The organism is Anaerobacillus alkalidiazotrophicus (assembly GCF_001866055.1).
Window position 1 is genome coordinate 634,385 of record NZ_MLQS01000030.1, and the last position, 52,673, is coordinate 687,057.

At 35.6% G+C, this 52,673-nt stretch carries 47 protein-coding genes and 3 pseudogenes; 29 read left to right on the forward strand and 21 right to left on the reverse strand.

Annotated features, from left to right (window positions below):
- Positions 1–371: 371 nt before the first annotated feature.
- Positions 372–1,439 (forward strand): glycosyltransferase, encoded by a 1,068-nt coding sequence (locus tag BKP45_RS18920; protein WP_071390123.1) that lies wholly within the window; start codon positions 372–374, stop codon positions 1,437–1,439.
- Positions 1,440–1,758: 319 nt separating this feature from the next.
- On the opposite strand, the gene BKP45_RS23410 is transcribed toward BKP45_RS18920, so the two are convergent.
- Both BKP45_RS23410 and BKP45_RS18930 read right to left on the reverse strand, forming a co-directional pair.
- A complete protein-coding gene (locus tag BKP45_RS23410) occupies positions 1,759–1,884 on the reverse strand; it encodes a hypothetical protein (protein WP_281243167.1) in 126 nt (41 codons plus the stop codon).
- A 305-nt stretch (positions 1,885–2,189) separates the two neighbouring features.
- A complete protein-coding gene (locus tag BKP45_RS18930; RefSeq protein ID WP_071390125.1) occupies positions 2,190–3,719 on the reverse strand; it encodes a glycosyltransferase in 1,530 nt (509 codons plus the stop codon).
- 244 nt (positions 3,720–3,963) lie between these two features.
- Here BKP45_RS18930 and BKP45_RS18935 point away from each other — a divergent pair, with 244 nt between their 5' ends.
- The 4 genes from BKP45_RS18935 (at position 3,964) to BKP45_RS18945 (ending at position 7,379) form a co-directional block, all read left to right on the forward strand.
- Entirely contained in the window at positions 3,964–5,079 is a 1,116-nt protein-coding gene (locus tag BKP45_RS18935; protein ID WP_071390126.1) for a DegT/DnrJ/EryC1/StrS family aminotransferase, read from the forward strand.
- 35 nt (positions 5,080–5,114) lie between these two features.
- Positions 5,115–5,291 carry a nucleoside-diphosphate sugar epimerase/dehydratase gene (locus tag BKP45_RS22740; protein WP_169824110.1) on the forward strand — a complete coding sequence of 59 codons (177 nt, stop codon included), beginning with the start codon at positions 5,115–5,117 and terminating at the stop codon, positions 5,289–5,291.
- A gap of 56 nt (positions 5,292–5,347) precedes the next feature.
- Positions 5,348–6,211 carry a glycosyltransferase family 2 protein gene (locus BKP45_RS18940; protein ID WP_071390127.1) on the forward strand — a complete coding sequence of 288 codons (864 nt, stop codon included), beginning with the start codon at positions 5,348–5,350 and terminating at the stop codon, positions 6,209–6,211.
- A gap of 313 nt (positions 6,212–6,524) precedes the next feature.
- A complete protein-coding gene (locus BKP45_RS18945; RefSeq protein ID WP_071390128.1) occupies positions 6,525–7,379 on the forward strand; it encodes a sulfotransferase domain-containing protein in 855 nt (284 codons plus the stop codon).
- 68 nt (positions 7,380–7,447) lie between these two features.
- Here BKP45_RS18945 and BKP45_RS23415 read toward each other — a convergent pair whose 3' ends face one another.
- The 3 genes from BKP45_RS23415 to BKP45_RS18960 form a co-directional block, all read right to left on the reverse strand.
- A complete protein-coding gene (locus BKP45_RS23415; RefSeq protein ID WP_322788167.1) occupies positions 7,448–9,601 on the reverse strand; it encodes a translocation/assembly module TamB domain-containing protein in 2,154 nt (717 codons plus the stop codon).
- A 540-nt stretch (positions 9,602–10,141) separates the two neighbouring features.
- Positions 10,142–10,492 (reverse strand): hypothetical protein, encoded by a 351-nt coding sequence (locus BKP45_RS18955; protein ID WP_071390745.1) that lies wholly within the window; start codon positions 10,490–10,492, stop codon positions 10,142–10,144.
- A 290-nt stretch (positions 10,493–10,782) separates the two neighbouring features.
- Positions 10,783–11,016: a hypothetical protein gene (locus tag BKP45_RS18960; RefSeq protein WP_084788049.1), complete on the reverse strand. Its 234-nt coding sequence runs from the start codon at positions 11,014–11,016 to the stop codon at positions 10,783–10,785.
- A 742-nt stretch (positions 11,017–11,758) separates the two neighbouring features.
- Between BKP45_RS18960 and BKP45_RS18965 the strand changes: the two genes are divergently transcribed.
- The 10 genes and pseudogenes from BKP45_RS18965 (at position 11,759) to BKP45_RS19010 (ending at position 20,337) form a co-directional block, all read left to right on the forward strand.
- Positions 11,759–12,583 (forward strand): sulfotransferase domain-containing protein, encoded by an 825-nt coding sequence (locus BKP45_RS18965; RefSeq protein ID WP_071390747.1) that lies wholly within the window; start codon positions 11,759–11,761, stop codon positions 12,581–12,583.
- Between the two features lie 284 nt (positions 12,584–12,867).
- Positions 12,868–13,539 carry a class I SAM-dependent methyltransferase gene (locus BKP45_RS18970; RefSeq protein ID WP_071390748.1) on the forward strand — a complete coding sequence of 224 codons (672 nt, stop codon included), beginning with the start codon at positions 12,868–12,870 and terminating at the stop codon, positions 13,537–13,539.
- Between the two features lie 98 nt (positions 13,540–13,637).
- A pseudogene (locus tag BKP45_RS21845) lies at positions 13,638–14,300 on the forward strand (transposase); the annotation flags it as partial.
- A 59-nt stretch (positions 14,301–14,359) separates the two neighbouring features.
- Positions 14,360–15,046: a glycosyltransferase gene (locus BKP45_RS18980; protein ID WP_071390750.1), complete on the forward strand. Its 687-nt coding sequence runs from the start codon at positions 14,360–14,362 to the stop codon at positions 15,044–15,046.
- Positions 15,047–15,105: 59 nt separating this feature from the next.
- On the forward strand, positions 15,106–15,798 hold the full coding sequence (locus BKP45_RS18985; protein ID WP_071390751.1) for a galactosyltransferase-related protein: 693 nt from the start codon (positions 15,106–15,108) through the stop codon (positions 15,796–15,798).
- Positions 15,799–16,308: 510 nt separating this feature from the next.
- Entirely contained in the window at positions 16,309–17,064 is a 756-nt protein-coding gene (locus BKP45_RS18990) for a sugar phosphate nucleotidyltransferase (protein WP_071390752.1), read from the forward strand.
- Complete coding sequence (gene rfbB / locus BKP45_RS18995; protein ID WP_071390753.1) at positions 17,061–18,014, forward strand: dTDP-glucose 4,6-dehydratase; 954 nt, start codon at positions 17,061–17,063, stop codon at positions 18,012–18,014. Before BKP45_RS18990 ends, rfbB begins: the two co-directional genes overlap by 4 nt.
- A 16-nt stretch (positions 18,015–18,030) precedes the next feature.
- Positions 18,031–18,879 carry a dTDP-4-dehydrorhamnose reductase gene (gene rfbD / locus BKP45_RS19000; RefSeq protein WP_071390778.1) on the forward strand — a complete coding sequence of 283 codons (849 nt, stop codon included), beginning with the start codon at positions 18,031–18,033 and terminating at the stop codon, positions 18,877–18,879.
- The gene (locus BKP45_RS19005) at positions 18,872–19,327 is read left to right on the forward strand and encodes a dTDP-4-dehydrorhamnose 3,5-epimerase family protein (RefSeq protein ID WP_071390754.1); all 456 of its coding nucleotides are present in this window, start codon (positions 18,872–18,874) and stop codon (positions 19,325–19,327) included. Before rfbD ends, BKP45_RS19005 begins: the two co-directional genes overlap by 8 nt.
- 212 nt (positions 19,328–19,539) lie before the next feature.
- Complete coding sequence (locus BKP45_RS19010) at positions 19,540–20,337, forward strand: sulfotransferase domain-containing protein (protein WP_071390755.1); 798 nt, start codon at positions 19,540–19,542, stop codon at positions 20,335–20,337.
- A gap of 450 nt (positions 20,338–20,787) precedes the next feature.
- Here the strand turns inward: BKP45_RS19010 and BKP45_RS19015 are convergent, their stop codons facing one another.
- The 5 genes and pseudogenes from BKP45_RS19015 to BKP45_RS19030 form a co-directional block, all read right to left on the reverse strand.
- Positions 20,788–21,516 (reverse strand): sulfotransferase family 2 domain-containing protein, encoded by a 729-nt coding sequence (locus BKP45_RS19015; protein ID WP_071390756.1) that lies wholly within the window; start codon positions 21,514–21,516, stop codon positions 20,788–20,790.
- Positions 21,517–21,537: 21 nt separating this feature from the next.
- On the reverse strand, positions 21,538–22,599 hold the full coding sequence (locus BKP45_RS19020) for a glycosyltransferase WbsX family protein (protein ID WP_071390757.1): 1,062 nt from the start codon (positions 22,597–22,599) through the stop codon (positions 21,538–21,540).
- Between the two features lie 169 nt (positions 22,600–22,768).
- Positions 22,769–22,934, reverse strand: a pseudogene (locus BKP45_RS22255) (transposase); the annotation flags it as partial.
- 9 nt (positions 22,935–22,943) lie between these two features.
- Entirely contained in the window at positions 22,944–23,633 is a 690-nt protein-coding gene (locus tag BKP45_RS19025) for a sulfotransferase family 2 domain-containing protein (protein WP_071390758.1), read from the reverse strand.
- 50 nt (positions 23,634–23,683) lie between these two features.
- Positions 23,684–24,736 carry a glycosyltransferase family 4 protein gene (locus BKP45_RS19030; protein WP_071390779.1) on the reverse strand — a complete coding sequence of 351 codons (1,053 nt, stop codon included), beginning with the start codon at positions 24,734–24,736 and terminating at the stop codon, positions 23,684–23,686.
- Between the two features lie 161 nt (positions 24,737–24,897).
- Here BKP45_RS19030 and BKP45_RS19035 point away from each other — a divergent pair, with 161 nt between their 5' ends.
- Positions 24,898–26,094 (forward strand): glycosyltransferase family 4 protein, encoded by a 1,197-nt coding sequence (locus tag BKP45_RS19035; protein ID WP_071390759.1) that lies wholly within the window; start codon positions 24,898–24,900, stop codon positions 26,092–26,094.
- A 61-nt stretch (positions 26,095–26,155) separates the two neighbouring features.
- On the opposite strand, the gene BKP45_RS19040 is transcribed toward BKP45_RS19035, so the two are convergent.
- The gene (locus BKP45_RS19040) at positions 26,156–26,611 is read right to left on the reverse strand and encodes a hypothetical protein (protein ID WP_071390760.1); all 456 of its coding nucleotides are present in this window, start codon (positions 26,609–26,611) and stop codon (positions 26,156–26,158) included.
- A gap of 313 nt (positions 26,612–26,924) precedes the next feature.
- On the opposite strand from BKP45_RS19040, the gene wecB reads away from it, so the two are divergent.
- The 10 genes from wecB to BKP45_RS19090 all read left to right on the forward strand — a co-directional run bounded on the left by wecB (position 26,925) and on the right by BKP45_RS19090 (position 38,281).
- The gene (wecB, locus tag BKP45_RS19045; protein ID WP_071390761.1) at positions 26,925–28,019 is read left to right on the forward strand and encodes a non-hydrolyzing UDP-N-acetylglucosamine 2-epimerase; all 1,095 of its coding nucleotides are present in this window, start codon (positions 26,925–26,927) and stop codon (positions 28,017–28,019) included.
- Positions 28,009–28,995 carry a polysaccharide biosynthesis protein gene (locus BKP45_RS19050; RefSeq protein ID WP_071390762.1) on the forward strand — a complete coding sequence of 329 codons (987 nt, stop codon included), beginning with the start codon at positions 28,009–28,011 and terminating at the stop codon, positions 28,993–28,995. Before wecB ends, BKP45_RS19050 begins: the two co-directional genes overlap by 11 nt.
- Complete coding sequence (locus BKP45_RS19055) at positions 28,995–29,825, forward strand: dTDP-4-dehydrorhamnose reductase family protein (protein ID WP_071390763.1); 831 nt, start codon at positions 28,995–28,997, stop codon at positions 29,823–29,825. Before BKP45_RS19050 ends, BKP45_RS19055 begins: the two co-directional genes overlap by 1 nt.
- A complete protein-coding gene (locus BKP45_RS19060) occupies positions 29,822–30,727 on the forward strand; it encodes an NAD-dependent epimerase/dehydratase family protein (RefSeq protein WP_071390764.1) in 906 nt (301 codons plus the stop codon). Before BKP45_RS19055 ends, BKP45_RS19060 begins: the two co-directional genes overlap by 4 nt.
- 23 nt (positions 30,728–30,750) lie before the next feature.
- Positions 30,751–31,452 carry a glycosyltransferase gene (locus BKP45_RS19065; protein ID WP_245747553.1) on the forward strand — a complete coding sequence of 234 codons (702 nt, stop codon included), beginning with the start codon at positions 30,751–30,753 and terminating at the stop codon, positions 31,450–31,452.
- Positions 31,453–31,493: 41 nt separating this feature from the next.
- Positions 31,494–32,744 carry a hypothetical protein gene (locus BKP45_RS22810; RefSeq protein WP_071390766.1) on the forward strand — a complete coding sequence of 417 codons (1,251 nt, stop codon included), beginning with the start codon at positions 31,494–31,496 and terminating at the stop codon, positions 32,742–32,744.
- 232 nt (positions 32,745–32,976) lie between these two features.
- On the forward strand, positions 32,977–33,654 hold the full coding sequence (locus BKP45_RS19075; protein WP_084788053.1) for a collagen-like protein: 678 nt from the start codon (positions 32,977–32,979) through the stop codon (positions 33,652–33,654).
- A gap of 427 nt (positions 33,655–34,081) precedes the next feature.
- Complete coding sequence (locus BKP45_RS19080; protein ID WP_071390767.1) at positions 34,082–34,315, forward strand: hypothetical protein; 234 nt, start codon at positions 34,082–34,084, stop codon at positions 34,313–34,315.
- Positions 34,316–35,209: 894 nt separating this feature from the next.
- Positions 35,210–36,589, forward strand: coding sequence for a right-handed parallel beta-helix repeat-containing protein (locus BKP45_RS19085; protein WP_071390768.1), 1,380 nt, complete (start codon positions 35,210–35,212; stop codon positions 36,587–36,589).
- A gap of 306 nt (positions 36,590–36,895) precedes the next feature.
- Positions 36,896–38,281 carry a BMQ_0737 family morphogenetic spore coat protein gene (locus BKP45_RS19090; protein ID WP_071390769.1) on the forward strand — a complete coding sequence of 462 codons (1,386 nt, stop codon included), beginning with the start codon at positions 36,896–36,898 and terminating at the stop codon, positions 38,279–38,281.
- Between the two features lie 630 nt (positions 38,282–38,911).
- Here BKP45_RS19090 and sat read toward each other — a convergent pair.
- From sat to BKP45_RS19130, 8 genes are all read right to left on the reverse strand, one after another.
- Entirely contained in the window at positions 38,912–40,042 is a 1,131-nt protein-coding gene (gene sat / locus BKP45_RS19095; protein WP_071390770.1) for a sulfate adenylyltransferase, read from the reverse strand.
- 26 nt (positions 40,043–40,068) lie between these two features.
- Positions 40,069–40,671, reverse strand: a complete 603-nt coding sequence (cysC, locus tag BKP45_RS19100) for an adenylyl-sulfate kinase (protein ID WP_071390771.1) — start codon at positions 40,669–40,671, stop codon at positions 40,069–40,071.
- A gap of 27 nt (positions 40,672–40,698) precedes the next feature.
- Positions 40,699–42,471, reverse strand: a complete 1,773-nt coding sequence (locus tag BKP45_RS19105) for an SLC13 family permease (RefSeq protein WP_084788055.1) — start codon at positions 42,469–42,471, stop codon at positions 40,699–40,701.
- Between the two features lie 190 nt (positions 42,472–42,661).
- A complete protein-coding gene (locus tag BKP45_RS19110) occupies positions 42,662–43,633 on the reverse strand; it encodes a CgeB family protein (RefSeq protein ID WP_071390772.1) in 972 nt (323 codons plus the stop codon).
- Between the two features lie 82 nt (positions 43,634–43,715).
- Positions 43,716–44,429: a BMQ_0737 family morphogenetic spore coat protein gene (locus BKP45_RS19115; RefSeq protein WP_071390773.1), complete on the reverse strand. Its 714-nt coding sequence runs from the start codon at positions 44,427–44,429 to the stop codon at positions 43,716–43,718.
- Between the two features lie 135 nt (positions 44,430–44,564).
- On the reverse strand, positions 44,565–45,050 hold the full coding sequence (locus tag BKP45_RS19120; protein WP_071390774.1) for a hypothetical protein: 486 nt from the start codon (positions 45,048–45,050) through the stop codon (positions 44,565–44,567).
- A gap of 237 nt (positions 45,051–45,287) precedes the next feature.
- A complete protein-coding gene (locus tag BKP45_RS19125) occupies positions 45,288–46,007 on the reverse strand; it encodes a BMQ_0737 family morphogenetic spore coat protein (protein WP_084788057.1) in 720 nt (239 codons plus the stop codon).
- Positions 46,008–46,184: 177 nt separating this feature from the next.
- Positions 46,185–46,880, reverse strand: coding sequence for a BMQ_0737 family morphogenetic spore coat protein (locus BKP45_RS19130; protein ID WP_071390783.1), 696 nt, complete (start codon positions 46,878–46,880; stop codon positions 46,185–46,187).
- Positions 46,881–47,155: 275 nt separating this feature from the next.
- On the opposite strand from BKP45_RS19130, the gene BKP45_RS19135 reads away from it, so the two are divergent.
- The 3 genes from BKP45_RS19135 (at position 47,156) to BKP45_RS19145 (ending at position 51,119) form a co-directional block, all read left to right on the forward strand.
- Complete coding sequence (locus tag BKP45_RS19135; protein WP_071390775.1) at positions 47,156–49,486, forward strand: hypothetical protein; 2,331 nt, start codon at positions 47,156–47,158, stop codon at positions 49,484–49,486.
- 3 nt (positions 49,487–49,489) lie between these two features.
- Positions 49,490–49,903: a M67 family metallopeptidase gene (locus BKP45_RS19140; RefSeq protein WP_071390776.1), complete on the forward strand. Its 414-nt coding sequence runs from the start codon at positions 49,490–49,492 to the stop codon at positions 49,901–49,903.
- A gap of 487 nt (positions 49,904–50,390) precedes the next feature.
- Complete coding sequence (locus BKP45_RS19145) at positions 50,391–51,119, forward strand: CsxC family protein (RefSeq protein WP_084788059.1); 729 nt, start codon at positions 50,391–50,393, stop codon at positions 51,117–51,119.
- A gap of 74 nt (positions 51,120–51,193) precedes the next feature.
- On the opposite strand, the gene BKP45_RS19150 is transcribed toward BKP45_RS19145, so the two are convergent.
- The gene (locus tag BKP45_RS19150) at positions 51,194–52,303 is read right to left on the reverse strand and encodes a CsxC family protein (RefSeq protein ID WP_071390777.1); all 1,110 of its coding nucleotides are present in this window, start codon (positions 52,301–52,303) and stop codon (positions 51,194–51,196) included.
- Positions 52,227–52,673 (reverse strand): annotated as a pseudogene (locus BKP45_RS23610) (hypothetical protein); the annotation flags it as partial. The gene BKP45_RS19150 and the pseudogene BKP45_RS23610, both read right to left, overlap by 77 nt.

Genomic DNA, 52,673 nt, shown 5'->3' on the forward strand with positions numbered 1-52,673 from the left:
AGATAGAGTCTTGGCTCTGTATAAGGACAGCAGATTTTTAATGGTTGAAAGTAAATTTGCGAAATTTACTTTTTCTACTTCCTTGAACCACGCATTGGCATGGTGGCACATGCCGATGAAATACGATCGAATATTCCAATGTCTTGAACTACGTCCCCTTATCAATTTTTTTGTCGTTTGATACAACGCTCGACCTAAGTACGTAAAGCATGACATTTATACTATTCCTTACTATCACGTTTTACTCTAGGAAAGAGAGGAGAGTTATCCTTCGTCAATGTATAAAAGATCCGTCCATAGGCAAATTCAGAGCATGGTGTTGGACATTTTCAATTTCCAAAAATCTATGTTGATAAAAAAGAGGTGTTTTAATGATTACTATCAGTTTGTGTATGATCGTTAAAGATGAGGAAGCAACATTATGGAATTGTTTAAATTCAGCAAAAGACATAGCCGATGAAATGATAATTGTTGATACTGGGTCAACGGATCGTTCTAAAGAGATCGCAAAAGAATTTACGGATAAAATTTACGATTTTGAATGGGTTGGTGATTTTGCAGCTGCACGAAATTATTCATTCAGCCACGCAACAATGGAGTATATTTTATGGCTTGACGCAGATGATGTATTACTTCCAGAAGATCAACAAAAATTATTAGAATTAAAAAACACTCTAGATCCTTCGATTGACTCAGTATCCATGATTTATAATTATGGATTTGATAAATATGGAAATGTAACACTAAGTTTTCGGAGAAATAGATTGGTAAAAAGAAGCAAGAATTTCCAATGGTATGGTGATTGTCATGTTTATTTACAAGTGAACGGGGAAATTTTGGATACAGATATTTGTGTATCCCATAAACGAATTCATCATTCAAGTGGAAGAAATTTAGCAATCTATGAAAAAAGAATAGCAAAGGGAGATGTGTTTTCGCCTCGTGATTACTATTATTATGCTAAGGAGCTTATGGAAAATGGCTTCCATGAAAAAGCAATTGAAAACTTCAATATTTTTCTGAACATGAAAGGCGGGTGGAGAGAGGATAAAATTGCAGCTTGTGGGAAGCTGGGCGATTGTTATGGGAAAATTGGAGATGTGAAAAAACAAAAAGAAGCGATTTTTAAATCTTTTGAATATGACTCCCCTCGTCCTGAAATATGTTGCCGTTTAGGTAATTTACTTAAGAAAGATCGCAATTACAAGGCTGCAAAATTTTGGTATGAACTAGCAACTAAATATGAAAGACCTAAAGATAATTGGGGCTTTTTTAATGAAGCATATACCACTTGGATACCACATCTTAACCTATGTGTTTGTTATTACTATTTAGGAAACTATGAAAAAGCATATGAACACAATGAAATTGCAAGAGAGTATCGACCGCAGGATAAGAGTATATTATACAATAAACAGTTAATAGAAAATAAGTTTTAAATTAAACGTTCCATTATTCTTCCTATAATCAAAAGAAACGCTAAACTACGAATTCAGATGTGGCGGCTTATTCCCCGAATCGTTGCTGCATCAACATTAAACGGACCGACCTTTGGAGTCAGTCCGTTTTCCTTTTTTTGGGCAGATTACGTTTTTCGTTCAGTTGCTGGTTTTGAGCCAAATACGATCTGGCACGATTGATTAGGAATACTAAATTTTTGGTTCGTCTTCGCCATTCACAATGGCAAATTACGTCTAATTCCCTTCATATAATTAGGGGACGCACACAGTAAGTCGGTGGTTTATTTTATTTATGAGATTAGGCAAGCACCCATCCGGACATTGTCACGGGACCATCAACACCACTATCTGTGGTTGCTGAACCAAACAATTGGATAACGTGATGACCTACTGGAAGATTTTCAATAATTGAGTGGAATGTCACTTGCTGTGAATCCGGGGGCTCAATAAACACGTCAGTTAGTCCTTGTTCGACACCATCTATTTCGACAGTTAAATCTACCAGCGTACTTGCAGCGGGAGTTTCCAACCCAACCGAAGACATGATTTCAAGAAATGATACTGGAGCAGCGACATTTATAAAAGAGTCTGTTTGGATCGAAAACAGACTCTTTATTTACTACTCAATTTTCCTAACGCATTTTGCTATTTAGATGAAATAGTCATAGTTTAAGTAATTTTTGTTAGCCACATCCAATAGCAGCAAAACTCTTATATTCTTATAGAGTTTCACGGCAACACAACGACTTTTTCAGAACACGAAGCGCAAAATTTGGCATATTGGATACACGTTTCCATTGAGTCATTTGGCTCCATAGGCCACCATCGGATAGCTCCCATGGGTGCTATCGATGCATAGTTCTCGATTTCTGCAGGAATACGGCCTACAACTACTACTTCGATCTCCTTAAAGTTGGTTTCTATGCCCCTTTGAAGAGTCTTAAACAATTGGGCATGCTTTTTTGCAGGATCGGAGTGGGGAATAGGAAACAGGATCGATACTTTCGTAGAATCTTCATGAATAATATGAGCAGATTTCCGCGCAGGATGATCTGTGGTTGTCTCCCACACACGTCCATATGGGACTTGCTCAGGTAAACCCAGTTCTTTCACTCGCGTATAGATTCTCCTATGATAATAATTTTTTAGTTCTCTTACGAGGATTTGAATCTGTTTATTTCTATGAAAAGTGGAGTTATTTCCATTTTCATTCCGATATTGGATATAGAGCAAATCCGGAATCGCTACGTACTTAGTACAAAGAAACGTCCGAATTAGCATGTCGTAATCGTCTGCAACCAACAGTTCTTCGCGATGGCCTCCAATCAGATGGTAACAATCCCTCGTCCACGCACGAGGATGATTTGGTAAACCGACCAAATGACGGATGGTATTCCCGTTGATCGCCGTTTGTTTCAGCACATTTTGTCGCCGGTTCATTTGGTGGACCCAGACTCGATAATAAATACTGTATCCAAACCCGCAATCCCAGCCATACCAATGAGAATGATTGTTTCCTGCATAAACTTCAGCACAATCCCCATAAGCAAAGCCGCACTCAGGATGTTGTTGAAATGCATGGACGATTTTCTCCAGACAGTCAGGGGTTAGCTCGTCATCATGATCTACTTCAACTAAAATCTCTCCTGTACATAGACCTGCTGCATACCGTTTGATGGCACCTATGTAGCCATTGCCAAAATCTTGACGATACCTCCTTACACGGGAATCGTCTAGAGGCAGCAAAAATTGGTTGTAGGTTTCATCTTCATCACCGGAATCATCTACAATCACCCATTCCCAATTGGGGTAGGTCTGATTCAATAGGGAACGATAAGGTCGCTGAATTTTTTTTTGAGATTTGCAGCTAGCTGTGAAAACGGATACTAAGGGAGTATCTGAAGAAAATCGAGTAGAGAGAATGGTTTTGTTTTCAGGGAGAGGATCGGTACGTTTGAGCCAGCAGTAAAATAATTTCGAGGGTTGAATCTCTGCTGGAGAATTGTAATGCAACCAACGTTTTCTCTCGTGAAGTGGTAACGCATTTAGTGTTCGAAATTCTTCCCACTCCGTTCCCAATGAAAGGTAGATGTGAGGATTTTTGGGGTTTATACCCAATAATTCATCATCAGTTTCATATAACTTTACTGTTATTCCGCTTTCATCCAGTCTGCCGATCATATCTTTCAATCCATCCCATGATTTCTTCCTTGAAACAAATAGATGAGTTGTTAAAAGTGGAGTTTTATTCGGTGACATTTTCTTCCTCCTTTTTAATAAATGCGATCAATTATAAATTAGTGTTAATTTATAGTCTTCACGACTCTTATTCATTTTCTTTATCATCCTCACTCCTTTTTATAGATAAATATGAGAAAGAGTAGTTAAAGTATTCATCAAATTTTCAAGTAAGATCAATAGATATTTCATTGGTTGGGTTCTATTACCAGATCAATAGCCATATGTTTTAGGGTAAAGAAAGGAGTTGACAAATCGTTCAATCATGATGAAAATTCCATTTTTACGGCCTAATCTGGTAAAGCAAGAAGCGTTGACTCCATATATATCTGAGATAGAAGCATCACGAATATACAGTAATTTCGGCCCCCTTAATACACGCTTTGAACATCGAGTATTGGATGAATACTTTGATAACATAGGAGCTGTTACAACAGTCAACAATGCTACCATCGGCTTGATATTAGCTATTTCGCAATGTAAACGACCAAAGGGGAAATATGCCTTAATGCCAAGCTTTACGTTTGCAGCCACCCCCCTTGCGGCTTTATGGTGTGGCTTAGAACCTTTTTTCGTAGATATTCGTCCGGATGACTGGTGCATGGATGAGAAGCTCCTTTGTGAGTGGCTACAAATACTTGGGGATCAAGTAGCCACTGTCATTCCATATGCTGCGTTTGGTACAAATATGGACCTCGACTTCTATCGACAGGTTAACGAGTCTGGGGTACCAGTGGTTGTAGATGCTGCTGCCAGCTTTGGTGTGACGGGAAGTCAAAATCATTTTGGAAGGGGATTTCCAGGTTGTGTAGTGTTTAGCTTTCACGCTACCAAATCGTTTGGAGTTGGTGAAGGAGGGTTAGTTTACAGTGCAAACAAGGATTTAATATCCAAGATTCGTCAAGCTGAGAATTTTGGTTTTTCTGCGAGCAGAGAAACTACCTTGCCGGGTTTAAATGGGAAAATGTCCGAATACAATGCAGCAATCGCCTTATCTACTTTGGATGTTTTTGTGCAAAAAATAAAAGCAAGGCAGCAAGTTCATTCTTGGTACCTCGAACAACTTCATCAAAAAAATTTCTTTGGTAAGGGCTGGACAATTCAAAAATCTGAAGGGGAAATCCCTTATCAATTTATGCCTATTTGTTGCCCAGAAGGTCGACAAAATGTTGACGTCATTCATGCTCTTTCGAATCAAAACATCGAAGCCCGAACTTATTTTTCTCCACCTTGCCATCAGCAACCCCTTTTTATAAGGTATCCTAATACAGACTTAAAAGTTACGGAGAGGATATCCAGCCGAATTTTGAGTCTGCCTCTATGGGAAGAAATGACCAATCAAGATGTTTGTTTGATTGTAGAAGGGATGGTTTTATCATAAAGGAGCTAGGATTTGGGGATGTGGTGGTCACGGTCGTGAAGTCCTTCCTTTGTGATCAAATCGGAATTGAAGTAGTCGGATTTCTGAATGAACGACCTGATTTAAAAGGGCAGATAATAGATGATGTTCCAGTTTTAGGAGATCTGCCAGATATCATTTCGTTACAAAATCAAGTTAAGGTTGTATGTGCTGGAGTGGGGATCCATTTCTAAGGAAAATCATATATCCTTATATACAACTAAACATTTTTCGAGAAGGAGGGGAGCTAGTGGGACTTCCATTGGTTAGCATCGTCATACCTGCGTATAACCGACCGCATACTCTAAAAATAGCCATCGACAGTGTATTGGAACAAACCTACGAAAATATTGAAATCATCATCTGTGATGATAGTACAGATAATCGAGTACAAGAAATGCTTGATCCTTACTTACATTCATTTCCTCAAATCAAATATTATAAAAATGAACGGAATTTATTTCTTGAAAATTGGCACAAATGCTTTGATCTTGCATCAGGAGAATATATCAATTACTTGATGGATGATGACGTGTTTCAAAAAGAAAAAATCGCAAAAATGATCTATTTTTTTAATGAATTCGAAAATATTACACTTGTCACTTCTTATCGACAAACCATCGATGAATCAGGTCATTTTCTTTCTCCTATCCGTGCTACGGCTAGGCTATATGAAGAAACTAGGGTATTTGACGGAAAGGTGTTGGGGAATATTGCATTAACTCGTTGTCTTAATGTTATCGGTGAACCGACAACGGTGTTATTTAGAAAAAAAGACCTTACCGAACGATATGGAGTTTACAAAGGGAAACAGTATTCTCTGATCAATGATCTAGCTGCCTGGTTGTCATTGCTATCCAAGGGAAAAGCAGTCTATATTCCGGAAGCACTTAGTTATTTTCGATTACATCCCAATCAAAATAACAATACAATGGGACTACATGCTTTTAGTGAATGGTTGGATATTATAATTGCCTCGCGAAAAGAAGGTTTTCTTGAAACGAACGAGTTATTCAAAACTGCTCTTCACTCTTATCGTGAACGTGTGAAGGACTATCATCAATTTGTAGAAGATATCAAGCGAATTGAAATGATATTAAAAACGTTAGACTAAAAATCTAGCTTTGAGACCTGTGTTGCTTTAAAACAGGATAACCAAATCATTTAGAATATTTATACCATTTGATAAATATAAGCCCTTAACAGGACATGAAAATAAAAACCCCCTTATTTCTATGGAAACAAGGGTAGAGGGTAATATTAATTTTAAGTGAATTTTTGTAGCAATCAGGATATTAAATTGCTATTATACCTTTCTCGTAAAGCGGTATTTTTGATTCCGAGATTATTGTGAAATCGAAATTATCCCATATTTCCGAACCATCAATCAATAATTTAAAATATTTTAGGGGTTGGGGTGAAAAATAGTGGATTTAAAAGAAGGAATGAATATTCTAGTAGTTGGCAAACCGAAAACTGGTACTACAGTGATTTCAAAAAATATACAAAACTCTATACCTAATGCTTCTTATTATTTAGAGCCATCAAATGAAAGGTTTTTTTTATCATACCCTCCAGAAAATGGGAATAAATTAAACGTAGTAAAGGTCTTGTATGAACAGTACACTAAAGACATATTGCAGAAAGTGATAAATAATGATTATCCTTTTAAATTTGATAAAATTATTTTTATTATACGCGATCCTCGAGATGAGTTTATTTCTTCATTGATGTACTGGATCTTTAATTATATTAGAACAGTAAAAGAACCGAAGTTATCTCATATCAAAGAGTGGCAGGAGCTTGTCAAACAAAAAGAAATTAATCCTGGGTCCATTTCAGCTGTTCAATTGAATGAAAAGGTTGTAGAGATCAGCAACCGAAATTTTTTGCAATACCAGATTCTTTTTTTCAAAGATTATTATAATTTTTTACAAAAGCTATCAACAAATCATTATATTTTAAGATATGAGGATTTTATTCAATATAAAATCGGTAGTTTGGAAAAGTACTTAGGTTTTTCTTTATTAAGTTCAAGGGATGTAGGGCATCTCAAAAGAACCAACAGATCTGGCAACTATAACAATTGGAAAACCTTTTTTACCGATCAGGATATAAAATTTTTTCGGCACCATTTAGAAAAAGAAATGGCAAATGTAGGTTATACAGATTTCCAGCTTACTCCTGTAAATAAACTAAATGAACAGCATTTCTCAATATATCTGAATAATCTTATTCATGAAGCAACTCAGACTAGAATCGGAAATAAAAACAGTGAATAAGTTTTAATTTACAAGTGAACTGAAATTATAGTATGTGCATTACTAATAGTTTCCACCGTTAGTAAGCCTTAATCCATTTTAATTAAATAAAAGCAGGACTTTGCATTTTCGCAAAGTCCTGCTTTTTTATTTTGCAAGAAACAAGCAGTCATTGTTTTAGGACTATGAGTATCTAATTTTTTAGATATATTATTCTGGTTAACCAGTAGGTCCTTGAGGTCCAGTGTCACCCTGAGGTCCAGTGTCGCCCTGAGGTCCAGTGTCACCTTGAGGTCCAGTGTCGCCTTGAGGTCCAGTGTCACCCTGAGGTCCAGTGTCGCCTTGAGGTCCAGTGTCACCCTGAGGTCCTTGAGGTCCGGTATCGCCTTGAGGTCCAGTGTCACCCTGAGGTCCTTGAGGTCCGGTATCGCCTTGAGGTCCAGTGTCGCCCTGAGGTCCAGTGTCACCTTGAGGTCCAGTGTCGCCTTGAGGTCCAGTGTCACCCTGAGGTCCTTGAGGTCCGGTATCGCCTTGAGGTCCAGTGTCACCCTGAGGTCCTTGAGGTCCAGTGTCGCCTTGAGGTCCAGTGTCACCCTGAGGTCCTTGAGGTCCGGTATCGCCTTGAGGTCCAGTGTCACCCTGAGGTCCTTGAGGTCCGGTATCGCCTTGAGGTCCAGTGTCACCCTGAGGTCCAGTGTCACCTTGAGGTCCAGTGTCACCCTGAGGTCCAGTGTCGCCCTGAGGTCCAGTGTCGCCTTGAGGTCCAGTGTCACCCTGAGGTCCAGTGTCACCCTGAGGTCCAGTGTCACCTTGAGGTCCAGTGTCGCCTTGAGGTCCAGTGTCACCTTGAGGTCCAGTGTCACCTTGAGGTCCAGTGTCGCCTTGAGGTCCAGTGTCACCCTGAGGTCCAGTGTCGCCTTGAGGTCCAGTGTCACCCTGAGGTCCAGTGTCACCTTGAGGTCCAGTGTCGCCTTGAGGTCCAATGTCACCCTGAGGTCCAGTGTCGCCTTGAGGTCCAGTGTCACCTTGAGGTCCAGTGTCGCCTTGAGGTCCAGTGTCACCCTGAGGTCCAGTGTCACCTTGAGGTCCAGTGTCACCTTGAGGTCCAGTGTCACCCTGAGGTCCAGTGTCACCTTGAGGTCCAGTGTCACCTTGAGGTCCAGTGTCACCCTGAGGTCCAGTGTCACCTTGAGGTCCAGTGTCGCCCTGAGGTCCAGTGTCGCCTTGAGGTCCAGTGTTGCCTTGAGGTCCTTGATCGCCTTGAGGTCCAGTGTCGCCTTGAGGTCCAGTGTCACCTTGAGGTCCAGTGTCACCCTGAGGTCCAGTGTCGCCTTGAGGTCCAGTGTCGCCTTGAGGTCCAGTGTCGCCTTGAGGTCCAGTGTCGCCTTGAGGTCCAGTGTCACCCTGAGGTCCAGTGTCACCTTGAGGTCCAGTGTCGCCTTGAGGTCCAGTGTCACCCTGAGGTCCAGTGTCGCCCTGAGGTCCAGTGTCACCCTGAGGTCCAGTGTCGCCCTGAGGTCCAGTGTCACCTTGAGGTCCAGTGTCGCCTTGAGGTCCAGTGTCACCCTGAGGTCCTTGAGGTCCGGTATCGCCTTGAGGTCCAGTGTCACCCTGAGGTCCAGTGTCGCCCTGAGGTCCAGTGTCACCTTGAGGTCCAGTGTCGCCCTGAGGTCCAGTGTCGCCTTGAGGTCCAGTGTCGCCCTGAGGTCCAGTGTCGCCCTGAGGTCCAGTGTCGCCTTGAGGTCCAGTGTCACCCTGAGGTCCTTGAGGTCCGGTATCGCCTTGAGGTCCAGTGTCACCCTGAGGTCCAGTGTCACCTTGAGGTCCAGTGTCACCTTGAGGTCCAGTGTCGCCCTGAGGTCCAGTGTCACCTTGAGGTCCAGTGTCGCCTTGAGGTCCAGTGTCACCTTGAGGTCCAGTGTCACCCTGAGGTCCAGTGTCACCCTGAGGTCCAGTGTCGCCTTGAGGTCCAGTGTCGCCCTGAGGTCCAGTGTCGCCTTGAGGTCCAGTGTCACCTTGAGGTCCAGTGTCACCCTGAGGTCCAGTGTCGCCTTGAGGTCCAGTGTCGCCTTGAGGTCCAGTGTCACCCTGAGGTCCAGTGTCACCCTGAGGTCCAGTGTCACCTTGAGGTCCAGTGTCACCCTGAGGTCCAGTGTCGCCTTGAGGTCCAGTGTCACCTTGAGGTCCAGTGTCGCCTTGAGGTCCAGTGTCACCTTGAGGTCCTTGATCGCCCTGAGGTCCAATGTCTGTACCTAAGAGTTCATCCGATACAAGACGATGTGCCGTAACTAATTGACCTGCTGGATTTTTCCCCCAAACGGAAATTTCCGTTTCATCTTCAGCAGCTCCTGCAGTTGTAAAGATAAATTGATAAGCATTCACGTTAGCAAAAAAGGTTCTGGTAACTACTTGGTTAGGAGCTACTACAAACATCTCATTAACGTATAAAGTTCTTGAACCGTTTAATACAAAACCCTGAATGGACACGGTAGAAAAATCAACAGAATTATTATTAACAATTTTAATGGTCACTTGTGTGGTGGGCCTAACTCCGCCAACAGGATTATTTTCTATCGGACCTGTTGATAAAATTGCCATTCAGCAGTTCCCTCCTTTACAAAAAAATAATTTAGACTCTCTTTACTTTGATGAGGATACATTAAGGGATAGTTGATTAAAACATAGAATAATAAAATAAGTGTATTGTGGAAAATATTCCCTTTATTTTATTTTGATTCCTTTAAAATGATTGAGCAAATACCTAATTAAAGAGTTGAATTTTTTTACATGTCTAGTTCATCTGATACAATACGATGTCTTGCTACTAATTGACCTGATGGATTTTTCCCCCACATGGAAATTTCCGTTTGATCTTCGGCTGCTCCATCAGTTGTAAAAACAAATTCAAAGGCATTCACGTTAGCAAAAAAGGTTCTGGTAACTACTTGGTTAGGAGCTACTCCAAATAGCTCATTAACGTATAATGTTCTGGAACCGTCTAATGCAAACCCCTGAATGGATACAGTAGAAGAGTTAACAGAACTATTATTAACAATTTTGATGGTCACTTGTGTGGTAGGCCTAACCCCGTCAACAGGGTTGTTTTCAATTGGTCCAGATGAAAAAGTAGCCATTTATTTAATTCCCCCCTTATTTGAATATGATGTTATAAAATTCCATGCCCAAAGAATTCAACAATGCTGTAATAGGATCTGTTCAAAAAAAGTAAGAAAAGGGCAGTACACTTATATATGATCCTGTTATTATCGTCCTCTTAATATTTACTTTCCTAGATTGTAAAAAGAGAGTAAAGAAGCCAAGATATATTAGAAATACTTGTAATTAATAAAAGCTTAATTAAAAAAGTCTTTGGCAACTTCTTAATATCTTACTCTTTGTTCGTTCATTTGGTTGAGTATATGCCCTATTCAACAGTGGTTTTTACAATTTGTACCAAATATAAATTTCGTTTAGGCAGCATATTATAAATTTCTCCATTTGTTCTTGATGGTACGGCGCTTTTGATAATAATCGTTTTGTGGGAAGGTATTGAAGCATCAATTTCATCAATAACAGACTGAACATAGGAAAGATCAGGACTTCCATCTTCTAAAGAGGGAGTGCTAACTGTCACAAAAATAATCGGATTTTCAATGATCTGTTAATCCTACATCCCGTGCTCCAATCACACATATTTTCATTTGAATTCGCCTTCTAAACGACGAATAACATCGACAATACATAAGGAGGACATATCGTATTAATGGGCAGGGGAAGTTTGTTACAACATCCCAAAGAAACAATGAAAAATGGGTGAAGTCCTAGTTATCTTAGTTAGTAATTTAATACAGTATATTACAGACTGAGCGCAGTTTTACTTCATCAACAAAAGCCTTTTTCGAATGGGACAAATTTCATTCCGTATTTGTAAGAATAGAGTAAGTACTAGCAAGGAGAATAGGGAAAAGAGGTGAAGGTGACAACAGTAAAAAATTATACCTGCAGCAAGATACGGAACACGTAGCCTTCTTTATAAAAAAGGAATAGGTAATACAATTAGGGCTTATTGGTAATGAACCTTTTGCTGTATTTTTACCAGACTTTTTATTTTTTTCTTGTAACGAAATATGTAATCTTAAATACTATTAAAGCAAATTAGATAAGATAACACATAAAAGGAGTAAAAGTGCTTAAAGAGGTTTATATCTTAAAAAGGAATGATATTAGTATATCTCGATGGTTATAATTATTACTTATAAGATGTTTCGCCTAAAACATTAGTAGGTTCATCTGCGTCAACATGGCCCCCTGTAAATAAATTCTTTTGCATAATCCCATCCTTCATTAATAGGCTATAAAAAGTATAAAGAAATTTTATATAAAGGGAGAGACTATATTATATGAAACAAATGAAGAACGATCTAATAGTAACGGGAATCCAAAGAGGAGGTACTACTTTAACAACAGCACTATTAGACAGCTTAACTAATTGCGTATGTTTAAGTGAACCTAATTGGCAATTAGACTGGGTAAACCAATCCAATGATTCAAACGAAATTGTAGATTTTTTAATCAAGGATTTCAATAAGGTAAGAACCGAAATTTCAAATAATAAACCTATAATAGATCGTCGTAAAAATGATGGGTCAGCGATAACGAATTATTATGAACGAAATGAAGAAGGGGACCCAAAGAGAATTGAAAAAATTAAGCGTACGATATTTAAAGTTGAAAATAATGAATTCTTATTAGGTATGAAACATCCAGCATTATATACAAGTATTCTACCCGAACTTATTGAGAAAAAACATTTCTCTATAATAGCTATTATTAGACATCCAATTCCTACTATTTTATCTTGGAATTCATTAAATTTATATATTAGCAGAGCCCATGTCCCCCATGGTGCCCCATTTTGGGCTGAATTAAGAAGCATAATAAAATCTAAAGATAAACTAATTGATAAACATGTGAAAGTATATGATCTTGTTTGTCAACGGTATTTAGCCCTGAGAGAAGAGCTTCATTTATTAAAATATGAAGATATAATTCAGGATCCATCTATATTAGAAAAGATTACAAATAGGCGTTATGAAAAAAGGCTAGAGATAAATAATCAAAATAAAAATAGTGCCTATGACTATAGTTTAGTTGAAGAATTAAAAGAGAGCCTTCAACGGTATGCTCCGAATGCTCTTAAGTTATATTCTTTGGATAAGTTTTAATTTTTTAAGATAGTTTTATTATACCTAAAATTCCGCAGTTAAGTTTTAGCTCTATAAGTCTTATGAAACTTGGTAACTGGTAATTTTATAACAATTTAATTTGTTATTTATTGCTTTTCATGTCTTACATTTTTAGTTTTTATTTCTTTTTAATGTTACAACTTGGTTGCTCAGACCGTTTTTCAATTGTAACAGTTTTTTTTTGTTACTCTGTTCTACGAAAAAGTAGAATTGTTATTGTGAAATCGATCCATAAGATTATAAATGAAAGAGGGAGTTTTTTTGTGAACCATAAAAAATTAGTATTAACAAATAAAGATATTGAAGAAGGTAAACATAGAGAAGCAGTAGGCGGAAAATGGGATGAAATAGGTGAACTACAGTTTGATTGGTTTGTGAAAAAAGGTTTAAAAAAGGAAAATACTTTTCTAGATGTTGGTTGTGGTTCATTAAGAGGGGGAATTCATTTTGTTAATTTTTTAGAAAAAGGAAATTATTATGGTATCGATATCAATGAATATCTAATTAAGGCTGGGAAAATTGAACTACAAAAACTAGATATTTTAAATAAAGAGCCTACTTTAATAGTAAATGGAGACTTTAATTTCGGTCTATTTAATCAAAGATTTGATTTTGCTTTTGCTCAATCAGTTTTTACCCATCTTTCATTAGATGAAATATACAAATGTTTGGTGCAGATTGAGAAGGTATTAAAAAGTAATGGGGAATTTTACGCTACTTTTTTTGAAGCTAAAAATAAAAAATACAATTTGGAGAGTCTTAATGATCTCCTTTATAAATCTAAAAACGAAGATAAAGATCCGTATTACTATCCTTTTTCGGTGTTTCCGTTCATAATTAGAGATTTATCATTAACTGTTGAATATATAGGAAATTGGAATCATCCACGAAAGCAAAAAATGTTACTTTTCAAAAAAAAGAAAAAAAATAGCTGAGCTTGAATTTAATATACAATGGATTTAACTCAAGCTCCAAAAAGTCCTTTACTATAGAGAGAATGTAAGTATACAAAATTCCTACCTGGAACCTACCCCACCGTTTTGAAGCGGTATTTTTGACCATTGACATCTATCTGATACTTGCCGTTGTATCTAAAAAAGCTCTTTATGGTGTGCCTGTTCAGCTAAACTACGCTGCGATGTCTTATTCTCTTGTCGCAAGAAGAAAGCTCGAGCGAATTCCAACCATTCAACATCTCATTAAACGACTTAAACATGACTACATGTTCCGTTTAGACTGTGGATTTCTTCTTTCTGATACGATTCCATCTGAAGCTTCTTATTCAAGAATGCTTACGAAATTAGCAGAAACAGAGGTTCTTGAACGTGTTCAAGAACCGTAAATCCTCCAAGTATTTTAGAAGGGTTTATCAGTAATTATACCATTGCCATTGATGCGACTCACATTGAAACTCGAGATCAAGCACCAACGAAAGAAGAGAAGCCTAAATCTGAACCCCAAAAGTACAGACGTAAATCAAAAGAAGAGCGAGAAAAATAGCTTCAAGAACAAGCACCAAAAGAAGCAACTCTTCCCATTTTCGAGAAGAAGATTGAAAACCCAACTTGATGCGGCTCTAGAAGAGCTACGTTCGTCTGTACTCACCGCTCCTAAGTGAGGCATCAAGAAAAACATTGAAGGAAAGAACGTATTTTGGTTTGGTTACAAAGGACACTTTGCCGTTGGAACCAAAAATTAATACATCCTTCAGTAAAGTTGATTATCTTTTAAAATTTAAATAAAGGAGTCCTATCAATGGTATCCATTATCACCTGTACCATTAGACCTGAATATATCAATCATGTTTTTGAAAATTATGAAAGGCAGACATGGAAGGATAAAGAATTGATTATTGTACTAAACCGAGAAGATATGGATCTAATGGAGTGGAAGAAAAAAGCGGAACAATATCAGAATGTTTCCGTTTATCAAAAGCCTTATGAGATAACAGTAGGGGAATGTAAAAATTTCGCAATTAAAAAAGCGAAATTTGACTATATAGCCAAATTTGATGATGATGATTATTACTCTCCTCACTTTCTTAGTGAAGGCATGAAAGCATTTGAAGACAAGAATGCGGATATTACAGGGAAATGTGCCTATTTTGCTTATATAGAAAGAACGAAGGAGTTAGTTACTCGTTTTAATGTGGAAAATAGGTTTGTAAGTGCAGTTTGTGATTCTACTTTAATATTTAAAAAAGAAATATTTAATCATGTCCAATTTACAACCAAACAAAATCAAGGCTCTGACAGACAATTTCAAATAGAAAGTCAAGAGAAGGGGTATAAAATATATTCGACTTCTAAATATAACTACACAAATATAAGAAGAGATGTAAAATATCATACATGGAAAATTAGTGAAGAAAATTTTTTGAAAAACTGTAGATTCGTTGCTAATACTGATCATTACAAAAACCTTGTGGATAAAGAGTTTTAATGGATTAGGTAGTATAAGTTACAGTTTAACAAAGTGAAAATAATTAGGAGGCAATAACGATGTTAAATAATGTATCGGTTTTGATTCCTTTTAAGCCGGATAAGGGGATAAGAGAAGATTTGTTTAAATGGGTGACAACCTTTTATCAAAATGTTTTACCTGAAGTTGAAGTATGTATTGGTGAAAATCATGATCATCCTTTTAATAAATCAAAAGCTATTAATTTAGCTGCAAAGAATGCCACAAAAGATGTGTTTGTAATTGCAGATGCTGATATCGTATATAACCCGCAAATCATTGTTAAGTCAATTGAATTACTTGATAAAAACGCTTGGGTTATTCCTTATAGTAAATGCCTAGATCTCTCTGAGAAAAGCACGAGAAATCTTCTGAATGTTCAACCTAAGTGGCCATTCCCAATCGAAGTAGAATATAATGAACGCCATAAGAATAATCCAAATTATCAATCTATAGGTGGAGTTATCGTTCTTAGGCGTCAAAGCTTCAGTATTGTTAGAGGATTTGATGAGAGATTTAGAGGGTGGGGAAGAGAGGATGATGCATTTAAGGATGCTATGAATACTTTATGTGGGCCTTATAAGCGAATTGAAGATGATTTTATCTATCATTTATGGCATCCAAAAGCATGGAATTCAAATATAAACAATAATGTTCAATTATATAAGCAATATGTAAATAGTATTGGAAATGTACAAAAAATGAAGACATTAGTTGATGAACAAATGAAGTGAGGTACTAACTTGTGAGGATATTGGATCACTTGGCGGAGTTTCCTAGTCTGTTTGTAAGTGGGAATTAGTGTATATTCTGTTAATCTAAGTAGTATGTAAATAAAGTTTCTTGTTAAATGAAATAAATCAGGATATTTTTTGCAAGGGTTGCATCGTGGATTATGATGTAAGCTTTTTTTGTCATGGATGTTAAGGCAAATAAATTAGCTTTATAATTTATGACTCAATATTTTCAGGATGTAATGTAAAAATTCTACATGCCCTCTTTTTAAATAGACAACTTCCCTTCTCTAAGACGTACGAATAGAGTACTAATGGGGTACTGGAAAGCAGCTTAGATTAGGGGTATCAAAAGGTTTGGAAAGCAATATAGATTAAGTAAGGCTTTTTTTGAGTGAGTATGGAGTTGATGTAGAACAACAAAAATTTTAAATGGTGAACCTAACCATAAAATCATTCATAAATTAATAATTATGAGCAGTATGATTTTACAACAAAGGAAGTGAAGAAATGAAAGGGGTTATTTTAGCAGGAGGAAGCGGTACTCGGTTAAAGCCCTTTACTAAAATTATCAATAAGCATCTTCTTCCGGTTGGTCCTTTCCCGATGATTTATTGGTCGATCATTAAGCTTAAAGAAGCAGGAATAGAAGATATATTAATATTAACAAACAGAGAACATTTAAGTTCCTTCATGGCATTATTTGATGATGGAAAGGAATTAGAAGTTAATTTAAGCTATAAAATCCAAGACGGTGCAAATGGAATTGCAGATGGCCTATCTTATGCAAAGTCGTTTGTAAAGGATGGAAAGTTTATTACTTTATTAGGGGATAATATATTTGAAGATTCCCTTGTTCCTTACATTGAAAATTATAAGATGCAATCTAGTGGAGCTAGAGTTTTATTAAAAAAGGTATCAAATCCTTCCCGGTATGGAATTGCTATATTAGATGAAGGAACTAGCACGATTCAGTCAATTATTGAAAAACCAAAAATAACCAATTCTCAATATTGTGTAACAGGGGTTTATATGTATGATTCACAAGTATTTGAATTGATTAGCTCTATAAAACCATCTGATCGAGGTGAATTAGAAATTACTGATGTTAATAATCTATATATAAAAGAAAACCAGTTGTATTATGATATATTACAAGGTTGGTGGATCGATGCAGGCACTCACGAATCACTCTTTAAAGCAAATACATTAGTTAATGAACGAATTGAAACCTCTAAAAATTCTCAGAAAGGGGGAGTCGAGTGAGTAAACATCTTCTAATCACTGGTGGTGCGGGGTTTATTGGATCAAATTTTATCGATTATATATTGAAGAATACTACTTATTCTATCACCAACATTGATGCGTTAACGTATGCAGGTCATATTAACAACATGAAAACCTTTAATCAACATAGGAATTATCGATTTATTCAGTGTGATATTAGTAATGGAACAAGTTTGAAACAAGTTTTTGATTGTGACTATGAAGCCATTATTAATTTCGCAGCCGAATCCCACGTCGATCGAAGTATTGAAAATGCTCACCCATTTATTCATACAAATATAAACGGGACGCTTAACCTTCTTAATGCTGTTCTTGCTGGAAAAGCTAAAAAAATGATTCAGATTTCAACAGATGAAGTGTATGGATCCCTAGATCAAGATAGTCTCCCCTTTACTGAATATTCGCAGCTTGCATCAAATAACCCTTATTCAGCGAGTAAAGCAAGTGCCGATTTATTCGTTCGCTCTTTTCATAGAACATACCAGCTGCCATTAATTATTACTCGTTGCAGTAATAATTATGGTCCAAAACAGCATTTGGAAAAATTCATTCCCAAAGTCATCACGAATGCTTTAAATGATCAAAAAATCCCGCTTTATGGAGACGGGAAACACGTTCGAGATTGGATCTTTGTTGATGATCATTGCCGTGCGATTCATACGGTATTAGAACATGGCGACTCAGGTGAAGTATACAACATTGGTGGTGGACATGAGTGGACGAATAAAGAAGTGATTACATTAATTCTTGATTATTTAAATAAAGATTATAGCTTAATAGAATATGTCAAAGATCGAAAAGGGCATGACAGGAGATATGGAATCAATTGGGGAAAAATCCATAAGGAATTAGGATGGAAACCACAAGTTTCTTTTAGAGAGGGGCTAATCAAGACCATTGAATGGTATAAAACCAACTACAGTCAATAAAGTGGGTGAAAAATCGGTGCGGATCTTGATTACTGGTGCAAATGGCCAATTAGGAAAAGAACTAGCAGAGAAGGCGAAACAATTGGCGACCGTTACAGCATTAGGGAAAGACCAGCTAGATATTACAAATCAAATTCATGTTTCGCAGGTAATTAATAGCTTAAAACCAGATGTCATTATTCATGCAGCTGCTTATACGGCAGTGGACCAATGTGAACATGACAAAATGAAAGCTTTTGAGGTTAATAGTCTAGGAACTTTGCATGTTGCAAAAGAAGCAAAACAAAGTGGAGCAAAAATGGTCTATATTAGCAGCGATTACGTATTCAGCGGCGATAAAACAACCCCTTATAGAGAAGAGGATCATCCCAATCCGAAAAGTGTTTATGGATTAAGTAAATGGCTTGGGGAACAACTCGTCCGATCGATAATAGAAGAATCCTATATTGTAAGAACATCCTGGCTATACGGAAGTAGTGGTAAAAATTTCGTCAAAACGATGCTCAAATTAGCAGAGCAAAGGAACGAAGTTAAAGTGGTAGACGATCAAATCGGTTCACCGACCTATACGAAAGACCTAGCGGATGTGATTATGCAGTTAATCGGTAAAACGTATGGAATCTATCATGTTAGTAATTCTGGATTCTGTAGTTGGTATATGTTTGCAAAATATATTTTTAAAGAAGCAGGATTCGACCCTAATTTAATTAAGCCGATAACGACCGAGGCTTATGGAGCTCTGGCACCAAGACCGGCATATTCTGTTTTGGCTCATAACTCTTTAAAGAGAGAAGAAATTGAAAAACCTAGACGATGGGAAGAGGCCGTCGATGAATTTATTAGGGAGGAGTTAAAACATGATTGAAGGCGTGAAAATCAAGAAATTATTAAAGCACTGCGATGATCGAGGTTTTTTTGCTGAACTTGTAAGAGATGACGAAGATCTATTGGAAAACTTCGGGCAAGCATCGTGGTCGATGAGTTATCCTGGCGTTATTAAAGCCTTCCATTACCACGAAGAACAAGATGACGTATGGTTTTTTCCTTCAGGGAATGCTCAAGTCGTCCTTTATGACCTGCGAAAGGTTTCAGCAACGCATGGGGAAACAGAAGTCTTTTATATGGGGGAAGAAAATCCAATCGTGTTGCTCATTCCCAAGGGTGTTGCTCACGGTTATCGCGTTCTCGGGCAAACACCGGCAACAATTATTTATTTTACAACGAAATCCTATAATCCTGAAAAACCTGATGAGAAACGGATACCGTGGGATGATCCAAATATAGGGTTTGATTGGGAGATAAAAAATCGGTAATAATTATAGCCTTAGCACATTGGAATATCGGGCTAAGGCTGTTTAAATTTAATTGTATAAAAGCAGTTGATTTTTATTTAGAGCATTAAATTTAAGAGAGCTCTGTTAAATTGTCTAAATACTTAAATAAACAAAAAATATGGGTATTTAATTATACTAAAAAACCTTAGATTAATAAGATATAAGGAATAGCAAAAGGAGGGAACTTAAAATTGAAGTCAAACACGCATCACCAATTATTACAACCGTTTTTAATGACTTCGGTACCAAAAAGCGGGACTCATCTTTTACATCAGCTTCTTAATGGAATGCCTCATATATCAATGAACATTACAGATAGTAGTAAAAAATTTTTTTTCGATGATATGGATCATTTTATGTTACAAAACGGATATCAAGATCATTATAGACGACTTGTGGCACTTAAAAGGAATGAGTTTGGATTAGGTCATGTTTTTTATACGAAACAATATGAAAATATGTTAAAAAAACTTAAAATAAAACATATTTTTCTTCACCGTGATCCTAGAGATGTATTAGTTTCCATGTCTTACTTTATTCCTAGTGAACGGGGATGGAAAGAGCATCCACTTAGAAATGAATTTAAATCATTAACTCCCAAAGACCGTATACTAAAATTAATTAATCAAGCATACCTAGGCCAAAATGGTAAATGGAAAAGTTATAAATCCTATATCGAAGGGTTCTACGGATGGTTAAATGACAAAAACACGTATTCGTTTTCTTTTGAAGAATTAATAAATAATCGCTTTATAACATTAATGAATCTAGTAAATTATTTATGGGGTGGGTTATTAACTCCAGTTCAAAAAAAAGCAATGGTTACAAAAATGATTGGTAACATAGATACAAATACTTCTCGAACATTCCGTTCTGGAAAGGTTGGTGCATGGAAAACTGAATTTGACCAAGAAATAAAAGAGGAATTTAAAAAAAGTGCAGGAGATTTATTAATTCGCTATGGATATGAAAAAAATAATAATTGGTAGCTTAGTAGTAAGCGTACAAAATCCAGTGGGGAAAAGCGAAACGCTATTCCCCACTGGATTTATTTTTTAGGACTTTTAAGACGGACCCCAAAATACGATTAGTTGGTGGTTTATTAAGCTCTTTCCGTGATTTGTGTTCGCTATGAATAATTCAGGATAAAACATACATTATTAATCTGAATTATTCACACTTCCAAATAAATGTATGAATTGAAATCAACGTCTTACTTTCGCTTTCATCCGCCAAAGTAAGACGTTGATTTCTATAATGTTGTTGGGTTAAAGCGGCAAGTGGGTAGAAAAAATCTTTTTTGGGGGCAGACTATTCCCTTGTTAACTCTAGCAGAAATGGTTTCTTTTTTCAGGGATTTGATGAATGGCCTATTTAGCTCATTTCCTTGATGGTTAAGGAATTGGAAGTCATCTAGATATTTTTATAAATAATTCAGGTTAAAATTCATTTTTAAAAATTTTTTGGAATTTTTTCAGTTCTACTTTTGTAGCTTGATCTAATAAATCAATTCTTTTTTGGAGTGATTTTTTAGCGTGATAATATATATTTAAATCTAATTGGTTTTTTTCAGATATCTTATTAATAATTTTAGGGGGAACTAATCTTGAACTAGGGCGATTACTATTAACATTACGTTTTTTATACCTTATATTTTTCCAATTTAAACTCTTCATCATAAGAAATAGGGATTCTTCATACATTTCTGTAATTCCTACCATATGAAAATTATTCAGGTTCTCTTTTGCCTTTTCTATATCTACTGATGAAGTTCCTGATAAATACCAAGTAAATCTATTGTGTTCTACAATATCAATAAACTCTTCTAAACTATTGTCCAATGCTATTTTATACATGGGTTGTTTTGGATTATTCCTTACATAATAATACAATGAAATCATTGATTCTATTGGATCTCTTAAAAAAGTTATATACTTAAAGGATTTTTGAATATATGAGTGAATACCAAATTGACTGTGCCCTTGTAAACATTTTATACGATCTAATTCTTTAGATGGCATATATCTAATTTTTTCATCTAAAAATTCTCGATTTGAAAAAGTTATTATTTCATTAGGTTTATATTGTGCTTCAACTATCTTTCTAAGAGTTGTACCTCCAGTTTTTGGTATATGCAAAAAAATGAGTAAATCATTATTTTTGTCCATAAAAGCCCCTCCTTAAGAAGGTTAAAAGTACCCATTATTCTTGAGTGCTTGTTTAACACCTTCTAAATATTGATAATGAAATTTTTGATCTGGTTCAAGATATGCCCCTTCAGCCCATTCATTCCAAGCATTGATAAATAAGAATTCGCTATTATAAAATTTCTTTGCATTTTGTATTTGAATAGTAAGGTAAGATGTAAATTTTTGAGGGGTTGAACCGTAAAATATTAATGCTTCTTTTCCTCTTCGTGCAGTATTGTCCCAATCAACAAATGCACCAGGGAATATTTTTTTCTTAGGTCTTATTGAAGTTCTTCTTAGTATACTTCTCCAAATTTTATCATAACTTAAAACACATAAACCCTTGTCTTTTCCAATATTTTTCAATCGAGGGTTAATATATCTTTTATGAGCGTTCGTATAATGTGGTTCAAATTCAATAGAAGCATCAAATCCATCTATATGTTTTAATGGATGAAACCCATTTAATGTTTCAACAAAGAAAATACCATTGAACCCGTTCTTTCTTGCTAATAATTGCCAGTATCTTAACATTTTCGAACATTGAGGGATACTTAAAGGCCGATATATAATAAATAAGGGTTTTCCATTAATTTTTATATATCTTCTATCTTTAAAAGCAGTTAATAAATAATTAAAATGCTCATCCCAGTCTTTTTTTTCCCCATAATCTTGTGGCATCAGTACATCGTTATTTGCCCCATTCCATCTTCTAGACCATGGTTCATTCGCCCATGAAAGACAAAATGGAAAATCAGGTTTCTTTGAGTATAAAACTTGTTCAAATGGTTTTTCTAATAATTTCTTACCTTTAAACCAATAATGATAATAACAAAATCCATATATACCATAAGTTTTTGCTAACTTAGCTTGCCACTCTCTTATTTGCGGATCAGTTAAATCATAATAGTTTTCTTGATATGGGATACGGGGTTGATAATGACCAGTAAACAATGGTTTTGCTTTATTTGTATTAGTCCACTCAGTAAATCCTTCACCCCACCACCTGTCATTTTCTGGTATGCGGTGAAATTGTGGTAAATAATAGGCAATCAATTTCATTAATAAAACACACCCTTAATCCAATATAAATTTTGAACCTGAATTATTCATACTTCGTAGTTAGTCATGAATGAAACCAAAAACAAATATTTTTTTAACCATTAAAAGAAAATATTGTGATTTAGCTACTTTAGACGTGATTTCAAAATAAATGCTAGAAAATAATCTGGAAGCCGACTGTTCCATACTGAGCATTGTAAGCCGGGGATTCTTGATTCCCGTAGGTATCTGAATGCGTAGAATCTAAATTGAAGATGACTGCCTTTGAATTTCTGAATAGATGGAACTTTGTCAATAAGTTCTTGATTGGCTCGATTTAATTGTTCTATTGATTCACTAACTAATTAACGAAAAAAGCTATTAAGTTGTTTCAGTAATCTTAGCTTTGAGAAATGATACAATTCATTATCTAATTGATTGTTTTCTTTAATCGATTCAATCGTTTTCTTTGGCAATTGGTGAATTTGTGGTTTGTTTTTTGTAATGTTTTGCTTTCTATAATCAATTGTTTGCCAATTAAAAAATTTTTTCATTAAATAAAGTGATTGATCGAACATTTCTGTTAGTCCAACAACAGAAAAATAATTTTCAATATGTTGTTTTGCCTGTTCTAAATGAGCGGTTGTTAGTTGATCTCCAAGATACCCAGAAATTAAACGAGTTTGCAAATTCATATGTTCGTTTTGGTTATGATACTCTTCTAGACTCATATTCATCACTTTTTCAAATTGATCGTGAGTACGAATACTTCGAATAAAGTAATATTCAGAAATAATTCGTTCTGCCGGTTCTCGTAACATCGTAATATAAGTAGATGGAGATGAGAAATAATGATGAACACCGAATGGAAAATGCCCTTGAATACAAGCAACATTTTTTTTTGTTAGTTGTTTAAGAATAGCATCTCTTTCTGGATCGGCTTTATAAACATGAAAGTTACTATTACGATCGATATTTTTTCCAATAATATATTTCAAAGTAGTTCCAGCAGTTTTGGGCATGTGCAAATGAATTAATATTTCTTTATTTTTCATTAAGCATCAATCCTCTATTTGGAATATTTATTCTAGTAAATTAAGAAATATTACTCTTTAATTAGTTTCAGGAAGTTTTGAGCGTATTGGGAAGGATGGAAATATATTTGAATATGTTTTTGAGCATTTGTTCGAATCATTTCTCGTAATTTTGCATCGTTAATAATTTGCTTTGCTTGGTTCACAGCGTCCGTTGTATTTTTAAAATACTTTCCAGTTTTATTATGAATAATAAAGCTTCGCACGCCATCCGAATCTGTTGATAGAACAGGACAACGACAGGCCATAGCCTCAAGGACGGCATAACCAAATCCTTCAGTAATTGAGGTGGAGCATAAAAATCCTTTGGAATCGCCAATCATTGAATAATAATTTGCCATTTGATCGTGACTTATGTTTGAGTAAGTGGTTAAATTGTTTTTTAATTGCAAATCGTTCACCATTTTATTATAACGATCTGTTTCTTCAGGTGTAGCGAGTGTAGGGTCATGAAACATCCAGATTTTTATGGAAGGATTATTTTTCATTAACTGGTGGCAAATTGTTAAAAAACCTTCCCAGTTTTTATTTTTTTCTAAGCGTCCTACCCAACCGATAATTGGTGAAGGTTGACGGGTTAAAGAGCGATAGCAGAAAGTATTGGTATCGATACAATTATGAAAATAATATTGCTTCAGTGTTGGATAGTGTTGTTGAAAATATTTTTTTAAATGTGATGTATTTGGGTATAATAGGCCATTTGCATACGGAGTAATATGACTTTTTATACTTTGCAAAATTTGGTTTACATACTTTTCCTCACCTAAACCTTGAACTTCGTAGATGATTTTTCCTTTATATCCAAAATCTCTAAGTTTTTTTAAAAATAAGTAATCTGATGAAACTACAACTAGCGTGTAATTTTCCTTTTTGATGATTTGTTGAATTTGATGATCATCGTTTGTAATAAATGTTGGAATATTTTTTATGTTGTGATTTCCTGCTCCATTTTTGAAGTAAAGTAAATGACAGGTAATTCCTTTTTTTTGCAACGCTAGACAGCGTTGGCGATTTAATGTTTCCATTCCGCCACTTGGCAAATAGTACACGAATAGTATTTTCATAAAAATCATCCTTCCTCCATGTTACTAATCAGCGTATGTTTAGAGGTTGTTAGTGGAGTGGGTTAATTTCCTTATTAATATTAAGTTTTTCATTCTAACGTATATGGCTATCGGAATATTGTTAAATAGGAGCGAAAAGAACAGATAAATGAGGTGTTTGAGTGGTAATTAATGAACGTGGACAGAAGAAAACCATTGTATTTTGTGCTCATAAAGGTGAGGATGATCATATTACAGGGGCTGAGAATTATTTGTTATTTCTAATGAAAGAAATGCAGAAGCACAATCATTGTATTCTTATTTCACCAATTCATAGTATGTTAACTTCAAAAGTGAAAAAGTTAGCGATCCAAGTTTTGATCACTCCTTATCCAATGTCTTGGCAGTTGTGGAAACCAGATGAAACGCTAACTAAACAACAAAAGCAGTTATTAAGTGATCCTTCACAAAAACAGCTAGTTAGTATTATCAAGCAGAAGAAGGCAGATTTAGTAATTGTCAATACATGTGTTAATCCAATACCTGCATTAGCTGCAAAGCAATTAGGAGTACCGGTTGTTTGGATTATAAGTGAAGTAATTACTAAAAACTTATTTACAAAGCAAGCTGTTTCCTTTATAAATCAGTATTCCAATTGGATCATAGGTGTTTCATATGCTGTACTTAAACCGTTTCATCAAGCTAATTTACATCAAAAGACATTCGTATTATATCCTACTGTTGAGCTAAAACAGCTTCAGTTACCTTTAATGAAAAGGAACAGAGAAATTTTTCGACATAAATTAAGGCTAAAAAATACGGATTTATTAGTAGGATGTATCGCTGCTTATTTTTCTCCAATTAAAGGATTTGACCATTTCATAAAAGTAGCAGTATCTTTATGTATAAAACATCATCATGTACATTTTTTACTTATTGGCAAACCAACTGATAAGGCTTTTTACAGAAAGTGTAAGAGGCTAATTGATCAATCAAGGAATAAACATAAATTTCATCTTTTACAATTCGAAACAAATATTTATTCTGTTTATCCAGCTGTAGATATAATCGTGATTCCAAGTTTAGTAGATGAAGGCTTTTCATTAGTCTGCCAAGAGAGTTTATTTTCAGCAAAGCCCGTTGTTGCTTATCAATCAGGCGGGTTAATTGAACAATTTCGAATAACGAATAATGAGCATTTCATAGTAGAAAAAGGAAATGTCCCTGTACTCGAAAATAAAGTTTCTCAGCTCATTACTAATCCTAATTTACGGCAAAAAGTAGGTGAGGAAAATCGCGTGGCTGCAATGAACAATTTTGGGGTTGACCATTTCCGGCAACAGTTACATTTTATTTTCAGAAAAGTGTTTAATAATTAACTATGTAGTTAGCAACAAAGCTATAAAAAAACCTGAAGGAAATCCTTCAGGTTTTTGCTCATTAACCCGTTGTCGTACCAGCAGCTGCAATCCCACTAAAGTTAGCAGCTCCAATTACAGCGGTTGTTAGACCAAGAATTCCTGTGGATTCAATTGTTGCTGTATATCGAATTTCTCCAGTTAAAGGTGCAGGTGGTTGATAGTCAACAGCACTAAAGCCCCATGTGTTGTCAATAACAGCTCCTAATAAAGCTGGTAAGTCAAAGGTTGTTGTAAAGATTTCATCACCATTTCGAAAAACTCTGATCGTTAATTCTTCAAGTAAAGCTAGGCCAGACACTTTTACATACCCATTTAAATTTACACGAATATCACCTACATTTTCTGGTAAAACTCCTGCAGTCTGTAACCCAATGTCACCAAATAATAAAGAAGCAGGAGCAACTGGAATTGGTGTAGTATCAGCATCATTATCACTGTGTTGAGATACTCGCATATCTAAAAATTGAATTGGCATTTATATCACCTCCTCATTGCTTGGTACTATACAATATGATTTTTCTAAATAGTTGCTAGGACTTTCTATTAAAAATCAACATTTAACCTCAAATAATAGATAGATGTACTAGTTGTTTACGACAAATGCTTGAAAATAATAAATGAGACTGATTGAATCAGTCTCATTTATTCAAAATTAAGGTTTTTATCTGCGGATAAAGGCCCTTTTTATAGTCTTTAGGTACATTTAGGGGATGGTCTAGGACCAATTTTGTATTCAAACATAAGTTATAAAGAGCAAAGCAAGATTAGGAATGTAAAGGGAGAAAATAATGAAAATTGTTACGATACTAGGAACCAGACCTGAAATTATTAGACTTAGTTTAATTATTAGATTACTCGATCAATTTGCTGACAAACATCTTGTTGTGCACACTGGTCAAAATTTTACCCCCTCGCTTAGTGATGTTTTCTTTACTGAACTAAAGATAAGAAAACCTGACTACATTTTAGCTCATCATCAGCAGTCACTAGGTGAACAGTTAGCAACAATGTTTAGTAAGCTAGAGAAAATTTTTGAAAAGGAACAACCAGATAAAGTGTTGGTATTGGGGGACACGAATAGTGGTTTAAGTGCAATCTTAGCTGAACGAATGGGGATACCGGTTGTGCACATGGAAGCAGGAAATCGCTGTTTTGACTTAGCTGTACCTGAAGAAACGAACCGTCGTTTGATCGATACTGTTTCGAGCTTCAATTTACCATATACCCGACAAAGTAAAGAAAATTTACTTCGTGAAGGGGTTGCCAGTAAACGAATATTTGTTTCAGGTAATCCAATCTTTGAAGTTTTAACGCATTATCAAGCTGAGATAACCAAAAGCGATATATTACCAAAGCTTAACTTAGACCGTTTCAATTATTTTTTAGTAACTGCCCATCGAGCTGAAAATGTCGATGTTCCCGAACATTTAACTGAAATTTTACAAGGATTAAATTTAGTTGCCGAACAGTTTAAAAAGAGAATCATTTGTAGTATTCATCCTCGTACGAAATCAAAAATTGAAAATAGTCGTAACGTCGTCATGCATCCTCTTGTTGAATTTCATGAACCTTTTGGCTTCTTTGACTTTGTGCAGTTAGAGAAGCATGCCTATTGTGTGTTAACAGATAGTGGAACTGTCCAGGAAGAATGCTGTATTTTTCATGTGCCAACTGTAACAATTCGGAATACAACTGAAAGACCGGAAACGATTGAATGTGGAAGTAATATGTTGTCTGGGTTAGATGCGAAAAAAATTTTAAATTCAGTTCTTGTTATGGTAAGTCAACCGAAAACTTGGGTTTGTCCAGATGGTTATCTTGACCCGAACGTTTCACATAAGGTAGTGAAGTTTTTACTTGGAGGTGGGAATAGTGTTCAATGATCAAACGATTTTAATAACTGGTGGTACAGGTTCATGGGGGTATGAGCTTGTACGACAATTAGTAACGAAAAAACCAAAAGAAATTCGCATTTTTTCTAGAAATGAATCTAGTCAAGTAGAAATGAAACAAAAGTTTGAAAATAATGAAAAACTATCCTTCATAATCGGGGATATAAGGGATTTTGAGGCATTAAATGAAGCGAGTATAGGAGTAGATTCCATTTTTCATTTAGCAGCCTTAAAACATGTGCCAGTTTGTGAGGATCAACCGTACGAGGCTCTAAAAACAAACGTACTAGGTACAAAAAATGTGATTGATGCGGCCTTAAAGCAAGCTGTTAAAAATGTTATTTATATTTCTACGGATAAAGCTGCAGATCCATCAAATTTTTATGGTTTGTCTAAAGCAATGGGCGAAAGATTAATTATCCATGCGAATCTTTTAAAATCAAAAACAAAATTTGTTTGTGTTCGTGGTGGGAATGTTTTAGGTACAAACGGTAGTGTTGTTCCTGTCTTCAAAAAACAAATTGCAGAAAAATCAAAAATAACAATAACAGATCATCAAATGACACGCTTCTTTTTAACGATTGAAGATGCGATTAGGTTACTTTTTAAAGCAACTTATGAAAGTAAAGGTGGCGAAATTTTCGTTATGAAAATGCCAACCTGTAAAATTATCGATCTAGCTCACGTATTAATCGAAGCATCGGGTAAAGAAGATGTAAAAATTGAAATGACTGGAATCCGACCAGGAGAAAAATTACATGAAGTGTTATTTACTGAATACGAGAGTCAGCATACTGTGTACTATGATGATGAATATTATGTCATTCTACCGACGATAGATATGAAAGGGTTAAATGAACATTACTCCCAATATAAGATTGTTGAACTATCCAATTATAACTCAAGTGAATCCTTGATGACAAAAGCAGAAATTAAAGAAATATTGCTGAGAGGAGGATTTATTTGATGAAACTGTTGATTATTGGTGGAAAAGGAATGGCTGGGCATATGTTAGTAAAATATTTCAAACAGAGAAAGAATTATGTAGTAGCTTATACATCTAGAAATCAGAAGGATCGAGATGGCTACTTTTTAGATGTTCGTGATTATAGTAGATTAGTAGATTTATTTGAAACATTTCAGCCAAATATTATCATTAATGCGGTTGGTTTACTAAACCAACAAGCAAGTCAAAACAAAATGACAACGATCCAAGTCAATAGCTTACTTCCTCATTTATTAGCAAATTTAGCTGAAAAATCTGGTGGGAAGTTTATTCATATTAGCACTGATTGTGTTTTTTCAGGGAAACGTGGTGATTATAAAGAAATGGATCTGCTCGATGGAATTTCAGATTATGCAAAATCAAAAGCTTTAGGTGAAGTAATTAGTAGTAACCATTTAACGATTAGAACTTCAATTATCGGACCGGAATTAAAAAATGATGGTATCGGCTTATTTCGTTGGTTTATGAAGCAACAAGGAGAAATTAAAGGCTACAAAAATGTGTTATGGAACGGTGTGACCACACTTGAGTTGGCTAAAGCAATTGAACAAATGATCGAGCAAAATATTACGGGTCTATACCAGTTAGGATCAGTAAACAAGATATCAAAATATGACTTGTTAACATTAATTCAGGAAGTCTTTGAGAAACGGGATGTTCAAATTATTCCAGATACAGAAATTATACTAGATCGAACGATCCAAAATACTAGAGCTGATTTCCAATACTCTCTCCCAAATTACCGTGAAATGTTGATGGAATTACGAGATTGGATGGAGACTAGAAAATGACTCCAACAAAATTATTAATCACCGGAGCAGGAGGATTTACTGGACAGCATGCATGTGATTATTTTGTTAGCAAAGGATATGAAGTCATTGGAGTTGTAAGAAGTAAGAATTTTATAAAGAAGCAAGTCAAACTAGAAATGTGTGATTTAACGAATAAAGAGGCTGTGCGAGCCCTTGTCTTAAAAGTAAAACCAGCTTATGTTCTTCATTTAGCAGGGCAAAATCACGTTGGTGAATCATGGGAAAATCCAATTAAATCTTTTGAAACAAATGTGATGTCAACGTTATATCTTATAGAAGCACTTCGTGAAATCAGTTCTGTCAGAAAAATTGTGATCGTCGGATCCGCCCTGCAATTGAATTCAATCGATGTATCCCCTCCTCACCCATATAGTTTTAGTAAAACGATCCAAGTTTTAATCGCGAAATCCTGGTCACATTTATATAAAATCCCAATTGTTATTGTCAAACCTACAAATTTAATTGGTCCTGGATTTTCGAATGGCGTTTGCTCAATTTTCGCTAAAAAAATTGTTCAAATTGAGAATAATAATACAGAAGATGCTAGTTTAGAAGTCAATAATCTCTTTGTGATGCGCGATTTTCTCGATGTAAGAGATGCACTTACGGCTTATGAGCTAATTATGAAACAAGGAGATTCTGGTCGTATTTATGAGGTCGCTTCTGGAAAAAGCCGTACGTTAGGAGAGTTAATCCATCAATTTCAATTATTAACAGAAATACAATTTGAGATAAAAGCAACGTTATTCCAAAAAGAACCTCCTGTTGAGATAAATACTAGAAGCATATCCGAATTAGGCTGGAAACCAAAGCATTCATTTGATAGCTCCATTAAAGAAATTCTTAATTTTTACCGCTACCACCATATTAATACGGAATAAAAGAGGTGAAAAGATTGCCTAAAGTGTCCATTATTATACCATTTTACAATTGTGCTTATATCGACCAAGCAGTTCAAAGCGCTTTAAATCAAACGTATAAAAACATTGAAGTTATCGTTGTTGACGATGGCTCAACTCAATATACACATAAGCTGCAACGTTATTTACGAAAAATTAAATATATAAAAAAGGAAAATGGTGGAACAGCAAGTGCACTTAACACAGGGATCCGGAACGCATCGGGAAAATATTTTGCTTGGCTTAGCTCAGATGACCTTTATTTGCCTCGTAAAATTGAAAAACAATTAAAATATATGATAAAAAACAATTTTGATGTTTCTTACACACCTGTTATTAAAATTAATAACAATAGTAAGCCTATTAGTAAGCCAATAGGGTATGAGTTACTGAATAAAGTTTCATTTTATCATACAATGCAACGTGGGTGCGTGATTAATGGTTGTACGGTCATGATGAAGATGAAAGTGTTTTCCGATATAGGTTTATTTAATGAAAAACTTTTGTATACACAAGACTATGACCTTTGGTTACGTGTTATGCAAAAGTATGATTTTCATTATTTGCCGGCCCCCCTTGTTTATTATCGGATTCATGAACAAATGGGGACGAAAAAATACGATCAAGCAATAAAAGAAGAGGTTCAATTTGTGCAACAAAAGCATATGGAAGCAATTAATCATTTAATTCAAAAAACAGGGAATTGAATATGAGTATTTTAACTTTAAAGAAAAGGAGAATTAATTAAATGAGCATTTTCTCAACCGGACCAATTGAAAACAATCCTGTAGGTGGGGCAAGGCCTAGCAGACAGGTCACCGTAAAAATAGATAATAAAAGTTCCGTTAATTTTTCTACTGTATCCATTCAGGGGTTTGCATTAGATGGCTCTAGAACTTTATACGTACTTGAACAGCTTTCAGTAGCTCCAAACCAAGTAGTTACGAAAACGTATTCTGCAAACTTTAATGCATTTGAGTTTGTCTTTATTACAGGAGGTGATGCAGAGGCTGACACTGATATATCCGTGTGGGGTAAAAACGCTGCAGGACAGTTGGTAACGGCTCACCGTCTTGTATCTTCTGAACTTTTGGGAGAAGGAGATGAAACATTTATTTGGGGAGAAGAAACGATCATATGGGCAGATTCTAGTGCACCAGGTCCGGGAGATGGCACACCTTTCGATCCGTTTAATTCCTTGCAGGCCGCCATTGACGCTGCAACCAATAATCCGTTAGCGACAACCTTTGGTATGAGAGCCCGCTTGATCATTCTTATTGCAGCAAATTCAGTGTTTAACGAGGATATTGTCATTCCACCTGCAAGACACGTACAACTACTAGGACTAGGTCCATGGGTACTCGGCAACGCAGATCTCGCTAATTTTGGATCATCCATTCCTAGAAATATTACGATTCAAACAAACCAAGCCGCAGAAAACGTCTATTTTACTCAGGGCCCAGCTTTTGTTGCGCGTCCTGTAACGGTTATTGGTACATTTAATAACGGGACATCCGTGAGTACTCATACCAATTATACAGATGGCGCTATAATTAGCGGGAATATCACCTTCCAAAATTTAGATCCGGTTGACCCCTTTTCAACAATTGAGTTTCAGCTTCTAAACGCAAATGTTGCAGGCAGCATTATCGGAGATCCCGTTAATCCGCATCAGGGTATTCTCAATACCTATATCTATAATAGTCGAATCAATATCATGAACAAACCTGGTCTGCGAATTCAACGTATGGTCGATAGCCGATCGGATGGAACAATCAACGTAGCTGGGTATTCACATATTACGAATTCGTTAATCAACGGCAATGTGACGGTAACTTCAGCATTGGCCGATGTACCTCCGACAGGTATTTTTAGCAGTCAGTTTGGTAATATAACGTGGACTGGGCCACTTAGGTTGGATACTGCATCGAATTTCTATTTCGTCAATAGTGGTTCAACTTTAGTCGGAGTCAAAACAATATTGTTTAGTATTGCATAATTGCACGAACCGCTCTAAATATAGTTACGATTGTGGATAGTCAAAAAAAGACTATACAGTACAGAGTTTTTGTGTTGATTAGTTTTTAGCCGTTTCCCTTCTTTATGTTATTTGGAAACATTTCTGAAAAAATTGGTAATGTAAACCAACTTACTTTTTTCCTTTTTACCCAATCGGGTATTTTATTGAGGACATAATCTAGTGATATAGAGGCAAAGGAGATGTTGTATATATGTCAAATTTTAGAAAACGGAATAAAGGCTGCTGTTCAGCTTATCCGGTTCACAAACCGGCACAGGAAAAATGCATATGTCCACCTGGACCAAGGGGACTTACCGGGCCAGCAGGACCAGCAGGAGCTACCGGACCACAAGGGACAGCAGGACCAACAGGAGCTACCGGACCAACAGGAGCTACCGGACCACAGGGAGCAGCAGGACCAGCAGGAGCTACCGGACCACAGGGGCCAGCAGGACCAGCAGGAGGAGTATTAGCCTTTGCAGATTTTTATGCATTGATGCCCGATGATAATGCAGCAACAGTTGCTCCCGGTACAGACGTAGATTTTCCACAAGATGGACCAACTAGTGCGACTGATATTACGCGTACTGGTCCCGATACATTTAACTTGTCTGAAATTGGAACTTATCAGGTCTTGTTTCAGGTGAGTGTGGACGAAGCGGGCCAACTGATTTTAACTCTCGATGGCGCTGACCTAGCCTATACGGTGGTCGGGCGAGCGACCGGTACTTCTCAAATAGTAGGAATGGCTCTTGTGACAACGACAAGCATGGATTCAATACTCACTGTACGAAATCCTGCTGGCAATGCCACAGCACTAACCATCACTCCTCTCGCTGGAGGAACAAGACCTGTTTCAGCACACCTAGTAATCACACGACTCCAATAGACTGGGAAACTAATACTATATTCTATACCAAACTATACAGTAGACTGGTTTGGTAGGTAGCTTTCGAGCCACTACCAACTCGTTACTCTCAGTATAAGAAATTACACCTTAGAATTTCCACCGGTTTGGGAGTGGAGTATGTTGGAAAGTCCATGAGTTATCGAAATACAATGATACGGCTGATTAGTCAGATGAAAGGTGAAAATACAGATGAAAGCTAGCCCAATTTCTTAATAATAACAAGACATTGGGCTTATTAATATTGATGTCTCCTTAAATGTTGTAATTCTTCAGTTATTAGTTTACGTCTTGTTCTGTTACTATGCCCTAATGAACTGAACTCACTGTACACCAGCTTGGAATTATTCACCAAAAACTGAAGAAATCATAAAATATTTAAAATACATTTATGTGGAGCAGACAGATAATGAATTTTACTGTAAAAAACGCTGACCGTTTGCCACCTTTTTTTATTAGTTCTATTCCAAATATGGTTAAAGAAATGGAAAGAAGTATAAATCCAGGAGAATCCCCAACATTTCGTAAAGGTCAGTTAGGGAATTGGAGAGAGGAGTTTGATCAAGAAATTAAACAGGCTTTTAAACATGTTGCAGGAGATATATTAATACAACTAGGTTATGAAAAGGATGATAAATGGTAAATGGATTGTGTGACATCTATCTATAGATAGGTGTCACTTTTTATCATAATGTAAGAATAGGAATCTTTACAAGTCTCTTGTTGAGAAACAGAAACCCGATATTATAGGCGTGTTGTAAGCAATGCTTTGATAAGTTAATAAGTTTAGGATTAACTTTGTTTAATCCTAAACTGTTTTTATAACTTCAAAAATAAACGAGTGAGTATTTTACAATATTTTGGTGTTTGTTCGGACAATAATGAAAAAAGAATAGAATATACTAGCTTTCAAATGAAAGGAGGTAGGAGTCATTAGCTAACGTAGTTTTAGATTATAAAGCAAGCGTTCCGAGTAATATGTTCGGTGGAACTACACCTGAGATAATTCCTCAAGTGCCGCCCCAGCTACAAGTAGCTGATTTAGGAATGTTCCTCTCAGAACTTACGCCACGGAAGCTGAAAATAATCGTGTGTATTTATCCGCAGATGTAGGGGTTAGAGTCGCACTAGGCTCTTTGTTTAATAATGCGCTAATATTTCGCATTTATCGAGATGGACAAGAAATATTTAATACTACAGCTGGTTTACAGGGTTCACCGCCCCCCTCTAGGTCCGATTTCATCAATTAACAGTTCCATTAAGCTTTCCTTTATAATTAATTAGGTAATCTTATCACTCTTTCAATTTGAACAGGAGTTCCAATTAGACTGACCGCTTCTATGGACCCAGCTACCTGTGACATGTTTGTTCTTAAAAAAATTTCAACCGAAAACTTAGTGTGATCTATTTTTCTGTACTAAGTACGGTTTCCTATGATGCCAGATCCCATCTATTGAGATGAATAAGAATTTTAATGTATTTGTCCAAGCAATTCTACTGGATTTTCATACTTTATAGTTAAGGAGGTGAATATTAAATGGCAAACGAAATTTTTGTACCGGCTGATTTTCCAACCATTTCTCAAGCAGTAACAGCGGCAAGTGAATTTGATACGATTCGGGTGGCTCCTGGCATATATAATGAAACAGTTATCGTGAATAAAACGATTCAATTACACGGTGCTCAATCTGGAGTTGATGCAAGGACAAGGATAGGCTCACCAGGATCCGAATCGATCATAATTGGTTCAGGTGTTTCAGGGGCCGTACAGTTAGTAAATGATAATGTTGTTGTCGATGGATTTACGATTGCAAACAATAGCGCCGGTCCAGGTATTGGTACAACTAACGGTTTTTCTGGATATTGGGTGTTTAATAATATAGTACAAAATAATACTTTCGGTCTGTATATAAATTCAAACGGATTAACAGAATCGCAAGTCAAACAAAATGTGTTTCATAATAATAATCAACCTGGAGGAGCTTCTGGAAGCGGTATTTATTCTGATGCAGGTGTCCAAAATCTATTTATTGAAAGTAATCTGTTCACAGGTTCCCATGCAACTGCCTCAATTGTTATGATAGGTACAATTCTAACAGCAGCTAATATTATTATGTCAAGAAACAAAATGATTATGGATAACTCGATTTTTCTTTTGGGTACAACGAATGTCAAAATCACTAATAATACCATGCTCAACACACAAGGGAATTCGATCTTCATCGCTGGGGGTACCGATCGAACCGAGATTGAAAGCAACATCCTGCATAACAGCAATCTCAACGGTATTAGAGTAGATGCCTTGTTTGGTACTGGTGCTAACACCAATATTCGTGCAAAACTAAACAGCATCCAAGGAAATGCGGTCGCAGGCCTAAACATTGAAGCTGGTTCTTATAATACCACTCCGCGAAGATTAGATGCTACGAATAACTGGTGGGGAAGTCCGAGTGGCCCATTCCCAATTGGAACAGGCGATGCCGTGATCGATCCTGATGGGGTAGCCGAAATCACACCATTTTTAACGGCAGATCCTTTGGCTCTTCCTAGTCAAGTTTTCTCAACAGGTCCAATTCAAAGGAATGGCTCGAATGCTCAAACCATTATCGTTGATATCCTTAACAATGATCCCCTAAATCCAGCCGTAATCGAAATTCTCGGTTTCTTTATGGGAACTTCAGGAGGTAAAACTCCCTATGTGCATGAGTTATTTAGCCTCGCTCCAAGTACGAAAATCCAAAAAACGTATTTTGTTTCTGGTTTTGAGGAATATGAGTTCCAATTCGGAATCACAGGCACTGACGATGTTCAAATATCAATTTGGCCAAGGGACGCCAGCGGAAACTTATTACCAACACAGCGAGTTTTGAGTTCTGAATTACAACAAATAAGCACGTTAACACCTTTATTACCTTGATGAAAAAAGATAATCAGTAGAGGAGCATTAAGCAGTTTCAGCTTGTAGACGCCAAATCTACAAGTTTTTTTAATGTTAAGAAAGAAGTCTGGGACATAAGTAGAAAATTTCTACTTTCGCTTCAAAATGAGAAATCAAAAACGTATGAAATTTTCATGCATGTTACTCATAAAAATAGGGTTTTGTTCCAGCTTATGAATTAAAGGCAAAAAAGTGATAAGTCCCTTATTGACACGGTTAAATTTAAAAAACATATAATATTTTGTTAAATTGTAGATGCTTAATTATTGATAAAGGAGTGATATTTTGTCCATCAACCTATGTGATATTCTTAGTGTAACTTGCTTTTTAACGAATGAAGACGGAGTTTCTTTAAATCCATTATTGCCAGGATCGATTGTCTGCCAGGAAATCTCCCAGTTGGACGGGCGAAAAAACGTCAATACTAGTTTGCCAAACGGAGACCCCATTACACTGCAAAAGGTGAAAATTCGTAAAGGAGGATTTATCGTTCTTAAAATAATCGGACCAGAAACTTTTTGCCTAAGTGATCCTATTCCATTTAATTTTATTGAAACTGTTATACTTTGTGCACCAGATGGAACGGAATTAAAATGCAATGTAACCGACTTTGAATGTGATGCAATTTTGAACTGCCAAGACGGATTAGTTACGTCTGTCGACTTATTTTTTGATATATGCCAAAGTATTGAAATGATCGGAGGCGTTGTGATCGCTATTGACGGAAGTTTTTGTAAACCGCGTCGAGAAGCAATTCCAGTCAGAAGCAAAATGACTCTTCCAATTGATTTTTCATCTATCTTCCCAGCTAATAGTAGGCAGGAAATAACAGAGGATAAAGAACAAGATGTAGAGGTTCAAGACGATTATTCCCTTCCAAGACTCTTTCATTCTCAGCAAGAATTAGCTTGTTTATCCGTTAAGGTATATGATTGGATTGTTCGTCAAAGCTCATTTCACTTGAATTTTAATATTAATGACCTAACAATAAAATGTGATGAACCGCCGTGTGATGCTCATTTATTTGTGCATGCGGCCTATGTATGTGAAGCGGATCTGCAAGGGCAAGTGGTTTGTGGAGACATACCAGTTGTGGGGGAGGATGTTTTTTATAGTGCAGAGCCAGACATCGTAACCTTCTCACCAGATCCATCCTTAACAGATGAAAATGGAGATTTTGAAACAATCGTTACAATTCCTGCTGGTACACCACCAACGCCCGTTACGATTACAGCGGTTACTAATGTTAGCGGTCTGCTTCTATCTACCTCACTCGAAACGATAGTTGAATGCCACGGGCCTTGCGTTATTGAATTATTTGTAGCGGACACGATTGATTGTGATGGATTTGTAGAAGGTAGAGTTATGTGTATGTGCGGCGGAAGGTTGATTGAGGGGGCTGTTGTAACATTAAGTAGTGATCCAGATGATATTATATCATTTGAGCATAATCCAATTATCACAGGTCATGACGGAAACTTCTTTTCAGGCATTACGGTCGATCCGGGAACACCACTACAAGTGGTAACGATAACTGTAACAACAGATGTTGAAGGACAAACAATTCCTAAGACTGTTGATGTAGACGTTGAGTGTCCTGACTCTATCTTGAAGACCAGACTTAAATTTCTGTTTAGGGAATACGTTCAGATGGGCATTTGTTTTAGTTAGTGTGGTGTCGGATATTCCAATTTGAGTTACCTTAAAGTAAGTCCTTCAATTATTTTTACGTAAATCATTCAAAGGAGATAAAGCTATTTTTACAGATTAGAAAGTGAAAAAAAGCTGAATGCATAGTCAATGAAGAGCAATTGCTCCTCACGCTGCGCGTCAAACGACAAAACGAGCAGCGGCTCCGCTCATTGCATATAAGAAAGCATATAATTTTTACCAAGAAATCTGTATAGCTACAGGCGCCATCGGTTCGACCGCTTCACTCCTTTTCGCCGATAGGCGGGCGCCTTACGCTTTTCTTACAGTATCAGAATTTAAAAATTTCTAACTTGGAAACTGTCTAGCGCGAGCAGCCTACGAGCTCTGTCACTTCAGTCAAGCAACTGACTTCAATTACCTCTTAAAATCCTTCGTTGATCAACTTCATGCAGCTTTGCTTCGAGGAAGCTTACTACGAAGCAGTACTAGAAGACGCTAAAAGCACGTAGAAAGCCAAGGAGCGGCTTCTGTCAAAGGCCGCCCCAGTGAAGCTACTACTTGGATTACTTCGAAGCGGCTTTGAGACGAGCAAACGAAGTGGCACAGGAGCAGCTGCTCGTGACCAAGGCGCTTGCGCTTTTCTTGTTATTATTTCACTCCCCTCATCAACACTTCAATCACTTCAGGTCGACTAAACTCCGGCGGTGGCATTTCTCCATTCTTCAGCATTTCTCTTACTTTTGTACCGGATAAAATTAGCCGATCTTTTTTTTCATGTGGACATGTTTTGGTAGAGGCCATAGTTTTGCATATTGTACAGTAAAAGCTGTGTTCGAAAAATAATGGGGTGATTCCGAGTTCATCACTAGTAAAGTGATCAAAAATACGTTGGGCATCGTATGTCCCATAATAATCGCCAACTCCGGCGTGGTCACGGCCAACAATGAAATGAGTACAGCCGTAATTTTTGCGGACAAGCGCATGAAAAATTGCTTCCTTTGGTCCTGCATAGCGCATTGCTGCAGGAAACACAGCTAAACAAACGTGTTCTTTAGGGTAGTAGTTATTTAGTAGAACTTCATAGCTTTTCATGCGAACATCAGCAGGAATATCATCGGCTTTCGTTTCCCCTACAAGGGGATTTAAAAATAAGCCATCAACAATTTCTAAAGCTGTTTTTTGAATGTATTCATGAGCTCGATGTACTGGGTTACGGGTTTGAAAGCCGACAATGGTTTTCCAGCCTTTTTGTTTAAAGATGTTTCTTGTTTCTAGTGGGTCAAATCTATATTGTTGAAATTTATGATGAATAGGACGGTTTACTAGTGTTATTGTTCCACCTATATATATATCGCCTCGCAAGAATAGTTTTTTTACACCTGGATGGGCTAAATCTTCTGTTTGGTAAACACGTTTTGCTTCTACAAGTTTGTTAGGTTTGTAGATTTCTTTTATTTCTATCATTCCATATACTTTCCCCTTGTAAGTTAGTCTTGCCTTCTCATCAAGCGCTAGTTTTTTTGCGGTTGTTTCATCTGTCGGCAAGGTAATTGGAATGCTCCATATAAAGCCATTAGGAAGCCTCATTTTGTCAATGACAGACTGATAATCTCTTTGCGATAGAAACCCTGTTAAAGGGCTATAAGCGCCTGTGGCGATTAATTGTAAGTCAGATAAAGCTATTTCATCTAATTCAATTTCTTTGTTAATGTGAGAATAATCATAATTTGGATTGATTCTATTAATGAGTGAACCGCCGTGGGGGGTACTTATCTGCAATGTCTTCACTCCTTGTCTTTCAAAAATTAATTTCTTTCGAGGTGTTTCTTAAGATAAGAAAGTAGTGTCGTTACGGATTCGTTTACAGAAAGCTTAGAAGTATCTAATGTCAGCTCAGGATTTGTAGGTTGTTCGTAGCGTTGACTGATTCCGGTAAATTGTTTTATGTGACCGGCCTTTGCTTTTTTATACAACCCTTTTGGGTCACGTTTTTCACAAACTTCTAATGGGCACTTTACATATACTTCAAAAAACTCATCATTTCCTAAAAGCTTCCTAGCTTCGTTTCGATCCTCTGAAAAGGGGGATATCACACTTACAAGTACGACGACACCGGCATTAACAAAAAGTTTGGCAACTTCAGCGATTCTTCGAATGTTTTCTTTTCTATCTTGATCAGTAAATCCAAGATTTTCGTTTAATCCGTGGCGGATATTATCACCGTCTAAACAAAAAGTTTGTACCCCTTGTTTGAATAACTCGACTTCCAGGACATTTGCGATTGTAGATTTGCCAGAGCCTGATAAACCAGTAAACCAAATCACAAAGCTTTTGTGGTTGTTAGCTTTTTGCCGATCTAGCTTTGTAACAGATTGCTTGTGCCACTTTATATTTTGATTGTTTTCCACTATTTTTCACCTTCCTTATTAACTAGATCAACCCCAACTCAAAATGGCAATTGTTACAGTAATGAGCATGCACAAGAGACTTAAGGGCAAACCGACCTTAACATAGTCAGTAAAACGATAGCCACCTGGCCCATATACGATTAAGTTTGTTTGGTATCCAATAGGTGTAATGAAACTGCAAGATGCTGAGATTGCAGTAATCATCGCAAATACCAGCGGATCAGCTCCAAGATCCAGTGCTAGTGAAAACCCTATTGGAAACATTAAAGTGGCTGCAGCAATGTTATTGATGATTTCAGTTAGGATTGTTGTTGTAAGGTAATAAAGTATGGCAATGCCAAATAAACCAACGATTGCGTGAGTTTGCGAAAAGAAAGTAGCGATTATCGAAGCTAAGCCCGCTTTTTCAAAGGCAGCTCCAATACCAATCGAAGAGCTCATTAAAATGAGTACATTCCAGTTGAGCGCTTTTTGGGCATCAGATACACTAACAGACTTCGTGACAAAAAGAATCATTACTCCGATAAGAGCTGCATGTAAGATTGAAAGTATTTGTAAGGAAGCTAATAAAATAACACCGATAAGAACACTGGTAATGATTTTTATTTTAAGGGGTTGGTACGGCTCTTGGTAATGAATGGGTGAGATTAAATAAAAGTCTTCTGATTTTGACCAAGTTTTAACAAAATCTTTTCCTGTTATTAACAAGAGTGTATCTCCTGGCTTGACAATAATGTTACCAATACTAGAAGTAATCTTTTTGTTTTTTCTCTGTACGGCCACAATAGCTGCGTTATATTTTGAGCGAAAATAACTTTCTTTTATTTTTTTATCAATAAGTGGAGAAGAGTCTGAAACAATAACTTCTATCAATATACTATCTTTAAGTTGATCTGTTACATTTCGATCTACATCTGAAAGTAACTTTAACCCTTTTGTTTTCGTTGTCGCAAGCATGCTAGAGGCATTCCCAGAAAAAATAAGTCTATCTCCAGTTTGAAGAACTTCACAGTTTGATGGGGGTGATATTTTTTTGTGATTGCGTTGAATTTGAACTAAAAATAGATCGTTAAGCTCTCTAAGCTTTGCTTTTTGAATGGTTTTACCGATTAATAATGAATGAGCTGGTACAAGACATTCAAATATATATTGTTTATTTAGCTGATCAATTGGCTCAGAAATTATACGGTTTGGGAGAAGGTGGTGACCAATAAAACTAATATAGATAATCCCTGCTATGGTAATAGGGATACCGAAAAAAATAAAATCAAACATAGAAAAACCGGATAACCCTTTTTGTTTTAGTAACCCGTCAATAACTAGGTTTGTACTCGTTCCAATAAGGGTGATGGTTCCGCCAAGTATAGCTGCATATGATAATGGAATCAGAAGTTTAGAAGGGGCAATGCATTGTTTTTTCGCCCAACTTCGAATTGTTGGTGTGAGCATTGTGACGATTGGTGTATTATTCATAAAAGCCGATATGATTGATACGGGAATCATCATTTTAATTAGGGTCGTTGAATTTTTTTTGTTATTTGATAACAGTATATGAGAGATAAAGGATAACACCCCACTATTATAGGCCGCTGAACCGATGATAAATAGTAACGCTACCGTATGCACCCCTGGATTAGAAAATCCGATTAAACCTTCTTCTATTGATAAAATTCCTGTAACCATCAATGCCGCTAGAGTAATAAATACGGTTACTTCCGGTGGAGACCACTCTTTTATTAATAGAACAAACATAATAAGTAATAGGATACTAGTTAGAAGTGGTTCGCTTGGCATGACCATTTAAAGTTCACTCTTTTCAACTTTAAAATATAGCTTTTTTCATCGATTACTACTTATGTATGATATTTATGACCAAGTGTCACCGTCTAATTGAAGATAGTATGCCTAATTTTATGCAATGGTTTAATTAATTTGCCATTTAAAGGAAAAAACTAAGGTTTTCCTCTATAGACAGAGAGAAACCTTAGTTTTAATTACTTTGAACAATAGATAGTAATTTTTCCAACCTTTTTTCAAAAGTATGTTCTCTTATTGCTTTTTTTCTAGCACCAGTAGCAATTGTATTTCGTAATAATGGTTGAGTAAGATAGTAGTCTATTTTTTCGTTGAAGTCTTCAGCGTTATGAAAAGAAATAATTTCTTCTCCTTCTACAAAATGATCAGTTAAATCAGCCTTATTATCGATAAGCTGAAAAGAGCCACTACAAGCTATCTCAAAGGTTCGATTATTAACACTTTTATTAATAATTAATTGTGAATTTTTATTTTCTTTTAGGTCATAAGGTCGATGAGTGTTAAGAATAATTTTAGATTGGTGATAATACGAAACAATCAATTTAGGTTTTAACCATGTATTTATGATAAATAAACGGCGATTATGTTTTCGGTGAGATAATTCTTGATCCCATTTAGCGCCAACAACTAGTATTGAATAAGTTGTACGTTCTAACAGTAGGTTAATAAGTTGCACTCGGTCAGGGTACGGGAAGCCGACAAGACAAAGATCATATTTCTTTTGAGGTTCAGTAAGAGGGGGGGAGTATATTTCTGGATTAACGCCAAGAGGTAAATAGTAACTATTCTTATGCCCATTTTTGTGATAAACCTCTAACGCAGCAGTATCAATTGTAAATACATAATCAAAGTTATCGATGAAAGTTAGCGTACGATCGATATAAAAAGGGTCTTCGGTAAGCCAAATAGCAGTTGGAATCGACTGCTTGTTTAAGAAGGTGATCATTTCCTGACGCATTTTCATTCCTACCATCGTTAAGACTAAGTTAGGGCGGTAAATTTGGAGCATTGTTTGTAATTTTTTCACACCTAAAAGAGCGTTAAAAGATTTTACCTCATGATTTAGCGAAGCCAACTCCTTCATAATGGTTTGATCAAAATATTCATAAATTCTTTTAAAACCTGATGGGATATATAATATTTTCATATCGTTCACCTCTTGAAATTGTGTAAAAGAAATTATGTACTGTTAAAAGTAAAAAGAGAGGGAGAGACTCCCTCTCTTAAACTTAATGGTTGGTTGGTGGGAAAATGTCAGGACATTGTGGTGGAACGTTTAATGGCGGGCATGCAATGTCTATTTCTTGTCGTGGATGACAAAACTCTCCGACAATTTCTAATTTAACTTTTGCCTCCATTTGCACGTTAGCGCAAAGAGTAATCGAAATATCTAGCTGTTGGAAGGTGCTATTAGCACACATAATGCTAGCATCACAATCATGCTCGGTAAAGTCACAAACGAGTTTTGTACCAGGAGGTGCACATAAGGTGAATTTTTCTACTCTTGTAAATTCAATTGGCCTAGAGATACATGACAAAGTTCCCTGTGCGTTACTAACTACTACAATCACAAACCCTTTAATTAATACTTTGACTCTCTGTAATGTGATCGTTTGCCCTGATGGTAACGTAACATTGACATCTTGGCGGTCACCAATTTCTTCACAAATAATCGTTCCATGTTTTAACGGATCGATTGGAGTTCCTTCAGCATCGGTAAAGAAACATGAGACGACGAGGTTATTATTGGTTCCGTTTAGAAAATCACAAGGGTCTGCCAGTAATCCTGTTACCCCGTTACACTCAAATTCGAGTGCCTCCAAGCCAGATATTCCAGTAAATTGAATCGGACCTATATCAACTTGCCTAGTCACCCAATCATAAATTTTGTCTACTCTAATGCAAAGTCTTTCTTGTGCACCACCAATTGGTTGAAAGTCCATAAAGTAGTCTCCTTTCCTAAAAGATACTACATCATATTCCAATTAGACAAAATGGCATAGATGAATGGACTGATGAATGCGTGGAAAATTAGTTATTGGACTAGACCCTTTGGGTACACAAGATAAGAAAGCTGGCTAAAAATTAATGACAATTTTATTTAATGAGGTTAACCCTGCTTGTAATTCTTGAAAATAAACAAAAGCTTCGATAATCACAGAATTTCCATCTTCAGGCTTAATACATCGTAAATCAAAATTGGAGAAATTTAAACTTTCATTAGGTAACAGTTGATTCTTCCCAACGGGTCTCAACCAATGCTCACCCGATTCTTTTACTTTTTCTTTCCAATTTTTATCTACATATGTCCACTCTTCGGAGAGTGTCGCGTCAATGACGAGATCACTTTTTTTTATGAAATTAATTTTTCCACCTAAAGTAGCAGCTTCTGACGGCTTAACCCGGATACAAATAATCGGGGTTGTTAATGGGTCAGGGCCATTATTTTTGATAATAAGGTGCCCTAAAATAAGCACTTCCCTCGTTTCTTCTGTTATGTCTGGAAGTATAACAGAATAATTAAATAACGATATGACCTGATTTTCTATGTTTGTATTACTCATGATGTGCCCTCCTTTTATAAAAAGCCTTATAAAATATATGCAAAAAGGGCACTATTTATATATGAAGTTTAAACGTTTGTACGCTACAATTATTGTAAGCTATCATAAAATATTAGCAAGAGATAAGAGGAGAGGGGTACTATATTCATTCTTTCTTTAGGAATAACATTAGGTATAGCTGCCACTTAACCTAATTATAAAATTGATGAAAAATGAGTTACCCCCTCTTTTCGCTCTCTAATTATCACAGCCTGGAAAAATATCAGGGCATTGTGGTGGAAAAGGTTTTGGTGGACATGTAAACGGTATTTCTGGACGTGGATGACAGAAATCCGCAGTAATTTCAAGCTTAACGGTTGCTTCCGTTTGAACGCTTTGACACATGTTAATCGAAACATCAATTTGAATAAACTCACCATTATTACAAATGATGTCGGCGTCACATTCAATTTCACTTATCTCACACTGCAGGATCGTTCCTGGTGGAGCGCATAAATAAAATTTTTCTGCAACTGCAAATGGCTGAGGTACTGAAGTTAACGATTTACCACGCGCATTAGAAAGACGAACTACAAAATAACCTTTTTTCAATACTTTAACTTTTTGAAGTCTAACTGTATCACCGTTAGGAAAATCGAAATTCACATTTTGGCGCCCACCAATTTGCGGGATTTCAGTACACAAAATAGAATTTCGAGCTAAAGGGTCAACAGGATTACCGTTTTCATCAGTAATAATACATTCAACAGTTAATGCGCCCCCGGCAGCTAATTCAACGCAAGGATTTAGAAAATCTTCAGGAGTAGGAGAAGGCCCCTCAAAGTCAAGAACAGTTAATCCGTTTTCACCTGAAAAACTTTGAACAGGTACATCAACTTGCCGAGTCACCCAGTCATAGACTTTCGGAACTTTAATACAAAGGGTTTCATGTAACCTTTTCATCTGTTCGTGTAACAACGTAATCACCCTTTCTTGTTGTAGATGATATCTGCTTTATAGTATGTAGTTCTCTTTTTTGTGTGCTAGTCTATTTTATTTTCTTCATAAAAGTTACATTTGAGGTTGGAATAAAGGGAGAGAAAGAAGGTCCATTGTGACCTTCTTTCTTTACTCAAACATTAATTGTTTTACCAATTAGTTCCCTGGGAAAATTTCAGGACATTGTGGTGGGAAGCTTAATGGTGGACAATCAAATGGAATTTCTGGACGTGGATGGCAGAAATCCGCAGTGATTTCAAGCTTTACAGTCGCTTCCATTTGAACGTTTTGGCACATGTTAATGGAAACATCGATTTGTCTAAACTCATCATTAATACAAATGATGTTAGCATCACATTCAAAGTCTGTAATTTCACATTGTAGGAATGTTCCTTCAGGAGCACATAAAAAGAATTTTTCTGCAACCGCAAATGGCTGAGGTTCAGAAGTTAAGAAATCACCACGTGCATTTGAAACACGAACAACAAAATGTCCTTTTTTCAATACTTTCACTTTTTGAAGTGTAATAGTTTCGCCATCTGGCAAATTGAAATTCACACTTTGGCGCCCGCCAATTTGTGGGATTTCAGTACATAAAATTGAATGAGGAGCTAGTGGGTCAACAGGATTACCTTCATCATCAGTAATAATACATTCAACAGTTAAAGCACCACCACCAGCTAATTCAGCACACGGGTTAACACCAGGAGTAGGACCATCGAAATTTAGGGTAGCTAAGCCAGCTTCCCCTGTAAAACTTTGAACAGGAACATCAACTTGACGAGTGACCCAATCATATACTTTAGGTACTTTAATACAAAGTGTTTCCTGACGACCTTTAATAGATTTCATTTCCAAAACAATCATCCTTTCAATTTTTGATTATGGTATAGCTACCACTGTATCCTATGAACCTACGTAGGATGTGTGTGTATTTTTTTGATTTTTGGGCATGTATCTATAAGCTAAATATTTCTCACCTTAAAATAAAGGAGAAATGTAACAAATAGTTCATTAGCCCATATAGTAGTAGATATGGAATGTAAATTGAGATTTGGAGTATATATGTAGTAATACATTATAGGCATTTGTTGGAATTAAATAGTTGTCTTAAAGGAGGAAGTAAAATGAGTTCGGAAGCTAGAAGTGAATTAAGTACTATTCAATTAAAGCAAAAGTTAATTCATTTTAAGTCTGAGTTATCTCGTTATCAAATCAATGAACGAAAATATGAAGACCTCGTTAAAAAATTAACTAGAGAGAAAAATGAGCTATATCAAACGATAGAAGAGCAAAATGAAAAGTTAAATAAGTTAAACGAAGAAAATCGTGAATTAAACCAAGAAAAGGTCGTATTTCATAAGCATTTTGAAAAAGTAGCAAAGGAAAATACAAATTTACATTATAACTTGGAAGAATTACAATCTGAAAAATTAACATTAGAAACAAAACTTCAAGATCAAGTTGAAGAAAGTGAACAAAGAGAATTGAGTTTAAAGGAAGAAGTAGACCAGTTGTTATTGAATAAAGATCATATGAAAAATGAATTAGAGAAACAGATAAAGTTGATAAAGTTATTAAAAGAAAAAGAGGATGAAAAAACAGATGAGTTAAATGGCATAAAGGAACAAAACAAAGGATTAATTGAAGAATTAGATATTACGAAAGAAAGAAATAAAAAGTTAGAATTAGAGCTGACTGAAGCGATTAATCATTCGAAAAAGATTGAAATGGAATTAGGAGCGGTAAAAGAAAATGTAGATCAAGATCAATTACATCTTATTAAAGAAGTGGAAAATTTGAAAAATGAAAAAAATGATATGATTAAGACATTAGATGAAAAAATATTGCAAACAAAAGATTTTGAAAAAGAATTAATTGTTTATAAAGAACAAATAAAAATTTTAGAGGTGGAAAAAGAAAGAAGTAATAAAGACTATCAATCTATTCAAGATAAATTAACAAGTTATTCTAAAGAAAATAATCAGTTGAAAGAAGAAATCAAGCATTACAAAGATAAATATAATAAAGAGCGTGGCGATTTATTCCAAGAAGTAGCAAAGTTTAAAAAAATCAATCAAGACTTACAAACTATTCTTAATGAGAAAGAAGCTGTTATCAATAAATTAACATCCGATCAAAAGGACTTTTTTAAAGAAAAAGACACCTTGGTCGAAGAATTAGAGAATTTACAATCAGAAAAACGACAGTTTGAACAGCAATTAGAAACGTATGAAATCGCCAATCAGGAGCTGGAGCAAGAAATTAGTAAGTTTGTAGAAAAAATTGATGAAGACCAATTTGCGATAATGAAGGAATTAGAGGAAGTGAAAAAAGAAAACATCAAGTTAGAGAAAGATCTTAAACAGGAGAAAGGAAATGGTACTCAATTAGAAGAAAAATACAATAAAGCTTTGGTAGAAATGAAACAACTACAAGAGCAAATCAAAAACCACCTTATTATGATTGACGAATTGAATAAGACGGAGAGTCAATATAATAAAGAAAAACAAGAATTAACTAACTTATTTAATAAGAAAATTGAGGAGAATTCAGAATTACAGAAAAAACTTAAGTATTTAGAGGAAGAATTATCATCTAAAGCTACACAAGTAGAAAATGAGTCAAAACAAATGCATGAAAAGCTTCAAAAGCAAATTGATACTTTACAGAAAGAAAAAGTTGAAGTAGAAGGAAGTTACGCAGTTATTCAAAACAAAAATAAAGAACTAGAAAAAGAAATTTATATAATAAATGAGGAATTAAAAAAGGTTCAAAAAAGTTTGGATGAAAAATTAAAAGAAAATAATAAATTAGAAATGTTATTTACAAAGCAACAAAATAAATTACAGTTGTTAGAAGAAGAAATAGAAAACTCTAATCATAAAAAAGAAGAGTTATCTAGTGAGAGAAAAGAATTAATGAAACGGCTTAAAGAACTGGATCATTATTATGTAGTTAATGAACGGAAGAATACGAAAAATGAAACAATCATCAACCAAAAAAATGAAGAATTGAAAGAATTAAAAGAAACTTTAAGTGAAATGAAACAAACGATAAAAAACATGAAAAAAGAAAATTATGAGGTAAATATCTTATTAGAAAAAAATAATTTAGAAAATCAGCATTTGAAAGATCATAAAAAGGAGTATTTACAAGATAAAGAGATCCTATTAACTTTACTAAGAAGTTTCCAAAAAGAGGAGAAAGAGATTAAGAAGATACCAGAATTAAATCAAGTGAAAATAGATACTCAAAAGCAAAAAGCAGATGTTACTACAGAAAGTTCTTGGTTTTATAGGAATATAAAAGAGCAAACGAAAGGGAAATCACCTGAAAAATTAAATCAGCCAAATATAAAGTTTAATCCAACGAGTGAATCATTCTTCTCATTGACTAAACAATTTCCTGAAATTATAAATAAAGCGAGTGAAGCGTCAAAAGAAAAGGAAGAATAAACCATGCAGAGAGCCGATACTTTCATTATGAAGAAAGAAGTTTACTTGGAAATGATTAATTGTTGTAGACAGAAATTGCCACTTGAAGGTTGTGGTTTAATTTCAGGTAGAGAAGGATTTGGGGAAACACTTTGGTGTCTTCCTGACTCTTCTATTAGTCAGTCGATGTTTTACATTTCTCAAGATACACTTTTTTCAGTAGTAAAACAAATTGAAAAAAGAAATGAAAAATTAACTGGAGTCTTTCATTCACATCCGACAACTCCGGCCTATCCTTCATCCTATGATATCAGAAATAATCCTTACTCACATTTAGCGTATTTAATTGTATCATTCAAAAAGAGTGAACCTGATGTTGGGATCTTTAAAATCATCAATCAAAAGCATGTGTCTCCGTTAAAAATAAAAGTAGTCTAAGGTTGTTTGTGGAATCACTCTTCGTTTGTATGCATAAACTAAAGTAGCAAAACTAAAAAGTTTGGGAGTGAGAGATGTGACAACCCCTAATAGAAAAATTCATTATGGTTCAACGAATATGAATTCAAGAACACCTACCTATATTGCTAGGAAAACACCAGCAACCAAAATAACTAAAGTAATACCTTCTACACCTAGAACGGCATATTCCCAACCTAGATCTGGTTGTAATTGTGGAAATAAAATAGCCAAACGATAATCTTAACCTCACTATTAAGAGGTAACATTTGCATTTTCTCTTAGAGATATTATTTAAAAATGGCCCATAAATATCCCTGTCTTATTAAAGATAGGGATATTTGTTTTCTATGACAAAAGTGTAAAAAATTAGGACTAAAACAAACGAAAGCCTTAAGTGCTTGACCTATACAATGAACATTCATTTGCATTTAATAAAGTATAACTTAGAAAGGAGTGAAAATAAAAAATGTCAATGAAAGGTAAAGTTGTTTCTTGTAAACATCAAGTGAAAGACGTAAAAACATTATCGGAATGTTCAGCAGAGTTTCGTCCAGTTGTAGGTGTTGATGGTCCATTAGTCGCAAAAATTCCGGTGGTGTTAGCAGAGCCAGAAGTACAAATTAATGTTGAAGCTTTAATTCCTCTACCAGAAAGAGTATTAGAAATTAAACGAATTTTAAAAGATTTAAAGATTACACAATGTAAGCTAGTTCCTTCAGGGCGCTTTGTAGATGGTTTGCGAATTTACAAGTTATTCCTTGAGGGGTGTGTACGTAAAAACATCGAATATGCAACAGTAGATAGTCATCCACGTAATAAGTTCCGTATCTCAGGAGATATTAAACACACAACTGTAAACGTCCCATGGCATTGTGTTGTTGAAGTTCCACTAGATCCAGATATTTTAGTATTTAGAGAACCAAGATTTTTCTCAGATCGAATTGATTTTATTAGTAAAAGTGGCTTAAGTAGAGATCCACACGAGGTTATACTACGCAATAGATCTGACTTCCAAGAAAAACCGTTCTGTGAAATTGTTGATGCAGAAGTAGTTGAATTAGACATTCAAGAAGATGGAGCATGTTGGGTACAAGGGGAAAAAACGTTTAGAAAATTAAGAGAAAAAATGGTTATTCATGTAGCATTCAAAATCTTACAAACACAACAAGTAAATATTCCAAGAAATAACGGATAACCAAAATTTAAACAAAAAGAAGAGGACCTTTAAAAAAAATAATCCAAGGCCTCTTCTTTTTTTGTTAAATTTTTCTAATCCTCTTTTTTTAATTCCTTTTCTATAATTTGTTTTAAATTAAATTTAGGTTTATCCTTTTCGCAATGTCTATCTTTATGCTTCTCATGGTCTTTTTCATGTTTCTTACAAGGGTCTTTCCTTTTATCTTTATCTTTGTCAAACTTCTTATCACGATCTTTCTCTTTTTTCTTTTTCTTATCCTTTTTCTTATCCTTATCTTTTTCTTTCACTATTACTTTGACTTTGTGCTTATGTTTATGCTTTATCTTACGCTTATCTTTATCTTTGTCTTTATCTTTGTCTTTGTCTTTGTCTTTGTCTTTTCCCATCGAAACTTGTTGATTTTGTAGAATTTTTAAGCTAATTAGTACGACCATTTTTTCTTTTAGCGTGCGAAAGATTTTTTCAGTTCCTTTATTGAATGGATGTTCGTCTAAGATGAAATCTAATTCAATGACAGAGGTATTTATTAATTCGCAAAACGGTTTTTCATTTAGAAATTCAGAGTTGATGTTTCCAAATTCTCTTTGGTCGCGACTTAATTTCGTACATGGATCTAAAAATTCTAGCTCGGCTACTGGATTAGGTTCTTGAAATTTGAACGAAGGAGAAACTCCTTTATCAATTAGTATCTCGGTTATGCAATTGAACGGTACTTTTACAGTTGTATGACGGATATTGCCGTGAACTTTTTGTTTGTTACTAAAATCTGCTGTTGCATATTCAATATTTTTTCGGACAAACCCAGCTAAAAAGAGTTTAAAAACTGGCTTTTTGTTGCGGTAAAAGGATGGCACTATTTCACATTGTGTTAGCTCTACATTTTTACGGATCCGTTTAATTTCAATTGCTGGCTCTTGAAGCTTTACGAAAGATTCAAGATTGATTTCGATTTGAGGCTCAGCTAGTACAACTGGTACTTTTACCGTTAACCCTCGGTGTTTCGCTTTTTGATTTAAATTACTATTCAAACAACAATCATCTGTTACACTAACGGAAACAATATTTGATTGCTTTTTACAATATTTATGACCAAACTTCTTTTGGTCAGGTACTATGCGATGAATTGTTTTTGGAGTGAAATTGGTTAAATCTCTTCCGTCCCACGGGTGTTGCATATCCATATAATAACCTCCTGAATAACACTCTTTTGATTAATATCTTGACAGTTACAATATATGATGAATTCACCCATGTGTGTTTGTTTATTTTAAATAAATATAATTCGGAAGTGATTAATAAAAAATAAAGAGGCTGGGACATAACTAGCCAAAAATAAAGAAAAAAGGTTCCGATTATTGTATTTGATGATCGGAACCTTTTTTCGATTGGATTATTTTCATGACCATTAGTTCCGTTCGCGTTTATGGCGGTGTACTTTCTTAAGTTCACCGCCATAAACGCGAAGCCTAATTCATTTTCTACTTTCTCTTTGCTCCTCACAGACATTCGAGTGAAACGCAAATTAGCCTTCAAAAATCCGAAGACTGGCTC

Excerpts from the sequence above, each read along its gene's own strand:
- BKP45_RS18920 (WP_071390123.1), top strand. The coding sequence starts at position 372 with ATGATTACTATCAGTTTGTGTATGATCGTTAAAGATGAGGAAGCAACA.
- BKP45_RS18930 (WP_071390125.1), bottom strand. The coding sequence starts at position 3,719 with ATGTCACCGAATAAAACTCCACTTTTAACAACTCATCTATTTGTTTCA.
- BKP45_RS18935 (WP_071390126.1), top strand. The coding sequence starts at position 3,964 with ATGATGAAAATTCCATTTTTACGGCCTAATCTGGTAAAGCAAGAAGCG.
- BKP45_RS18955 (WP_071390745.1), bottom strand. The coding sequence starts at position 10,492 with ATGGCTACTTTTTCATCTGGACCAATTGAAAACAACCCTGTTGACGGG.
- BKP45_RS18965 (WP_071390747.1), top strand. The coding sequence starts at position 11,759 with ATGAAACAAATGAAGAACGATCTAATAGTAACGGGAATCCAAAGAGGA.
- BKP45_RS18980 (WP_071390750.1), top strand. The coding sequence starts at position 14,360 with ATGGTATCCATTATCACCTGTACCATTAGACCTGAATATATCAATCAT.
- BKP45_RS18985 (WP_071390751.1), top strand. The coding sequence starts at position 15,106 with ATGTTAAATAATGTATCGGTTTTGATTCCTTTTAAGCCGGATAAGGGG.
- BKP45_RS18990 (WP_071390752.1), top strand. The coding sequence starts at position 16,309 with ATGAAAGGGGTTATTTTAGCAGGAGGAAGCGGTACTCGGTTAAAGCCC.
- BKP45_RS19005 (WP_071390754.1), top strand. The coding sequence starts at position 18,872 with ATGATTGAAGGCGTGAAAATCAAGAAATTATTAAAGCACTGCGATGAT.
- BKP45_RS19015 (WP_071390756.1), bottom strand. The coding sequence starts at position 21,516 with ATGGACAAAAATAATGATTTACTCATTTTTTTGCATATACCAAAAACT.
- BKP45_RS19020 (WP_071390757.1), bottom strand. The coding sequence starts at position 22,599 with ATGAAATTGATTGCCTATTATTTACCACAATTTCACCGCATACCAGAA.
- BKP45_RS19025 (WP_071390758.1), bottom strand. The coding sequence starts at position 23,633 with ATGAAAAATAAAGAAATATTAATTCATTTGCACATGCCCAAAACTGCT.
- BKP45_RS19030 (WP_071390779.1), bottom strand. The coding sequence starts at position 24,736 with ATGAAAATACTATTCGTGTACTATTTGCCAAGTGGCGGAATGGAAACA.
- BKP45_RS19040 (WP_071390760.1), bottom strand. The coding sequence starts at position 26,611 with ATGCCAATTCAATTTTTAGATATGCGAGTATCTCAACACAGTGATAAT.
- wecB (WP_071390761.1), top strand. The coding sequence starts at position 26,925 with ATGAAAATTGTTACGATACTAGGAACCAGACCTGAAATTATTAGACTT.
- BKP45_RS19055 (WP_071390763.1), top strand. The coding sequence starts at position 28,995 with ATGAAACTGTTGATTATTGGTGGAAAAGGAATGGCTGGGCATATGTTA.
- BKP45_RS19060 (WP_071390764.1), top strand. The coding sequence starts at position 29,822 with ATGACTCCAACAAAATTATTAATCACCGGAGCAGGAGGATTTACTGGA.
- BKP45_RS22810 (WP_071390766.1), top strand. The coding sequence starts at position 31,494 with ATGAGCATTTTCTCAACCGGACCAATTGAAAACAATCCTGTAGGTGGG.
- BKP45_RS19075 (WP_084788053.1), top strand. The coding sequence starts at position 32,977 with ATGTCAAATTTTAGAAAACGGAATAAAGGCTGCTGTTCAGCTTATCCG.
- BKP45_RS19080 (WP_071390767.1), top strand. The coding sequence starts at position 34,082 with ATGAATTTTACTGTAAAAAACGCTGACCGTTTGCCACCTTTTTTTATT.
- BKP45_RS19085 (WP_071390768.1), top strand. The coding sequence starts at position 35,210 with ATGGCAAACGAAATTTTTGTACCGGCTGATTTTCCAACCATTTCTCAA.
- BKP45_RS19105 (WP_084788055.1), bottom strand. The coding sequence starts at position 42,471 with ATGGTCATGCCAAGCGAACCACTTCTAACTAGTATCCTATTACTTATT.
- BKP45_RS19110 (WP_071390772.1), bottom strand. The coding sequence starts at position 43,633 with ATGAAAATATTATATATCCCATCAGGTTTTAAAAGAATTTATGAATAT.
- BKP45_RS19115 (WP_071390773.1), bottom strand. The coding sequence starts at position 44,429 with ATGGACTTTCAACCAATTGGTGGTGCACAAGAAAGACTTTGCATTAGA.
- BKP45_RS19120 (WP_071390774.1), bottom strand. The coding sequence starts at position 45,050 with ATGAGTAATACAAACATAGAAAATCAGGTCATATCGTTATTTAATTAT.
- BKP45_RS19130 (WP_071390783.1), bottom strand. The coding sequence starts at position 46,880 with ATGAAATCTATTAAAGGTCGTCAGGAAACACTTTGTATTAAAGTACCT.
- BKP45_RS19135 (WP_071390775.1), top strand. The coding sequence starts at position 47,156 with ATGAGTTCGGAAGCTAGAAGTGAATTAAGTACTATTCAATTAAAGCAA.
- BKP45_RS19140 (WP_071390776.1), top strand. The coding sequence starts at position 49,490 with ATGCAGAGAGCCGATACTTTCATTATGAAGAAAGAAGTTTACTTGGAA.
- BKP45_RS19145 (WP_084788059.1), top strand. The coding sequence starts at position 50,391 with ATGTCAATGAAAGGTAAAGTTGTTTCTTGTAAACATCAAGTGAAAGAC.
- BKP45_RS19150 (WP_071390777.1), bottom strand. The coding sequence starts at position 52,303 with ATGGATATGCAACACCCGTGGGACGGAAGAGATTTAACCAATTTCACT.